Source organism: Streptomyces sp. WG7, assembly GCF_049975785.1.
In the GTDB taxonomy this organism is placed as follows: Bacteria; Actinomycetota; Actinomycetes; order Streptomycetales; family Streptomycetaceae; genus Streptomyces.
The window spans coordinates 1-57,105 of record NZ_JBNGGE010000035.1 but is presented as its reverse complement, the minus strand read 5'-3'; the positions used below and the strand labels follow the sequence as shown (position 1 = coordinate 57,105).

At 71.8% G+C, this 57,105-nt stretch carries 48 protein-coding genes, 1 tRNA gene and 1 pseudogene; 18 read left to right on the top strand and 32 right to left on the bottom strand.

What is annotated here, in order from left to right; all coding sequences use genetic code 11:
• The first annotated feature begins 118 nt into the window (after positions 1-118).
• On the top strand, positions 119-868 hold the full coding sequence (locus ACP4J0_RS28065; protein ID WP_426601508.1) for a response regulator transcription factor: 750 nt from the start codon (positions 119-121) through the stop codon (positions 866-868).
• The gene (locus tag ACP4J0_RS28060; protein WP_426601507.1) at positions 865-2,316 is read left to right on the top strand and encodes a sensor histidine kinase; all 1,452 of its coding nucleotides are present in this window, start codon (positions 865-867) and stop codon (positions 2,314-2,316) included. Before ACP4J0_RS28065 ends, ACP4J0_RS28060 begins: the two co-directional genes overlap by 4 nt.
• 171 nt (positions 2,317-2,487) lie before the next feature.
• Here ACP4J0_RS28060 and ACP4J0_RS28055 read toward each other — a convergent pair whose 3' ends face one another.
• The 4 genes from ACP4J0_RS28055 to ACP4J0_RS28040 form a co-directional block, all read right to left on the bottom strand.
• Positions 2,488-3,927, bottom strand: a complete 1,440-nt coding sequence (locus ACP4J0_RS28055) for a GH1 family beta-glucosidase (RefSeq protein WP_426601506.1) — start codon at positions 3,925-3,927, stop codon at positions 2,488-2,490.
• Positions 3,928-4,039: 112 nt separating this feature from the next.
• Complete coding sequence (locus ACP4J0_RS28050) at positions 4,040-4,948, bottom strand: carbohydrate ABC transporter permease (protein WP_426601505.1); 909 nt, start codon at positions 4,946-4,948, stop codon at positions 4,040-4,042.
• Positions 4,949-4,960: 12 nt separating this feature from the next.
• Positions 4,961-5,971, bottom strand: coding sequence for a carbohydrate ABC transporter permease (locus ACP4J0_RS28045; RefSeq protein ID WP_426601504.1), 1,011 nt, complete (start codon positions 5,969-5,971; stop codon positions 4,961-4,963).
• Positions 5,972-5,976: 5 nt separating this feature from the next.
• Positions 5,977-7,302 (bottom strand): ABC transporter substrate-binding protein, encoded by a 1,326-nt coding sequence (locus ACP4J0_RS28040; protein WP_426601503.1) that lies wholly within the window; start codon positions 7,300-7,302, stop codon positions 5,977-5,979.
• A gap of 363 nt (positions 7,303-7,665) precedes the next feature.
• Here ACP4J0_RS28040 and ACP4J0_RS28035 point away from each other — a divergent pair, with 363 nt between their 5' ends.
• Positions 7,666-8,721, top strand: coding sequence for a LacI family DNA-binding transcriptional regulator (locus ACP4J0_RS28035; RefSeq protein WP_426601502.1), 1,056 nt, complete (start codon positions 7,666-7,668; stop codon positions 8,719-8,721).
• 246 nt (positions 8,722-8,967) lie between these two features.
• Here the strand turns inward: ACP4J0_RS28035 and ACP4J0_RS28030 are convergent.
• The 4 genes from ACP4J0_RS28030 to ACP4J0_RS28015 all read right to left on the bottom strand — a co-directional run bounded on the left by ACP4J0_RS28030 (position 8,968) and on the right by ACP4J0_RS28015 (position 11,870).
• Positions 8,968-9,040 (bottom strand) — tRNA-His (locus ACP4J0_RS28030).
• A gap of 121 nt (positions 9,041-9,161) precedes the next feature.
• Positions 9,162-9,764: an oligoribonuclease gene (orn, locus tag ACP4J0_RS28025; protein ID WP_426601501.1), complete on the bottom strand. Its 603-nt coding sequence runs from the start codon at positions 9,762-9,764 to the stop codon at positions 9,162-9,164.
• 156 nt (positions 9,765-9,920) lie between these two features.
• Positions 9,921-11,111, bottom strand: coding sequence for a helix-turn-helix domain-containing protein (locus ACP4J0_RS28020; RefSeq protein ID WP_426601500.1), 1,191 nt, complete (start codon positions 11,109-11,111; stop codon positions 9,921-9,923).
• A gap of 387 nt (positions 11,112-11,498) precedes the next feature.
• Positions 11,499-11,870: a hypothetical protein gene (locus ACP4J0_RS28015; protein ID WP_426601499.1), complete on the bottom strand. Its 372-nt coding sequence runs from the start codon at positions 11,868-11,870 to the stop codon at positions 11,499-11,501.
• A 294-nt stretch (positions 11,871-12,164) separates the two neighbouring features.
• Between ACP4J0_RS28015 and ACP4J0_RS28010 the strand changes: the two genes are divergently transcribed.
• A complete protein-coding gene (locus ACP4J0_RS28010) occupies positions 12,165-12,692 on the top strand; it encodes a universal stress protein (protein WP_426601498.1) in 528 nt (175 codons plus the stop codon).
• 142 nt (positions 12,693-12,834) lie between these two features.
• On the opposite strand, the gene glmS is transcribed toward ACP4J0_RS28010, so the two are convergent.
• From glmS to ACP4J0_RS27945, 13 genes are all read right to left on the bottom strand, one after another.
• On the bottom strand, positions 12,835-14,652 hold the full coding sequence (gene glmS, locus ACP4J0_RS28005) for a glutamine--fructose-6-phosphate transaminase (isomerizing) (protein ID WP_426516929.1): 1,818 nt from the start codon (positions 14,650-14,652) through the stop codon (positions 12,835-12,837).
• 54 nt (positions 14,653-14,706) lie between these two features.
• Complete coding sequence (locus tag ACP4J0_RS28000; protein WP_399897016.1) at positions 14,707-14,964, bottom strand: hypothetical protein; 258 nt, start codon at positions 14,962-14,964, stop codon at positions 14,707-14,709.
• 76 nt (positions 14,965-15,040) lie between these two features.
• Positions 15,041-15,931 carry a DUF4429 domain-containing protein gene (locus tag ACP4J0_RS27995; protein ID WP_426601497.1) on the bottom strand — a complete coding sequence of 297 codons (891 nt, stop codon included), beginning with the start codon at positions 15,929-15,931 and terminating at the stop codon, positions 15,041-15,043.
• Positions 15,932-16,012: 81 nt separating this feature from the next.
• The gene (locus ACP4J0_RS27990) at positions 16,013-17,785 is read right to left on the bottom strand and encodes an IucA/IucC family protein (protein WP_426601496.1); all 1,773 of its coding nucleotides are present in this window, start codon (positions 17,783-17,785) and stop codon (positions 16,013-16,015) included.
• Positions 17,782-18,339, bottom strand: coding sequence for a GNAT family N-acetyltransferase (locus tag ACP4J0_RS27985; RefSeq protein ID WP_426601495.1), 558 nt, complete (start codon positions 18,337-18,339; stop codon positions 17,782-17,784). Before ACP4J0_RS27985 ends, ACP4J0_RS27990 begins: the two co-directional genes overlap by 4 nt.
• A complete protein-coding gene (locus ACP4J0_RS27980; RefSeq protein WP_426601494.1) occupies positions 18,336-19,616 on the bottom strand; it encodes a lysine N(6)-hydroxylase/L-ornithine N(5)-oxygenase family protein in 1,281 nt (426 codons plus the stop codon). The genes ACP4J0_RS27985 and ACP4J0_RS27980 overlap by 4 nt, the downstream gene beginning before the upstream one ends.
• Positions 19,600-21,042 (bottom strand): lysine decarboxylase DesA, encoded by a 1,443-nt coding sequence (gene desA / locus ACP4J0_RS27975; RefSeq protein ID WP_426601493.1) that lies wholly within the window; start codon positions 21,040-21,042, stop codon positions 19,600-19,602. Before desA ends, ACP4J0_RS27980 begins: the two co-directional genes overlap by 17 nt.
• Positions 21,043-21,252: 210 nt before the next feature.
• On the bottom strand, positions 21,253-22,143 hold the full coding sequence (locus ACP4J0_RS27970) for a siderophore-interacting protein (RefSeq protein WP_426601492.1): 891 nt from the start codon (positions 22,141-22,143) through the stop codon (positions 21,253-21,255).
• A gap of 29 nt (positions 22,144-22,172) precedes the next feature.
• Positions 22,173-23,219, bottom strand: a complete 1,047-nt coding sequence (locus tag ACP4J0_RS27965; protein WP_426601491.1) for an ABC transporter substrate-binding protein — start codon at positions 23,217-23,219, stop codon at positions 22,173-22,175.
• A gap of 120 nt (positions 23,220-23,339) precedes the next feature.
• Positions 23,340-24,500: an acyl-CoA dehydrogenase family protein gene (locus tag ACP4J0_RS27960; RefSeq protein WP_426601490.1), complete on the bottom strand. Its 1,161-nt coding sequence runs from the start codon at positions 24,498-24,500 to the stop codon at positions 23,340-23,342.
• A 5-nt stretch (positions 24,501-24,505) separates the two neighbouring features.
• On the bottom strand, positions 24,506-25,471 hold the full coding sequence (locus tag ACP4J0_RS27955) for a hydroxymethylglutaryl-CoA lyase (RefSeq protein WP_426601489.1): 966 nt from the start codon (positions 25,469-25,471) through the stop codon (positions 24,506-24,508).
• Complete coding sequence (locus tag ACP4J0_RS27950) at positions 25,468-27,408, bottom strand: acetyl/propionyl/methylcrotonyl-CoA carboxylase subunit alpha (protein WP_426601541.1); 1,941 nt, start codon at positions 27,406-27,408, stop codon at positions 25,468-25,470. The genes ACP4J0_RS27955 and ACP4J0_RS27950 overlap by 4 nt, the downstream gene beginning before the upstream one ends.
• A 49-nt stretch (positions 27,409-27,457) precedes the next feature.
• Positions 27,458-29,074 (bottom strand): carboxyl transferase domain-containing protein, encoded by a 1,617-nt coding sequence (locus tag ACP4J0_RS27945; RefSeq protein WP_426601488.1) that lies wholly within the window; start codon positions 29,072-29,074, stop codon positions 27,458-27,460.
• A gap of 105 nt (positions 29,075-29,179) precedes the next feature.
• Here ACP4J0_RS27945 and ACP4J0_RS27940 point away from each other — a divergent pair, with 105 nt between their 5' ends.
• From ACP4J0_RS27940 to ACP4J0_RS27925, 4 genes are all read left to right on the top strand, one after another.
• Positions 29,180-29,875: a TetR/AcrR family transcriptional regulator gene (locus ACP4J0_RS27940; RefSeq protein WP_426601487.1), complete on the top strand. Its 696-nt coding sequence runs from the start codon at positions 29,180-29,182 to the stop codon at positions 29,873-29,875.
• 120 nt (positions 29,876-29,995) lie between these two features.
• Positions 29,996-31,153, top strand: coding sequence for an acyl-CoA dehydrogenase family protein (locus ACP4J0_RS27935; RefSeq protein WP_426601486.1), 1,158 nt, complete (start codon positions 29,996-29,998; stop codon positions 31,151-31,153).
• Positions 31,154-31,163: 10 nt separating this feature from the next.
• On the top strand, positions 31,164-32,036 hold the full coding sequence (locus ACP4J0_RS27930; RefSeq protein WP_426601485.1) for an acyl-CoA thioesterase: 873 nt from the start codon (positions 31,164-31,166) through the stop codon (positions 32,034-32,036).
• Positions 32,037-32,041: 5 nt separating this feature from the next.
• Positions 32,042-33,025, top strand: a complete 984-nt coding sequence (locus tag ACP4J0_RS27925; protein ID WP_426601484.1) for a cation diffusion facilitator family transporter — start codon at positions 32,042-32,044, stop codon at positions 33,023-33,025.
• Positions 33,026-33,085: 60 nt separating this feature from the next.
• Here the strand turns inward: ACP4J0_RS27925 and ACP4J0_RS27920 are convergent, their stop codons facing one another.
• Both ACP4J0_RS27920 and ACP4J0_RS27915 read right to left on the bottom strand, forming a co-directional pair.
• The gene (locus tag ACP4J0_RS27920; RefSeq protein WP_426601483.1) at positions 33,086-33,874 is read right to left on the bottom strand and encodes a phosphatase; all 789 of its coding nucleotides are present in this window, start codon (positions 33,872-33,874) and stop codon (positions 33,086-33,088) included.
• 61 nt (positions 33,875-33,935) lie between these two features.
• Positions 33,936-35,531: a PucR family transcriptional regulator ligand-binding domain-containing protein gene (locus tag ACP4J0_RS27915; RefSeq protein WP_426601482.1), complete on the bottom strand. Its 1,596-nt coding sequence runs from the start codon at positions 35,529-35,531 to the stop codon at positions 33,936-33,938.
• Between the two features lie 294 nt (positions 35,532-35,825).
• Here ACP4J0_RS27915 and speB point away from each other — a divergent pair, with 294 nt between their 5' ends.
• The 3 genes and pseudogenes from speB to ACP4J0_RS27900 form a co-directional block, all read left to right on the top strand.
• Positions 35,826-36,815: an agmatinase gene (gene speB / locus ACP4J0_RS27910; RefSeq protein ID WP_426601481.1), complete on the top strand. Its 990-nt coding sequence runs from the start codon at positions 35,826-35,828 to the stop codon at positions 36,813-36,815.
• On the top strand, positions 36,812-38,497 hold the full coding sequence (locus ACP4J0_RS27905; RefSeq protein ID WP_426601480.1) for a thiamine pyrophosphate-binding protein: 1,686 nt from the start codon (positions 36,812-36,814) through the stop codon (positions 38,495-38,497). The genes speB and ACP4J0_RS27905 overlap by 4 nt, the downstream gene beginning before the upstream one ends.
• 13 nt (positions 38,498-38,510) lie before the next feature.
• Positions 38,511-38,660: pseudogene (locus tag ACP4J0_RS27900) on the top strand (class F sortase); the annotation flags it as partial.
• Positions 38,661-38,664: 4 nt separating this feature from the next.
• Here ACP4J0_RS27900 and ACP4J0_RS27895 read toward each other — a convergent pair.
• The 5 genes from ACP4J0_RS27895 to ACP4J0_RS27875 all read right to left on the bottom strand — a co-directional run bounded on the left by ACP4J0_RS27895 (position 38,665) and on the right by ACP4J0_RS27875 (position 43,659).
• A complete protein-coding gene (locus tag ACP4J0_RS27895) occupies positions 38,665-39,489 on the bottom strand; it encodes an endonuclease I family protein (protein WP_426601479.1) in 825 nt (274 codons plus the stop codon).
• Between the two features lie 157 nt (positions 39,490-39,646).
• Positions 39,647-41,869 (bottom strand): ArnT family glycosyltransferase, encoded by a 2,223-nt coding sequence (locus ACP4J0_RS27890; protein WP_426601478.1) that lies wholly within the window; start codon positions 41,867-41,869, stop codon positions 39,647-39,649.
• Between the two features lie 75 nt (positions 41,870-41,944).
• The gene (locus tag ACP4J0_RS27885) at positions 41,945-42,553 is read right to left on the bottom strand and encodes a TetR/AcrR family transcriptional regulator (RefSeq protein WP_426601477.1); all 609 of its coding nucleotides are present in this window, start codon (positions 42,551-42,553) and stop codon (positions 41,945-41,947) included.
• A 91-nt stretch (positions 42,554-42,644) separates the two neighbouring features.
• On the bottom strand, positions 42,645-42,872 hold the full coding sequence (locus ACP4J0_RS27880) for a DUF397 domain-containing protein (RefSeq protein ID WP_426601476.1): 228 nt from the start codon (positions 42,870-42,872) through the stop codon (positions 42,645-42,647).
• A complete protein-coding gene (locus ACP4J0_RS27875; protein WP_426601475.1) occupies positions 42,865-43,659 on the bottom strand; it encodes a helix-turn-helix domain-containing protein in 795 nt (264 codons plus the stop codon). The genes ACP4J0_RS27880 and ACP4J0_RS27875 overlap by 8 nt, the downstream gene beginning before the upstream one ends.
• 162 nt (positions 43,660-43,821) lie before the next feature.
• Here ACP4J0_RS27875 and ACP4J0_RS27870 point away from each other — a divergent pair, with 162 nt between their 5' ends.
• Complete coding sequence (locus ACP4J0_RS27870; RefSeq protein WP_426601474.1) at positions 43,822-44,298, top strand: hypothetical protein; 477 nt, start codon at positions 43,822-43,824, stop codon at positions 44,296-44,298.
• A complete protein-coding gene (locus ACP4J0_RS27865; protein ID WP_426601473.1) occupies positions 44,295-44,570 on the top strand; it encodes a hypothetical protein in 276 nt (91 codons plus the stop codon). Before ACP4J0_RS27870 ends, ACP4J0_RS27865 begins: the two co-directional genes overlap by 4 nt.
• A gap of 16 nt (positions 44,571-44,586) precedes the next feature.
• Here ACP4J0_RS27865 and ACP4J0_RS27860 read toward each other — a convergent pair whose 3' ends face one another.
• Positions 44,587-44,958 carry a hypothetical protein gene (locus ACP4J0_RS27860; protein ID WP_426601472.1) on the bottom strand — a complete coding sequence of 124 codons (372 nt, stop codon included), beginning with the start codon at positions 44,956-44,958 and terminating at the stop codon, positions 44,587-44,589.
• Between the two features lie 92 nt (positions 44,959-45,050).
• Between ACP4J0_RS27860 and ACP4J0_RS27855 the strand changes: the two genes are divergently transcribed.
• The 4 genes from ACP4J0_RS27855 (at position 45,051) to ACP4J0_RS27840 (ending at position 51,875) form a co-directional block, all read left to right on the top strand.
• Complete coding sequence (locus ACP4J0_RS27855) at positions 45,051-46,040, top strand: esterase-like activity of phytase family protein (protein ID WP_426601471.1); 990 nt, start codon at positions 45,051-45,053, stop codon at positions 46,038-46,040.
• Positions 46,041-46,136: 96 nt separating this feature from the next.
• On the top strand, positions 46,137-49,877 hold the full coding sequence (locus ACP4J0_RS27850; protein ID WP_426601540.1) for an ABC transporter ATP-binding protein: 3,741 nt from the start codon (positions 46,137-46,139) through the stop codon (positions 49,875-49,877).
• A gap of 86 nt (positions 49,878-49,963) precedes the next feature.
• On the top strand, positions 49,964-50,356 hold the full coding sequence (locus tag ACP4J0_RS27845; RefSeq protein ID WP_426601539.1) for a hypothetical protein: 393 nt from the start codon (positions 49,964-49,966) through the stop codon (positions 50,354-50,356).
• Between the two features lie 94 nt (positions 50,357-50,450).
• A complete protein-coding gene (locus ACP4J0_RS27840; RefSeq protein WP_426601470.1) occupies positions 50,451-51,875 on the top strand; it encodes a S28 family serine protease in 1,425 nt (474 codons plus the stop codon).
• 57 nt (positions 51,876-51,932) lie between these two features.
• Here ACP4J0_RS27840 and ACP4J0_RS27835 read toward each other — a convergent pair whose 3' ends face one another.
• A complete protein-coding gene (locus ACP4J0_RS27835) occupies positions 51,933-52,610 on the bottom strand; it encodes a hypothetical protein (protein ID WP_426601469.1) in 678 nt (225 codons plus the stop codon).
• 124 nt (positions 52,611-52,734) lie between these two features.
• Positions 52,735-54,585 carry a glycoside hydrolase family 3 protein gene (locus ACP4J0_RS27830; RefSeq protein WP_426601468.1) on the bottom strand — a complete coding sequence of 617 codons (1,851 nt, stop codon included), beginning with the start codon at positions 54,583-54,585 and terminating at the stop codon, positions 52,735-52,737.
• 602 nt (positions 54,586-55,187) lie between these two features.
• Between ACP4J0_RS27830 and ACP4J0_RS27825 the strand changes: the two genes are divergently transcribed.
• Complete coding sequence (locus ACP4J0_RS27825; RefSeq protein WP_426601467.1) at positions 55,188-55,877, top strand: GNAT family N-acetyltransferase; 690 nt, start codon at positions 55,188-55,190, stop codon at positions 55,875-55,877.
• Here the strand turns inward: ACP4J0_RS27825 and ACP4J0_RS27820 are convergent.
• Positions 55,861-56,661: a sugar phosphate isomerase/epimerase family protein gene (locus ACP4J0_RS27820; RefSeq protein WP_426601466.1), complete on the bottom strand. Its 801-nt coding sequence runs from the start codon at positions 56,659-56,661 to the stop codon at positions 55,861-55,863. The two genes, ACP4J0_RS27825 and ACP4J0_RS27820, sit on opposite strands and share 17 nt — an antisense overlap.
• Positions 56,662-57,105 lie beyond the last annotated feature (444 nt).

Below are 57,105 nucleotides of genomic sequence, written 5' to 3'. Positions count from 1 at the left end.
CGGCCATACTGCCGCACGCGTCACACGCGTGTCGCCCGAACCCGGCCGGAACGGGAACGCACCGGAGTTGTCCACAGGGCCCGCACCGGGCGCGCCCGCATGGCGTACGGTGCCGCCCATGGCAAGTGTGCTCGTGGTCGAGGACGACCAGTTCGTACGCTCGGCGCTCATCCGGCAGCTGACCGACGCCTCGCACACCGTGCGCAGCGTCGGCACGGCGCTGGAGGCGCTGCGCGAGGTCGCCCACTTCCGTTTCGACGTGGTGGTCCTCGACCTCGGACTGCCCGACCTGGACGGCTCCGAGGCGCTGAAGATGCTGCGCGGCATCACCGACGTACCGGTGATCGTCGCCACCGCCCGGGACGACGAGGCGGAGGTCGTACGGCTGTTGAACGCGGGCGCGGACGACTACCTCACCAAGCCGTTCTCCGTCGAGCACCTGTCGGCCCGGATGGCGGCCGTACTGCGCCGCGCCCGGACCGGCGCCGCTCAGGCGGCACCGCCGGCCGTCATCCGGGTCGGCGGCCTCACCGTCGACCCGCTGCGCCGCCAGGCCGAACTGGACGGCACGCGACTCGACCTGACCCGCCGTGAGTTCGACCTGCTCGCCTTCCTGGCCGGCCGGCCAGGAGTCGTCGTCCCCCGCAAGGAACTGCTGGCCGAGGTCTGGCAGCAGTCCTACGGCGACGACCAGACCATCGACGTCCACCTGTCCTGGCTGCGGCGCAAACTCGGTGAGACCGCGGCCCGGCCGCGTTACCTGCACACCCTGCGCGGTGTCGGCGTGAAACTGGAGCCGCCCACGCAGCCGCCCGCACAGCCGCCCACGGGGCCGGCGACGCTCCCCGGAGCGGAGCCGCCACGATGAGGTGGGCCCTGGTCAAGGTGTCGCTGGCGGTCACCGCGATGGTCGTGGTCGCCTTCGCGGTGCCGCTGGGACTGGTCGTCCGGGAGATGGCCCGCGACCGCGCCCTCACCAACGCCGAGCGCGAGGCCGCCGCCGTCGCCCCGGCGCTGTCCATCACCACCGACCGCGACCAGTTGGAGCGCGTCGTCGCCTCCGCCGGCTCGGACGCCGGGATGGCCGTGCACGTACCGGCGTCCGGCGAGGCGAGCGGCGCCACCGACACCGGGCGGCGCACCACCGACACCGGGCGGCGCACCACCGGCATCGGCCGGCAGCGCGCCACCGACGAGGACATCGCCGCCGTGCGCCGGATGGGGCGCGCCTCCACCACGGAGGTCACCGGCGGTTCCACGCTGCTCCAGCCGGTCGCGCTCAGCTCCGGCGAGATCGCCGTCGTCGAGGTGTACGTCCCCGAGTCCGAGGTCACCAACGGCGTCGGCACGGCCTGGGCGGTGCTCGCCGCGGTCGGCGCCGCCCTGATCGTCGGCTCGGTCGCCGTCGCCGACCGGCTGGGCGTACGGATGGTGCAGCCCGCGCGGCGCCTGGTCGAGGGCGCGCACGAGCTGGGGGAGGGGAAACTGGGCGCCCGGGTGCCCGTGGAGGGGCCGAACGAACTGCGGCTCGCGGCGGTCGCGTTCAACTCCATGGCCGACCAGGTCGTCCAGCTCCTGGCCAACGAGCGGGAACTGGCCGCCGACCTGTCCCACCGACTCCGTACCCCGCTCACCGTGCTGCGGCTCAACGCCGCCTCGCTCGGCGACGGACCGGCCGCCGACCAGACCCGGGCCGCCGTCGAGCAGCTGGAACGCGAGGTCGACACGATCATCCGCACCGCCCGGGACGCCAAGCCGCAGACGGCCGCGGCCGGTCCCGGAGCCGGGTGCGACGCGGCCGAGGTGGTCCGGGAGCGGATGGGGTTCTGGTCCGCGCTCGCCGAGGACGAGGGCCGCAAGTGGCGGGTGGCCGGCACCGACCGGCCGGTGCGCATACCCGTGGCCCGCGCCGACCTGGCCGCCTCCCTCGACGCCCTGCTCGGCAACGTCTTCCGGCACACCCCCGAGGGCACCGCCTTCGCCGTCGACCTGCACAACGGCGAGGACGCGGTGATCGTGCTCGTCTCGGACGCGGGCCCCGGCATAGCCGACCCCGAGGCGGCGATGGCCCGCGGCCGGGGCTCGGGCAGCGACGGATCCACGGGCCTCGGCCTGGACATCGTGCGCCGGCTCGCCGAGTCGACGGGCGGTGACGTGAGGATCGGCTCCTCCGTGCTGGGCGGCACCGAGGTGCGGATCTGGATCCAGCTGAACGGGCGGGCGGCGACCGGACGGCGCGGACACCGCGGGACCGTACGCCGCCGCCGGCAACCCCGGCCGGCGCCGGCCACCGACCGGACCCGATCCCTTCGCTGAGCGCGCCCACGGGTCGCCCGGCCCCGGCCCGTCTCCGGCGGAGGCGGGAACGTCACGATCGGCGTCAGCGACGTCACCGGCGGGACGACCACCCGGCACACATGACATCCCGCAAGCGGGGGCGCGGCACCCCCCGTGGAATGCCGCGCCCCCGCCTCCCGGGACAGTGGACTACTCGGCCGGCTCCACCGGCGGCAGGGAGCCCGTCCGGGCCGCCCGCCCGTACCACAGGGCGCTCGACTTCGGAATGCGCTGCTGGGTGACGTAGTCGACGTACACCGCGCCGAACCGCTTCTCGTAGCCGTAGGCCCACTCGAAGTTGTCCAGCAGGGACCACAGGTAGTAGCCGCGGACGTCGGCGCCGTCGGCGATGGCCCGGCGGACCGCCCTGAGGTGGCCGTCCAGGTAGGCGACCCGCTCGGGGTCGTGCACCGTGCCGTCCGCGCCGGGCTTGTCGTCGTAGGCGGCGCCGTTCTCGCTGATGTACAGCGGCAGTCCGGGAGCCTCACGGTTGTAGCGCATGATCAGCTCGTGCAGGCCGGTCGGGTCGACGCTCCAGCCCATCTCCGTGCGCTCGCCGGGCGGCTGGTGGAACGTCACGTCCTCGGTGGCCGGCCACGGCGAGTGGTCGCTCTCGCCGTGTCCACCGGAGTTCGGGACGTGCGAACCCGCGTCCGCCGCCGACACCACGGTCGGCGTGTAGTAGTTGAGGCAGATCGCGTCCAGCGGCTGGCGGATCAGGCCCAGGTCGCCGTCCTCGACGTGCGACCAGTCGGTGACGGACGCCGTCGCCTCCAGCAGGGTCTGCGGGTAGGCGCCGTGCAGGATCGGGCCGTGGAAGATCCCGCCGGACAGGTCGTCGATCTTCTGCACGGCCGCCAGGTCCGCCGGGCTCTGCGACAGCGGCCGGACCACGGAGGTGTTGAGGCTGATCGCCACCGAGTTGCGGGTCGGCATCACCGAACGCAGCGCCACCGTGCCCAGGCCGTGCGCCAGGTTCAGGTGGTGCGCGGCGCGCAGCGAGGCCGCCGGGTCGGTACGGCCGGGGGCGTGCACCCCGGAGGCGTAGCCCAGGAAGGCGGCGCACCACGGCTCGTTGAGCGTGATCCACTGCTCCACCCGGTCACCGAGCGCCTCGCCGACGATCTGCGCGTACTCGGCGAACCGGTACGCCGTGTCCCGCGCCGGCCAGCCGCCCGCGTCCTCCAGCTCCTGCGGCAGGTCCCAGTGGTAGAGGGTGACGGCCGGCTTGATCCCGGCGGCCAGCAGCTCGTCCACCAGACGGCGGTAGAAGTCCAGGCCGCGCTGGACGGCGGGGCCGCGGCCGGTCGGCTGCACCCGGGGCCAGGAGACGGAGAAGCGGTAGGCGCTGAGACCCAGGTCCTTCATCAGCGCCACGTCGTCGCGGTAGCGGTGGTAGTGGTCGACAGCGATGTCACCGGTCTCGCCGCCGGCCGTCTTCCCCGGCGTATGGCTGAAGGTGTCCCAGATCGAGGGGGTACGGCCGTCCTCCTGGACCGCGCCCTCGATCTGGTACGCCGAGGTCGCGGCGCCCCACAGGAAGGCAGGGGGGAAGGTAACCGGGGTCACCGGCGTTGCGGACTCAAGCATGGAAGCGCTCCCATAGCGGGTCGTGGCTGGTCGTGGAAGACCGACGGGTACGAAGGACGAGGGGGGAAGGCGGGGCCGGGGCGGCGGTGACCCGACCCCCGCGGGCGCGGCGTCAGCCCTTGACGGCGCCCTGCATGATGCCGCCCACGATCTGCTTGCCGAAGATCGCGAAGACCAGCAGCAGGGGCAGCGTACCGAGCAGCGCGCCGGCCATGATCAGGGCCTGGTCGGGGGTGAAACCGCGGCCGAGGCCCGCCACCGCGACCTGCACGGTCGGGCTGCCGGTCTGTGTCAGCACCAGGAACGGCCACAGGAAGTCGTTCCACACCTGCACGAACATCAGCATGCCCAGCACGGCCATCGCGGGCCGCGCCGTCGGGAACACCACGTGCCAGATCACGCGCCAGCTGCTGGCGCCGTCCACGCGGGCCGCCTCGATGATCTCGTCCGGCAGCGCCTGGAGCAGGTACTGCCGCATGAAGAACACGCCGAACGCGCTGACCAGCGACGGGAAGATCACCGCCTGGAGCTGGTCGGTCCAGTCGAGCTCGGCGACCATCATGTACAGCGGGATGACGCTGAGCTGCGGCGGCACCGTCATCGTGCCGACCACGATCAGCATCAGGGCGTTGCGGCCCTTGAACCGCAGCTTGGCGAAGGCGAAGCCGGCGACCGTCGACAGCAGGACGACGGTGACCGACGAGATCCCCGCCACGATGGTGGTGTTGAGGATCGCCTCGCCCAGGTTGGCGTCCTTCCAGGCGATCTCCAGTTTGTCGAAGAGGTTCGCGCCGAACCAGAACGGCGGCGGCGTCTGGGCCAGGCGCTGGTTGTCGCGGGAGGCGGCGATCGCCGTCCACACCAGCGGGAACAGCGAGCCGATGGTGAACACGGCGAGGATGATGTACGCGATCGGTCCGGCGTGGTGCTGCCCGCCGGCCCGGGACGCCTTGGACCGCAGGCGCCGCCTGGGCGGCTCGGATGCCGGCTCGGCCGGGGGTTTCGTCAGGGTCGTCGTCACGGCCGGTTCTCCTTAACTACTGGCGCGCAGCCGGCGCGAGATGACGTAGTTGACGAGCCCGATCACGATGAGGATCAGGAACATCGTCCAGGCGATCGCGGAGGCGCGGCCCAGGTGCTGGTTGATCCAGCCCTGCTCGTACATGTACAGGCCGAGCGTCTGGAACTGGTGCTGGGAGCCGCCCGACGCGCCCCGGTTGGCGTCGAACAGCAGCGGCTCGCCGAACAGCTGCGAGGCGCCGATGGTCGACACGATGACCGTGAAGAGGATCGTCGGACGCAGCTGGGGCAGGGTGACGTGGATGAACTGCCGCCAACGGCTGGCACCGTCCAGCGCCGCCGACTCGTACAGCTCCTGCGGGATCGCCTGCATCGCCGCCAGGTAGATCAGCGCGTTGTAGCCGGTCCAGCGCCAGACGACGATCGTGGAGACGGCGACCTGGGAGGCCCACTTGTCGTTCTGCCAGTCGATCTTGCCCAGGCCGACCGAGTCGAGCGCCCAGTTGATCATGCCGTAGTCGCGGCCGAAGAGCAGGATGAAGACCAGCGAGGCGGCGGCGATCGAGGTGGCGTACGGCGCCAGCATCACGACGCGGTAGAAGGTGGAGCCGCGCAGCTTGTAGTTGAGGATGTGCGCCAGGCCCATCGCCATCAGGAGCTGCGGCACCGTGGAGATGATGCCGATGGTCAGCGTGTTCTTCGCGGCGTTCCAGAAGAAGTCGTCGTCGAAGAGCCTGGTGAAGTTCTTCAGGCCCACCCACTCCATGTCGGTGGGCGCCGTCAGCTGAACCGAGTGCAGCGAGGCCCAGCCGGTGTAGAGCAGCGGGAACAGGCCGAACGCGGCGAAGAGCAGGAAGAACGGGGAGACGAACGCGTACGGGCTCCAGCGCATGTCCCGCTGCCAGCGGCGGGAGAGCCGGGCCCGCTTCTTCGCCGCCTCGGGGGAGACCGCGTCACCGGGCGGTCGGCCCGGGGCCGCGCCCCCCTTCGAGGGGGGCGCGGCGGTGTCGTGCCGGGTGGTCATTCCGGTCACTTCTCCAGGTTGTTGTCGATGGTCTTGGTGGCGTTCTCCCAAGCCTCGTCGGGCGACTTGCCCTGGGTGACGAGGATGACGCCGTTGTCGGTCAGACCCTGCTGGATGATCTGGTCCTTCGGGCCGATCACCTGGGCCGGGATGGCGTCGGCGGCCTTGGCGAAGATGGCGCCGAGCGGCGTGTCACCGGTCATCTCGTTCTTGGCGTCCGTCACCTGGGGCAGCTTGTACGCGGCCGGGGCGCTCGGGAAGCTGCCCTGCACGGCGAACAGCTTGGCCTGCTGCTCCGGAGCGGTCAGCCATGCCACCAGCTTCTCCGACTCCTTCACGTTCTTGCCGCTCTTGGGCACGCCCAGGAAGGAGCCGCCCCAGTTGCCGGACTTCGGCGCCGCGGCCACGTCCCACTTGCCGGCCGCCTCGGGCTGGGACTTGGCCTTGATGGTGCCGAGCATCCACGGCGGGCAGGCGACGGTGGCGAACAGGTTGTTGGAGATGGTCTGTTCCCAGGCCGGCTGGAACTGGGTCTGCGCCTGGACCAGGCCCTTCTCGGCGGCCTCCGCGGTCAGGTCGAAGGCCTTCTTGACGGCGGGGTTGGTCTTGTAGATGACCTTGCCGGAGGCGTCGTAGAACTTCTCCTCCTCACTGCTGAGGATGGCGTTGATCAGACCGCCGGGCGAGTCCATGAAGTAGGTGTCCTTGCCGGCACCCTTCTTGTACTTCTCGCCGGTCTCGACGAACTTGTTCCAGTCGCCGGCCCACAGCGCGCTGACCTCGTCGCGGTCGGTCGGCAGGCCCGCCTTCTCGAAGAGGTCCTTGCGGTAGCAGATCGCCATCGGGCCGACGTCGGTGCCGAGACCGACCGCCTTGCCATCCTTGGTGATGCCCTGCTTCCACTTCCAGTCCAGCCAGCTGCTCGCCTGCACGCCCTGGACCTTGGACATGTCCACGAACTTGTCGGCCTGGGTCTCGACGATCTCGTTGATGTTGCCGACCTCGATGGCCTGGATGTCCTGCAGGCCGCTCTCGGTGGTGAGGTGGTTGACCAGAGCGGGGTAGTAGTTCTCGTTCCGCTCGGTGACGGTCTCCTCGATGTTGATGTCGGGGTTGAGCTTCTCGTACTCCTCGTAGAGCCCGGCCTCCTTGAAGCCCATGGTGCCGAACAGGCCGAGGGTGATGGTGGTCTTGCCGCTGCTGTCGCCCGACGACGTGCTGTCCTCGTCGTTGCCGTCGTCGGCGCAGCCGGCCAGCAGCCCGGCGCCCAGCGACGCGATGGCCGCGACGACCACCGCCTTGCGGGCGGATCGTGTACGTGCTGCTCGCATTGCGTCCTCCTGTTGCCCTGACGTGCCGACCCCCCGGCCAACTACATGGTTGGGCCCGCTGCTTCATGTCGTTCGTTCGTCGCTGCGGCTCGGGCGGGGAACGTGCGGGATGTGTATGTGCCAGGTAGTGTGGGAGCGCTCCCACAAGTGATGTGTTGAAGAGTCGTCGGTCCGGGCGAGGGTGTCAAGGGAGCGGACGCGGCGAAACGCGTTCAGTTATCGGCCTGTTAACTGGACGTGTCGAGCGGCGCGGAGACACCTCCGGGCGGCGGGCGACGGCCCGGAGCCGGTCATTACACCCGACCGGCCTGTTAAATTCCAGGCCAGCCGCAGAGTGCGGGGTGTCGACGGGAGGCGGAGCCGATGGCAGGCCACGGAGCGCGTGGGCGGAGCGGTGGCCGGCCCACCCTCGAAGAGGTGGCGGCACGGGCGGGCGTCGGCCGCGGCACGGTCTCCCGGGTGATCAACGGCTCGCCCCGGGTCAGCGACGCGACCCGGGCGGCGGTCGAGGCGGCGGTCGCGGAACTCGGTTACGTACCGAACACGGCGGCCCGCGCGCTGGCCGCCAACCGTACGGACGCGATCGCGCTGGTGGTGCCCGAACCGGAGACCCGGTTCTTCGCGGAACCGTACTTCTCGGGCATGCTGAAGGGTGTCGGCTCGGAACTGTCCGACACCGAGATGCAGTTGCTGCTGATCTTCGCGGGCAGCGACCGGGAGCGGCGGCGGCTCGCCCAGTACCTGGCCGCGCACCGCGTGGACGGCGTCCTGCTGGTCTCGGTGCACGCCGACGACCCGCTGCCCGACCTGCTGTCCCAGCTGGAGATCCCCGCGGTGATCAGCGGCCCGCGCTCGGCCGCGGAGTCGCTGGCGTCGGTGGACTCGGACAACTTCGGCGGTGCCCGCTCGGCCGTCGAGCACCTGGTGTCGCGCGGCCGGCGCCACATCGCGCACATCACCGGACGCCTCGACGTCTACGGTGCCCAGCGGCGCGTCGACGGCTACCGCGAGGCTCTGCGTGACGCGGGCCACCCCGCGGACGAGCAGCTGATCGAGGCGGGGGACTTCACCGAGGGGGGCGGGCGCCGCGCCATGCTGGAGCTGCTGCGCCGTCGCCCGGAGGTGGACGCGGTCTTCGCCGCCTCGGACGTCACCGCGGCCGGTGCCCGCCAGGCCCTGCGTGAGATGGGCCGGCGCATTCCGGACGACGTGGCGCTGGTCGGCTACGACGACTCGGCCATCGCCCGCCACATGGAGCCGCCGCTGACCAGTGTGCGGCAGCCCATCGAGGAGATGGGCCGCGCGATGATAGACCTGCTGCTGACCGAGATCGCGGATCGTCGTCCGGCGGTCTCGCGGGGACTGGAGCGGCATCAGGTGGTGCTGGCGACGGAGCTGGTGGAGCGCAGGTCGTCGTGAGGCCGCGGCGGCGGGGCCGCGCGTGATCCTCCGCGCGACGGCCGGACTGCCGTACTGCCCGACCGTTTGATCGTTCGCCTGGCCCGATGGCCCGATGGCCCGATGGCCCGATGGCCCGATGGCCCGATGGCCCGATGGCCCGATGGCCCGATGGCCCGATCTCCGCCGGTCCGACCGCTCCGGCGTGCTCCGCCAACGCGAATCAGCCGGTGGCCTTCTTCGGAAGGCCACCGGCTGATTACTCAGGGTGAGTGACGGGACTTGAACCCGCGGCATCCTGGACCACAACCAGGTGCTCTACCAGCTGAGCTACACCCACCAAGGCCGGTAGTCGAATCCCGCGTGGCGGGGTTCCCCGACCGGCTGAGAAAAAGTGTACAGGGTCCGAAGGGGTGCTCGCGCCAGGCTTTTCGGGACACCGCTCTCCGGCCGCCCGGCAGCTACTCGGCGGACCTGACGTGCTTCGCGGCGATCGCCTTCGCGGTGTCGCTGTCGGGGCCCGGCTGCGGGACGAAGACCGCTTCCCGGTAGTAGCGCAGTTCGGCGATGGATTCGCGGATGTCGGCGAGCGCGCGGTGGTTGCCGGTCTTCTCGGGGCTGTTGAAGTACGCCCGCGGGTACCAGCGGCGGGCCAGCTCCTTGATCGAGGAGACGTCGACGATCCGGTAGTGGAGGTAGCTCTCCAGTGCCGCCATGTCCCTCAGCAGGAAGCCGCGGTCGGTGCCGACCGAGTTGCCGCACAGCGGGGCCTTGCCCGGCTCCTTCACGTGCTCCCTCACATACGCCAGGACCTGAGCCTCGGCGTCCGCCAGCGTCGTCCCACCGTCGAGCTCCGCGAGCAGGCCGGACGCGGTGTGCATCTGACGCACCACCTCCGGCATCGTCTCCAGCGCCCGATCCGGCGGGCGGATGACGATGTCGATCCCCTCGCCGAGGATGTTCAGCTCGGAGTCGGTGACGAGGGCGGCAACCTCGATGAGCGCGTCGTCGGACAGCGAGAGGCCGGTCATCTCGCAGTCGATCCACACCATGCGATCGTTCATGCGGCCACTTTACGGTGGGCGCATGTTTCCCGGACCCCGGCGTCGGTGTGGGCCTCTCCGGGGGCTGCCGCCCCCGGGCCCCCGCTCCGGCCCGGACGGCCTCGTCCTCGAACGCCGGACGGGCTGAGTGGGTCTGCCCGTCCGGCGTTCACGGGGTCACGGCGCGCTGCGCTGGCCCGGCAGGCTCGCCGCCGTCGGCATCGGTGCCGCCGTGCGGCGGGTCTGGAACGGGACGGCGCTCTCGGGCGGCAGGGCGGCCGGTTCGGGCGGGGCCGGGGGCCGGGAGGCTCCCGCGGTGCCGGCCTCCGGGTCCACCGTTCTCTCGCCCTGCGGGCGGCGGGCCCGGTAGGCGGCCCGGTAGGCGGCCGGCGACGAACCGAGCTGGCGGCGGAAGTGGCCGCGCAGGGCCACCGGCGAGCGGAAGCCGCAGCGGCCCGCGACCTCGTCCACCGAGTAGTCGGACGTCTCCAGCAGGCGCTGCGCCTGGAGCACCCGCTGGGTGATCAGCCACTGCAGCGGCGCACTGCCGGTCAGGGAGCGGAAGCGGCGGTCGAAGGTGCGGCGGCTCATGTAGGCGCGGGCCGCCAGCGTCTCCACGTCGAACTGTTCGTGGAGGTGTTCCAGTGCCCAGGCGACGACCTCGGCGAGCGGGTCGGCGCCGATCTCCTCCGGTAAAGACCTGTCGAGGTAGCGCTCCTGCCCGCCCGAGCGGCGCGGCGGGACCACCAGCCGGCGGGCCAGCGCGCCGGCCGCCTCGTTGCCGTGGTCCGTGCGCACGATGTGCAGGCACAGGTCGATGCCGGCCGCCGTGCCCGCCGACGTCAGCACGTCCCCGTCGTCCACGAACAGCTCGCGCGGATCGACGTGCACCGACGGATAGCGCTTGGCCAGCGTCGGCGCGTACATCCAGTGGGTGGTGGCGGGCCGGCCGTCCAGCAGGCCGGCCGCGGCGAGCACGAAGGCGCCGGTGCACAGCCCGACTATGCGGGCACCCTCCTCGTGCGCTCTGCGCAGGGCGTCGAGCGCCTCCTCCGGCGGCGGAGAGGTGATCGACCGCCAGGCGGGCACCACGACGGTGCCGGCCCGCGAGATCGCCTCCAGACCCTGTGGCGCGGTGAGTTCCAGGCCCCCTGTGGTCCGCAGCGGGCCTTCCTCGCCGGCGCACACCAGCAGTCGGTAGCGCGGCACGCCGGCGTCCTGGCGGTCGATCCCGAACACCGACAGCGGTATGGAACTCTCGAAGATGGGGCCGCCGCTGAACAGCAGCACCGCGACGATCTCCTTGCGGCGTCGCCCGGTGAGCTTCCGGGCCGCGGATTCCGGCGCGGCAGTGGAGTCGTGGCCCATAACTGCTAAGCCCCCCTCGGTGGTCGCGGCGCCCTGGTCCTTTCGGGTCTGTCGCTCCAACACGTTTCCCCTCGGTCCTGCACGAGTCCCCCGCCGTAGACAGTCAAGATCGAATCTACTGTGTCCCGTCGAGCCGAGGTGGCCGGTTCGGCACTTGGGACATTGTCGACATGGCAACTTGGCGTGAAGCAGTCGATCACGAAGCGTTGCACTCCGGGGCGCCACAGGGAAGTACGCCTTGTGTCAGTGGCCAATCCCCGTAGGGTGCGCAGGGGCCCTGAGACCCTTTCCGTGCAGGTGGAACGGGGTATGGGGGGTGGTGGGGGACCGGGACGTACCACCGGTGGAAGTTGGCTGAAAAGAAGCGGACGTGTGCGCGGAAACCGGTCAGTCGACCGGTGTCTTCTGCCCGGCGTGCCGCCCGCCCCTGCGCGCCGGCCGTCCGGCCCGGTGCCGACGGCCGCCCCGGCCCGCGCAATCGTCGCCCGGCAGCCGGGCCGCGACGCGCTCGGACCGGCGCAGCAGCAGGCGGCAGACGCCGGTGACGGCGGCCAGGCCGAGGGCCGTACCGGCGGTGCCGGCGAAGGAGGTGCCGTACCAGAGGAGCACGACCGGGACGAGGAAGCAGCTGAAGGCCGCCCAGCGGACGAGGTCGGTGACGCCGTCCCGCAGCGGCGCGGCCGGTTCCGGGGCGTCGGGGGTGGCGGACGTGTCGGGGGTGCCGGACGGCGGATCGGCGGGGCGGTGCGGTCCGGACATGCGTGCTCCCTGGGGCTGGCGGCATGGGGATCAACGCCCGTGCGACGCGTCGGTCACGACGATCACGGACAGTTGAACCCCGTGCAAACCGCCTGTACAGCGCAGCAACCATTGCGTTACGGGCACCCCCTCGGGCATGCTCCGGGGAACCCGCGGCGGACACCGTGCGGGATCCGGGCGAAGGAGGCGTGGCGCCGTACCCTTGGGGGTATGGGCTTGGGAAGATGATTCCCGGACACACAGCTTCGCCGCACACTGTTGTCCCCCACAGAGGATAAAAACGCCGAGACAGCCATGGCCGGTCACGAATTCTTCGAACCCGCGGACCGCAAGCGGCCCGTCGCCGAACCTACGGCGGCCGAGCCCCTGGCGGCCGAAGAGCCACGCCAGTCGTGCGACCCAGCCTTCAAGCACGGTGTCGTCGTCGGCTTCGACGGCTCCACCTCCAGTGAGCGTGCCCTCGCGTACGCCATCGGCATGGCACGCCGGCTCGGCTCGGGCCTGGTCATCGTGCACGTCGCCAACCGGCTGCCCACCACCGTGTGGGCCGGCTGCGAGCCCCCCGTCTTCGTCGACGTACCGGACCACCGCACCGAGGTGCTGGGTCTGGAGCTGGCGTGTGCGGACTATCTCGTCGAAGTGCCCTGGATCCTGGTCGAGCGCGGCGGCGACATCTGCCACGAACTCGAGGAGGTGGGCCGGGAGTACGAGGCGGACGCCATCGTCGTCGGCTCCAGCCACGGCCTGGTGGGCCGCCTCTTCGGCTCCGTCGCCGGCCGGCTCGCCAAGCGGGCGAAGCGGCCCGTGGTGGTCATCCCCTGACACGCCGGACGGCCCCCCGCGTGCCGGTGGCACACGGGGGGCCGCTCTGGAAGCCGAAGCGCTGCCGGCCTCTTGAAGCCCTGCCGGGGTTCTGAAGCCCTGCCGGCGTTCTGAATCCCTGCCGGGGTTCTGCCGAGCAGTCCTACTCCACCGTCACCGACTTGGCGAGGTTCCGCGGCTTGTCGATGTCGCGGCCCAGGGCCAGGGCCGTGTGGTAGGCGAGGAGCTGGAGGGGGATGCCCATGAGGATGGGGTCCAGCTCGTCCTCGTTCTTCGGGACGACGATGGTGTGGTCGGCCTTCTCCTGCTCCTGGTGGGCGACGGCGAGGATCTGGCCGCTGCGGGCCTTGATCTCCTCCATGGCCGCACGGTTCTTCTCCAGCAGGTCGTCGTCCGGCACGATCGCGACCGTCGGCAGGGCCGGCTCGATCAGGGCGAGCGGCCCGTGCTTGAGCTCGGAGGCCGGGTAGGCCTCGGCGTGGATGTAGGAGACCTCCTTCAGCTTCAGGGAGGCCTCGCGGGCGACCGGGTAGCCCCGGACACGGCCGATGAAGAGCATCGAGCGGGCGTCGGCGTACTGCGCGGCCAGCTTCTTGACGTCCTCCTCCTGCTCCAGCATCTCGGCGATCTGCGCGGGCAGCTTGCGCAGCCCCTCGATGATCCGCTTGCCGTCGCGGACCGAGAGGTCGCGGGTGCGGCCCAGGTGCAGGGCGAGCAGCGCGAAGGCGACGCAGGTGTTGGTGAAGCACTTGGTGGAGACGACGCAGACCTCGGGGCCGGCGTGCACGTACATGCCGCCGTCGGCCTCGCGGGCGATCGCCGAGCCGACGACGTTGACGATGCCGAGGACGCGGCCGCCCTTGCGCTTCAGCTCCTGCACGGCGGCCAGCACGTCGTACGTCTCGCCGGACTGGGAGACGGCGATGTACAGGGTGTCGGGGTCGACGACCGCGTTGCGGTAGCGGAACTCGGAGGCGGGCTCGGCGTCCGCGGGGATGCGGGCCAGCTCCTCGATCATCTGGGCGCCGATCTGGCCCGCGTGGTACGAGGTGCCGCAGCCGAGGATCTTCACCCGGCGCACGGCACGCGCGTCGCGGGCGTCCAGGTTGAGGCCGCCGAGGTGCACGGTGGAGAAGCGGTCGTCGATCCGGCCGCGCAGGACGCGGTCCACGGCCTCGGCCTGCTCGTGGATCTCCTTGTGCATGTACGTGTCGTGGCCGCCCATGTCGTAGGAGGCGGCCTCCCACTCCACGGTGGTGGGCTCGGACGTGGTCCGGGTGCCCTCGGTGGTGTAGGTGCGGAAGTCGTCGGCCTTGAGGGTGGCCATCTCGCCGTCGTCGAGGGTGACTATCTGGCGGGTGTGGGTGACCAGCGCGGCGATGTCCGAGGCGACGAACATCTCCTTCTCGCCGATGCCGAGGACGACCGGCGAGCCGTTGCGGGCCACGACGATGCGCTCGGGGAAGTCGGCGTGCATCACGGCGATGCCGTACGTGCCCTCGATGACCCGGAGGGTCTCGCGGACCCTGTCCTCGAGCTTGGCGGCCTCGGAGCGGGCGATGAGGTGGACGAGGACCTCGGTGTCGGTCTCGGAGAGGAACTCGACGCCGTCCGCCTCCAGTTTGCGGCGCAGGTCGGCGGCGTTGTCGATGATGCCGTTGTGCACGACGGCGACCTTGTCGTCGGCCGACATGTGCGGGTGGGCGTTCGCGTCGGACGGGGCGCCGTGGGTGGCCCAGCGGGTGTGGGCGATGCCGGTGGTGCCCTTGAAGCGTGCCGGGACCTTGGCCTCCAGGTCGCGGACCCGGCCCTTGGCCTTGACCATCTTCAGGCCGGCCGCCTTCGGGGACGTGACGACGATGCCCGCCGAGTCGTAGCCGCGGTACTCCAGGCGCTGGAGGCCCTCGAGGAGCAGGGGCGCGACGTCACGCTTGCCGATGTATCCGACGATTCCGCACATGTATACGTAAACCTCGTGTCCCTCTTCGGCTTCTCAGCCGTAGACGATGGCTTCTCAGCCGTAGACGATGCGGCGCAGCTGGCGGAGCGAGAGCTCCGGTGGTGCCACCGCCCGGTATTTCAGTTCCGCCTCGATCCGTTCGAAGATCGTCGCGTTCACCAGGCCCTGGGCCTGGAGCTCGCGGTGGCGGCGACGGACGTATTCCTCGGTCGTCTCGTCGAAGTAGGCGAGCACGTCCTGGATCACACGCAGTGCCTCGCCCCGGCTCAGGGGAGTGGACCGCGTCAGGTGATCAACCAGTTCGTCGTGCACCCGGTAGATCCTGGGGTACGGGGGCAGGTTTCGCAAGAAACCTGCCCGATTTCGGGCAGGGTCTGCGTGGCTGTGCCTACATGCGCTTCAGTACCGCCTGCTTGGCGAGGCTGAACTCCTCGTCCGTCAGCACCCCGGAGCGGTGCAGTTCGCCCAGCTCCCGCAGCCGCCGCAGCAGCGCGTCGTGGTCGTCCTCGGCGGCGGGGGCCGGGGCGGGCGCCGCCGCGGCCGGCGGGGCGTCCTCCGGCGTCGCACGGGCGGCCGGTGTGGACGGGTGCGGGAGGCGGGCCTGCACGGCGGCGGCGACCAGGGCCATCAGCGGGTCCTTCTTGAAGCCCCACAGCTCCACGGCGTTGGGGTCGTACTTGGGCGGCGCCTTGGTCGGCGCGCCGCGCACGGTGAAGCGGAGGTGGCCGTTCTCCAGGCCGACCGTCGGCTGCCACTCCACCGCGACGATGTCGGCGAGGGGAAGGGTGCGCGGGCCGGAGGCCGACTTGGCTTCCTCCGCCTGCCATTTCCACTCCAGCCGCACCCGTTCGCCGTCGAAGCTCGCGACGCCGTCCCCGGCGGAGACCGACAGCGGGACGGAGGGCCCCGGCAGCAGATACGCGTCCACCGGGCCGGAGGGGACCTGGTCGAGGAGCAGGGCGTTGCGCACCTCGTCCACGAAGTACTCGGCGACGCCGTACCGGTCGGACTCCACGGTCAGCTGGTACGGGTCGTGCGGCTCGGTCAGCCGGCCGCCGGTCGCGTGCAGCAGCGGATCGGCGCCGTCCCGCAGGCGCAGCCGCAGCCGCCCGGACTTCTTGCCCTGCTCGAACGATATGCCCGCCAACGCCGCGAGGGGGACGAGCAGTTCACCCAGTTCCCTGCGGATCAGGCTGACGTTCTTGTCCCGTCCGGGAGTCAGCCGCAGGGTGTCGCCGTCGAAGACCCACGTTCCGTCCTTCTGGATGATTTCCGCCATGCGGGGATTGTTCCACCGACGCCCGACGGGCACCCCAAAGGACCGTCTCCGAGGTGCCCGCCCGCTTGCGAGGGCCGTCGCCTACCGGCCCGCGATGGGGTTCTTGAGGTTCCCGATGAGCTGGAGCGCGCCGGACGGGTCCGCGAGGTCCACCATCTGCTTGTTGTTGCGCAGCTGGAGCCGGTTGAGGCAGGACAGCGCGAACTCCGGCGCGAACATGTCGTACCGGTCGAACTTGTCGGCCAGCTCCGGCACCGACTCCTGGTACTCGCGGGTGATCTCCGCGACCGTCCGCCAGAAGTCGTCCTCCTCGACGACGCCCTCCTGCGCGAGGTTCGCGGCGAGGAAGCGGAAGAAGCAGTCGAAGACGTCCGTGAAGATCGACAGGAGCTTCTTGTCCTCGGGCACGTCCACCGCGATGCGGGAGACTTCCGGCGGCAGCACCGCGTCCGGGTCCATCACCGCGATCTCCTCGGCGATGTCCTTGTAGACCGCGCGCTGCACGACCCCGTCCTTCAGGACCAGGATCACGTTCTCGCCGTGCGGCATGTACACCAGGTCGTAGGCGTAGAAGCTGTGCAGCAGCGGGACGAAGTACGCGCGCAGGTAGTGCCGCAGCCACTCGGTGGGCGCCAGCCCCGACCGCTCGATCAGCGCGCCCGCGAAGGAGGCGCCCTCGTGGTCGACGTGGACGAGGGAGGCCATGGTGGCCAGGGTCTCGCCGTCCTGGAGGGAGGACACCGGGCTTTCCCGCCACAGCGCCGCCAGCATCTTGCGGTAGGGCGAGTAGCGGTCGGTGGCCTGTTCGTACTCCAGGTGCCGGTAGCCGACGGCCGCCCGCTCCCGGATGATCGTCAGGCCCGTCGACTTCAGCACCGGGTCGGACTCGATGAGCTGGGCGAGCCAGTCGTTGATGGCCGGGGTCGCTTCCATGTACGCCGCCGACAGGCCGCGCATGAAGCCCATGTTGAGGACGGACAGGGCCGTCTTCACGTAGTGCTTCCCGGGGTGCGAGGTGTTGAAGAAGGTGCGGATGGACTGCTGGGCCAGGTACTCGTCGTCGCCCTCGCCGAGGCAGACCAGGTGCCCGCGGGCGACCTCGGCGGCGAAGGTGACGGTGAGCTTGTTCCACCACTGCCAGGGGTGGACCGGGATGAAGAGGTAGTCGGCCGGGTCCAGGCCACGGTCGCGCAGGACGCCGTGGAAGCGGTCGACGGTCGCCTCGCCCAGCTCGTCGCGCACGAAGGACTCGTACTCGATCCCGACGCCGGCCGTGAACGCCGCCCGCGAGCGGTGCGCGGCCAGCCACACCAGCCGGACGGGGCTCGCGGTCTCCGGGGCGTACGACAGGTACTCGTGGATGCCGAAGCCGAGGCGGCCGTTGTTGGCGACGAAGCAGGGGTGGCCCTCGGTCATGCCGGTCTCGACGGCCTGGAAGCCGCTCCTCGCCAGCTCGGCGGAGGTGAGCTTCGGCTTGGTGAGCTTGTAGCAGGTGCCGGAGAGGGTGGAGGAGATCTCCTCCAGGTAGACGGGGAGGATCTCGTCGCTCAGGCCCAGGGACTCCTTCAGCTCGATGAAGAAGTCCAGCGCGGCGAGCGGCAGCCCGGTGCCGTCCCGGTGGCGGGTGATCGAGGCGGCGTCGACCTGCCAGTGGTCCAGGGCGCGGACGGTGGCGGTGAAGCGGTACTCGGTCTTGCCGTCGTCGGAGCGGACGACGTACGCGTCACCGGTGGCCTGTTCCGGCGTGATCAGCCGCTCGTGGGTGAACTCGGCCAGCGCCTTGCGGATCAGGAGGCGGTTGGCCTGCTCCCAGTGCTCGGGGGTCAGGTGGGCGACGGCGTCGGCGAGGCTCATGCGGACACCGCCTTCTCGAACTGCTCGCGGGTGCAGAAGCTCAGCAACGCCTTCTTCTCCGGCTTCTGGATCTCGCGCTCGGGCACGAATCCGACGGCTGCGTTCAGGGCGTGGACGGCCTTGTTGCCGACGTCCGGCTCGACGACGACGCGGGCGGTCGCCGGGTCGGCGAACAGCTCGGCCATCACGGCGGTGATCACGGCGCGGGTGAAGCCGTGCAGGGGCCGGTCGGTGGGGGCGACCAGGAAGTGCATGCCGACGTCACCCGGCTCCGGCTCGTACAGGCCGGTCAGCTCGCGGTGGGCGGGGTCGTACTTCTCCATCAGGAAGGCGGGGACGCCGTCGTGCAGGCCGATGTACGCGTGGTGGTGCTCGTCGGCGGCTATCTCCATGTAGGCGCGCTCGACGTCGACCAGCTTCGCGTCCTGCATCATCCAGAACGCGGACTTCGGGTGCGTGACCCAGCCGTGCAGCAGGCCGGCGTCCTTCAGCGGGTCGAGGGGGCGGAGGGTGAGGGCGCCGATGCCGGCGACCGTGGGGGTGGTGGTGCTCATGCGCTGAACTCCTGGAACGCGATCGACTTCTCGACCGGGTAGTACTCGGTGCCGAGCAGCTCTCGGATGATGTAGCTGTTGCGATAGGCACCCATGCCCAGATCGGGGCTGGTGATGCTGTGCGTGTGGACACCCGCGTTCTGCAGGAACACGCCGTTGCCGGTGACGTCGACGGCGTAGTTGCGGGCCACGTCGAAGTTGCCCCGGGAGTCGTAGCGCAGCCGGTCCCGGACGGGCTTGAGGAACTCCGGCTCCGCGTACTGGTAGCCGGTGGCCAGGACCAGGCCCTCGGTCTCGATCTCGAAGTCCGTGCCCTGCTCCTCCTGCCGGAAGCCGAGGGTGTACGTGCCGTCGGCGTACCGGGCGCCGGTCAGCGCCGAGTGGGTGAGCAGGCGGGTGGGGACCGGGCCGCCGAGCTTCTTCTGGTAGAGCAGGTCGAAGATCTCGTTGATCAGGTCGCCGTCGATGCCCTTGAACAGGCCCTTCTGCTCGGACATGAGGCGGTAGCGGGTCGGCTCCGGCAGCGCGTGGTAGTAGTCCACGTACTCCGGGGACGTCATCTCCAGCGTGAGCTTCGTGTACTCGAGGGGGAAGAAGCGGGGGGAGCGGGTCACCCAGTTCAGCCGGTAGCCGTGGACGTCGATCTCGCCGAGCAGGTCGTAGTAGATCTCGGCGGCGGACTGGCCGCTGCCGACCAGCGTGATCGACTTCTTCTTCACCAGCTCCGCCCGGTGCTGCACGTAGCGGGAGTTGTGGATGAAGTCGCCGGCCAGGCCGCGGCAGGCGTCCGGGATGTGCGGCGGGGTGCCGGTGCCGAGGACCAGGCGGCGGGCGCGGTAGGTGTCGCCGGAGGTGGTGGCGACGACGTACAGCTCGTCCGTCTCGTCGTACGTCACCTCGGTGACCGTCGTGGAGAAGCGGACGCTGCTCAGTCTGTTCGCGGCCCAGCGGCAGTAGTCGTCGTACTCGACGCGCAGCGGGTAGAAGTTCTCCCGGATGTAGAACGAGTACAGCCGGCCCTTCTCCTTCAGGTAGTTGAGGAAGGAGTACGGGGAGGTCGGGTCGGCGAGGGTGACCAGGTCCGACATGAACGGGGTCTGGAGGTGGGCGCCGTCCAGGAACATCCCGGCGTGCCACTCGAAGTCCGGCTTGGACTCCAGGAAGACGCCGTTCAGCTCGGCGATGGGCTCGGTCAGGCAGGCCAGTCCGAGGTTGAAGGGGCCGAGGCCGATCCCCACGAAGTCGTACGGGGCACTGGCTTCAGGAAGCGCGGTCAAGGGACTCTCCCAGGTACTGCTCGGCGTGGCCGGCGATCAGGTCGAGGACGGCGGCGATGTCGGCCGTGGTCGTCTCGGGGTTGAGCAGGGTGAACTTCAGGTAGTGGCGGCCGGCCACCTTGGTGCCCGCGACCACGGCGTCGCCGGAGGCGAACAGGGCCTTGCGGGCGTACAGGTTGGCGCGGTCGGTCTCGGCGGGGTCGGTGACGGCCGCCGGTACGTAGCGGAAGACCAGCGTGGACAACGACGGTTCGACGACGACGTCGAAGCGGGGGTCGGCGGCGAGCAGTTTCCAGCCCTCGGCGGCCAGGTCGCACACCTCGTCGAAGAGCTGTCCGATGCCGTCGGCGCCCATCACGCGCAGCGTCATCCACAGCTTGAGCGCGTCGAAGCGGCGGGTGGTCTGGAGGGACTTGTCCACCTGGTTGGGGATACGTTCCTGCACCATGCGGCGCGGGTTGAGGTACTCCGCGTGGTAGGTGGCGTGGCGCAGGGTGGCCACGTCCCGGACCAGCACGGCGGACGAGCTCACCGGCTGGAAGAAGGACTTGTGGTAGTCCACGGTGACCGAGTCGGCCCGCTCGATGCCGGTCAGGCGGTCCCGGTACTTCAGGGAGGCGAGCAGTCCGCAGCCGTAGGCCGCGTCCACGTGCATCCACACGCCGTACTGCTCGCACAGGCCGGCGATCTCCGGGAGCGGGTCGATGGAGCCGAAGTCGGTGGTGCCTCCGGTGGCGACGACGGCCATGGGGACCAGGCCGTCCCGCGCACAGCGCTCCAGTTCGCGGGCGAGGGCGACGGTCTGCATGCGCTTGTCGTGGTCGACGGGGATCGACACGACGGCGTCGGGGCCGAGGCCGAGCAGTTTCGCCGACTTCTTCACGCTGAAGTGGCTGACCTCGGAGGCGAAGACGCGCAGGTCGGCGAGGTTGTCGGTCTTCGCCTCCTCGCGGGCCAGCAGGAGCGCCTGGAGGTTGGACTGGGTGCCGCCGGAGGTGAACACGCCGTCGGCCGCCGGGCCGAGGCCGATGCGGGCGCAGGTCCAGTCGATCAGTTTCCGCTCGATGAGCGTGCCGCCGGCCGACTGGTCCCAGGTGTCCAGGGAGGAGTTGACGGCGGAGAGCACCGCCTCGCCGAGCACGGCCGGTATGACGACCGGGCAGTTGAGGTGGGCGAGGTAGCGGGGGTGGTGGAAGTAGACGGCGTCGCGGAGGTAGACGTCCTCCAGCTCGTCGAGGACCGCGGCCGTGTCGTGCAGCGGCTTGTCGAGGTCGATCTCGTCGATGCGGGGGGAGAGGGCGTCGACCGTGACACCGGTGAACGGACGGTCGGTGGTGGCGAGTTTGGCGGCCACCCGCTCGACTCCTTCGGTCACGGAGCGGCGGTACTGCTCCGCGGTGGTGTCGTTGAGCAGGTGCGAGCGCATGTGGGGGTCCTCCGGTGGGGACGGTCCGAGAGGGACGGGAGAGGGCGGGGCCCTGGCTTCGACTTAGGTTAGCCTAACCTAATTGACCTTGTTCAAACGCGTGCCTGTACGTGACTGCCGTCACTCACGCCTCATCCGTGCGTCACGGAGGGTGAGTTGGCGCGCTGCGAGGCACGCGGGGCGTGCGGGGCATGGGGGGTGTGCGGGGCGTCAGCCCTGTTCGCGGAGCTGTTCCTCGGTCAGGCCCTGGCGCCAGTAGCCGACGAAGGTGACGCGGCGGCGGTCGATTCCGCGTTCGCCGACGAAGTGCCGGCGGAGCTGCTTGACGCGGCCGGACTCGCCGGCGATCCAGACGTACGGGTGTCCGGCGGGCGGCAGCTGGGCCGCGCGGAGGGCGGCGAGGGTCGTCCCGGGGCCGCTGCCGGCGTCCTTGACCAGCCAGGTGACCTCGGCGTCCGCCGCGGTCCGGAGGTCCTGCACGTCGTCGGCGTGCGGCACCTCCAGCCAGACCCGGGCGCGGGTGCCGGGCGGCAGCGCCTCGACGATGGCGCAGGCGGCCGGTACGGCGGTCTCGTCGCCCCAGATCACCACCAGGTCGGTGTCCTCGGGCGGCCGGAAGCGGATCGCCCGGTTGTCCGCGACCGCCGGGCCGAGCAGGACGACCCGGTCGCCGGGGGCGGCGCCGGCGGCCCAGCGGGCGGCGGGGCCCGCCTGGACCGGCGACTCCGGCTCGACGCCGTGCAGCTCGACCCCGTGCAGCTCGACGCCGTGCAGTACGAAGTCGATGTCGATCTCGGTGGTGTGCCCGTCGGCGTCCCGGCGCAGTGCACGGAGTGTGTACGAGCGCATCACCGCCCGGATGTCGTCCGGCAGTTCACGCCACCCCTGCCACCATCCGTCCCCCAGTTCGATGGGAACGGCGGGCTCCGACTGCCCCGGGTGCGGCAGGAACAGCGACAGGGACTGGTCCTGTCCGTCGGAGTGGAAGGCACGCAGGTCGGGGCCCGCGAAGGTGACCCGGGCCAGGGACGGGCCGAGCCGCCTCGTCCGTACGACCTGGAGGGAGAAGAAACGGAACGGGGCGGCCACGGCCGTCGTCATGGAGGGCTCCGGGAGGGAGGGCGGAAAGGTCAGCCGACCTTCTTGGCGTTCTCGATCGCCTCGGCCAGGTTGTCGAGGAGCGGCGTGCACTTGTCGTAGGACAGGATCGGCTCGGGGGAGCGGGAGATGACCTGGCCGGCCTTGACCGCGGGGAGCTGCTTCCAGGTGCCCTCGGTGATGTCGGCGGGCTGGATGGTGGAGGCGCGGTCGTCCATGATGATGACGTCGGCCGGGTACTTGTCGACGTTCTCCCAGCTCAGGGACTCGAACCAGCCGCCGGTCGCCTTCTTGGCCGCCTCGGAGGGCTCGACGAAGTTCACGCCGAGGGCCTTGAAGTACTCCAGGTCGACGGAGAGGTTGGTGCCGGAGACGTAGAAGAGCTCGGGGCTCGCGGAGCCGGCCAGCACCCTGATCTCGGGCCTGGCCTTGGCGGCGGCGCGCAGCCGGGCCGCGGCCTTCTCGAAGGCGGCCTTGGCGTCGGTGACCTTCTTGGCCTTCATGTCCGCGCCGAGCGACTCGGCCAGCTCCCACATGCGCTGGAGCGGCTGGGTGAGCTGGCGGTCGAACACGGAGATCGCGACGCTCGGGGCGAGCTTGGCGATCTTGTCCTTGGAGTCCTCCGGGACGGACCAGAGGGTGCCCGCGGTGTCGAACGTCGTGGTGACGAGCACCTCGGGGGCGAGGGTGGCGTACTTCTCGATGTTGAGCTTGCCCCACTCGTTGCCGAGCACGGTCACCTTGTCGACGTCGATGTCGCCGGCCTGGACGTCGGGCTTGCCGTCCTTGGTGGTGGTGGGCCCGAACACGCCCTTGACCTGGACGCCGTAGTCCCAGAGGGCGGCGGCGACGCCGGTGAAGGCGACGATGTTCGTCGGGACCTTGTCCAGCTTCACGGTCGTGCCGCGGTCGTCCTTGAAGGACCAGGGGCCGGACTTGGCGGCGGCCGTCCCGTCGTCGGAGCCACCGCTCTCGCCGTTGTCGTCGCCGCAGGCCGTGAGCGCGGCACCGAGTCCGAGGGCACCGCCGGCGGCGAGAATTCCGCGGCGGGTCAGGTGGGTAGCGCTGGCGTTGGGCATGGTGTGGCTGCTTTCGAACGGTGCGGAGCCTCCGCGGGACAAGTCGAAGGTAGGTTAGCCTAACCTCAGATCTTGTCCATAGGGCGGGGCTGAGACCTGCCCCGCCCGGACCGGCACCCCCTAGCTGACCAGGCCCAACTCCCGTGCGATCAGCATCCGCTGGACCTCGCTCGTGCCCTCGCCGATCTCCAGGATCTTCGCGTCCCGCCACATGCGGGCCACGGGGTACTCGTTCATGAAGCCGTAACCGCCGTGGATCTGCGTGGCGTCCCGGGCGTTGTCCACGGCCACCGTCGACGAGTACAGCTTCGCCAGTGCCGCCTCCTTCTTGAACGGCTCGCCGGTCACCAGCCGGGAGGCCGCGTCGCGCCAGGCGAGCCGGGCCGTGTGGGCCTTCATCTCCATGTCGGCGATCTTGAACTGGATGGCCTGGTTGGCGCCGATGGGCCTGCCGAAGGCGTGCCGCTCCTTCGCGTACTTCACCGACTCGTCCACGCAGCCCTGCGCCAGCCCCGTGCCCAGCGCGGCGATGGCGATCCGGCCCTCGTCGAGGATGCGCAGGAACTGCGCGTAGCCGCGGCCCTCCTCGCCCAGGAGGTTCGCCGCCGGGACCCGGACGTCGGCGAAGGACAGCTCACGGGTGTCCGACGCGTTCCAGCCGACCTTCGAGTACGGGGCGGCCACCGTGAAGCCCGGGGTGCCGGACGGCACGATGATCGACGAGATCAGCGGACGGCCGTCCGGCTTGCGGCCGGTGACCGCCGTGACCGTCACCAGGCCGGTGATGTCGGTGCCCGAGTTGGTGATGAAGCACTTGGTGCCGTTGATCACCCATTCGTCCGTCGCCTCGTCGAGGCGGGCCGTGGTCCGCGTCGCGCCCGCGTCCGAGCCGCCGTCCGGCTCGGTCAGGCCGAAGGCGCCGAGGATCTCGCCGGAGCACAGCCGGGGCAGCCACGCGCGCTTCTGCTCCTCGGTGCCGAACAGGTGGACCGGCATCGCGCCCAGCGAGACGCCCGCCTCCAGCGTGATCGCCACCGACGAGTCGACGCGGGCCAGCTCCTCCAGGGCGATGCCGAGCGCCAGGTAGTCGCCGCCCATGCCGCCGTACTCCTCCGGGAAGGGCAGGCCGAACAGGCCCATGCGGCCCATCTCCCGGACGATCTCGTACGGGAACTCGTGCCGCTCGTAGAAGTCGCCGATCTTGGGTGCCACGACGTCGTGGGCGAACTCCTCCACCGTGCGGCGGAGTTCCTCGAGTTCGGGGGAGAGCTTGTGGTCCATGGCTGTCACTTCTCCTGGTCGGAGTCGTCGCCCGGGCCCGCGAGGGCCCGGACGGTGCGGGACGGGCTGGGTCGGCCCAGGTGGGCGGCCATCCAGACGCTGGTGGCGACGAGAGAGCCGAGGTCGACCCCGGTGTCGATGCCGAGGCCGCGCAGCATCCACACGAGGTCTTCGGTGGCGAGGTTTCCGGTGGCGGACTTCGCGTAGGGGCAGCCGCCCAGTCCGCCGGCGGAGGCGTCGACGGTCGTCACGCCGTGCCGGAGGGCGGCGTAGGTGTTGGACAGGGCCTGTCCGTACGTGTCGTGGAAGTGGACGCCGAGCGTGTCCACGGGAACGCCGGCGTCGACGAGGGAGGTGAGCAGGGCGCTGACGTGGCCCGGGGTCGCCACCCCGATCGTGTCGCCGAGGCTCAGTTCGTCGCAGCCCATGTCCAGCAGGGCCCGGCAGACCTTCACCACCTGCTCGACGGGGACGGCGCCCTCCCACGGGTCGCCGAAGCACATCGAGAGATAGCCCCGGACGTGGACGTCCGCGCCCTTGGCCCGCGCCACCACCGGCTCGAACATGGCCAGCGCCTCGTCCACCGTCCGGTTCAGATTGGCCTTGGCGAAGGACTCCGTGGCACTGGCGAAGACCGCGACGCGGCGGGCGCCCAGCGCGAGGGCGCGGTCGAGGCCGCGTTCGTTCGGCACCAGGACGGGCAGCTCGACGGGCAGGCCGGCGACCGCCGGGAAGAGCTGCTCCGCGTCCGCCAGTTGGGGCACCCACTTGGGGTGCACGAAGCTCGTCGCCTCGATGGTGGTCAGGCCCGTGCCGGCCAGGCGGCGGATGAACTCCGCCTTCACCTCCGCCGGGACGGTCGCCTTCTCGTTCTGCAGGCCGTCGCGGGCGCCGACCTCGTGGATGCGGACACGGGCGGGCAGTCCTTCGGCCGGTACGGCCATGGGCAGGCCCAGTTCGGTGGCGTTCACGCCGTCTCCTCCTCGCCGTTCTCGGTCGGGGTGATGACCGCGAGTACCTGGTCCATGGCGACGGTCGTGCCCGGCGCCACGTCCAGCTCGGCGACCGTGCCGGCGTGCGGGGCGGAGATGACGTGCTCCATCTTCATCGCCTCCACGACCAGCAGACTCTGCCCGGCGCTCACCTCGTCGCCGACGGCGGCCTTCACCACCGTCACCGTGCCCGGCATCGGCGCGGTCAGCGAGTCGGCGCCCGCGTGGGCGGCACCGGTGAGGGAGGCGGCGACCGGGTCGTGGTCGCGCACGTGCCAGGCGTCGCCGTCGCGGCCCAGCCAGTCGGCGGCGCGGTGGAAGGTGTGCCGGACGCCGTCCAGGGTGACGGCGACGTGGTCGTCGGTGACGGTGTGGACGCCGCGCGGGGTGTGTTCCACCGGGTCGGTGACCCGCAGGTGGAAGGAGACCGGCTTCGGCTCGCCGCCCATGCGCCAGCCGCTCGGCACCGAGAACGGGTCCGTCCAGCCGTCCCCGCGCGGACGCAGCGCGTCCAGCCGTACGGCCGCCGCCGCCTCGTACACCTCCTCCGGTACGCCGGTGGAGACCAGGGAATCGACCTCCCGCTCCACCAGCCCGGTGTCCAGCTCGCCCGCCACCACCGCCGGGTGGGCGAGCAGCCGGCGCAGGAACCCGGCGTTGGTCTGCACGCCCAATGTCACCGTCCGCGCGAGGGCCGCCCGCAGCTTGCGCAGGGCGGTGGCGCGGTCGGGACCGTACGCGATCACCTTGGACAGCATCGGGTCGTAGAGGCTGCCGACCTCGCTGCCCTCGCTGAGCCCGGAGTCGGTGCGGACGCCGTCGCCCTCGGGCTCGTGCAGCCGCAGCACCGTGCCGCCGGAGGGGAGGAAGCCGCGCGCGGGGTCCTCCGCGCACAGCCGGGCCTCGATGGCGTGCCCGGTCAGCCGTACGTCCTGCTGCGCGAAGCCCAGCTCCTCGCCCGCCGCCACCCGCAGCTGCCACTCGACCAGGTCCAGGCCCGTGACCAGCTCGGTCACCGGGTGCTCGACCTGGAGGCGGGTGTTCATCTCCATGAAGTAGTACTGCGAGGGGTCCTCGCCCGGCACGATGAACTCCACCGTGCCCGCGCCCCGGTAGCCGCAGGAGCGGGCCGCCTGCACGGCCGCCTCGCCCATCGCGGCGCGGGTCGCCTCGTCGAGGAGCACGCTGGGCGCCTCCTCGATGATCTTCTGGTGCCGGCGTTGCAGGGAGCACTCGCGCTCGCCCAGGTGCACCACGTTCCCGTGGCCGTCGGCCAGGACCTGGATCTCGATGTGCCGGGGCCGGTCGATCCACCGCTCCACCAGCAGCGTGTCGTCGCCGAAGGAGGCGCGGGCCTCGCGGCGGGCGGCGGCGATCTCGTCGGCCAGCACGGCCGCGTCCCGCACCAGCCGCATGCCCTTGCCGCCACCGCCGGCCGACGGCTTCAGCAGCACCGGCGTCCCGATCTCCCGGGCGGCCTCCGCGAGCTGCGCGTCCGTCAGGCCGCTGCCGCTGGAGCCGGGGACGACCGGCACCCCGGCCGCCTTCACCGTCTCCTTGGCGCGGATCTTGTCGCCCATCAGGGCGATCGCGTCGGCGGGCGGACCGATGAAGACCAGCCCCGCCTCCTCGCAGGCCCGTGCGAAACCGGCGTTCTCGGCGAGGAAGCCGTACCCCGGGTGGACGGCCTGCGCGCCGGTGCGGGCGGCGGCCTCCAGCAGCCGCTCGACCGACAGATAGCTCTCCGCCGCCGGCGCCGGGCCGATCCGTACCGCCTCGTCGGCCTCCCGTACGTGCCGGGCGTCCGCGTCGGCGTCGGAGAAGACCGCCACCGAGCGCACGCCCATCGAGCGCAGGGTCCGGACGACCCGCACCGCGATCTCACCGCGGTTGGCCACCAGCACCGTGTCGAACATCAAGCTCCCCATCGCGCTTCCCATCGCGCTTCCCATCGAAGTCCCCTCCTCACATCCGGAAGACGCCGAACCGGGGCTCGCTCAGTGGCGCGTTGGCACACGCGGTCAGGGCCAGGCCCAGCACCTGCCGGGTGTCGGCGGGCTCGATCACCCCGTCGTCCCACAGGCGGGCGGTCGCGTAGTAGGCGTTCCCCTGGTGCTCGTACTGCGCGCGGATCGGCGCCTTGAAGGACTCCTCCTCCTCGGCCGCCCACTCCTCGCCCCGGGCCTCCAGCTGGTCCCGCTTGACCGTGGCCAGCACGGACGCGGCCTGCTCCCCGCCCATCACCGAGATCTTGGCGCCCGGCCACATCCACAGGAAGCGCGGCGAGTACGCCCGCCCGCACATCGAGTAGTTCCCCGCGCCGTACGACCCGCCGACCACCACCGTCAGCTTCGGCACCCGCGTGCACGCCACCGCCGTCACCATCTTGGCGCCGTGCTTGGCGATGCCCCCGGCCTCGTAGTCCTTGCCGACCATGAACCCGGAGATGTTCTGGAGGAAGACGAGCGGGACGCCGCGCTGGTCGCACAGCTCGATGAAGTGGGCGCCCTTCTGGGCGGACTCGGAGAACAGGATGCCGTTGTTGGCGACGATGCCGACCGGGTGGCCGTGGATGCGGGCGAAGCCGGTGACCAGGGTCTGCCCGTACTCGGACTTGAACTCGGCGAACCGGGAGCCGTCCACCACCCGGGCGATGATCTCGCGCACGTCGTAGGGGGTGCGGGAGTCGACCGGGACCACGCCGGACATCTGCTGCGGGTCGACCTTCGGCTCCACGGCGGGCTCCACGCCCCACGGGAGCGGGCCGCGCCCGGGCAGGGTGGAGACGATCTGCCGCACGATCCGCAGCGCGTGCGCGTCGTCCTCCGCCAGGTGGTCGGTCACGCCGGACACCCGCGAGTGGACCTCGCCGCCGCCCAGCTCCTCCGCCGTGACCACCTCGCCGGTGGCCGCCTTCACCAGCGGCGGGCCGCCCAGGAAGATCGTCCCCTGATCGCGGACGATCACCGCCTCGTCGCTCATCGCCGGGACGTACGCGCCGCCCGCCGTGCAGGAGCCGAGGACGGCCGCGATCTGCGGGATGCCGGCGCCGGACATCCGGGCCTGGTTGTAGAAGATCCGCCCGAAGTGCTCGCGGTCGGGGAAGACCTCGTCCTGCATCGGCAGGAAGGCGCCCCCGGAGTCCACGAGATACAGGCACGGCAGCCGGTTCTCCAGGGCCACCTCCTGCGCCCGCAGGTGCTTCTTCACGGTCATCGGGTAGTACGTGCCGCCCTTGACGGTGGCGTCGTTGGCGACGATCACGCACTCCCGGCCGCCGACCCGGCCGATCCCGGCGATCACGCCGGCGGCCGGGGCCTGCCCGTCGTAGAGCCCGTCGGCCGCGAGCGGCGCCAGCTCCAGGAACGGCGAGCCCGGATCGAGCAGCGTGTCCACGCGGTCGCGCGGCAGCAGCTTGCCGCGGGCGGTGTGCCGGGCCCGCGCCCGCTCCCCGCCGCCGAGCCGGGCCGCCGCGAGCTTCGCGCGCAGCTCCTCCACGAGGACGCGGTGCGCCTCCTCGTTGGCCCGAAAGGCCTCTGAGGCGGGATCCGCCGCCGTCGTCAGCTCCGGTGCCTCGTGCATCCTGCGGTCCCCTCACCCGATGGTCGATCGGTCGATCGGTTAATGAGCGTTAACGCATTTCCCTCAGGTTAACGACCGCTAACCGCCCTGTCTAGAATTGATCCCATGGCCACCAGAACCGACGCCCCCACCCGCCGCGAGCAGATCCTCAGGGAGGCCGCCCGGCTCTTCGCCGAGCGCGGCTTCCACGGGGTCGGCGTCGACGAGATAGGGGCCGCGGTCGGTATCAGCGGCCCCGGCCTCTACCGGCACTTCGCCGGCAAGGACGCGATGCTCGCCGAGCTGCTGGTCGGGATCAGCGACTCGCTGCTGACCGGGGCCAAGCGGCGGCTGGCGGAGGCCGAGGGGGTGAGCGGCTCCGGTGCGGGGCCCGGGGCCGGTTCCGGCGCGGGTGCCAGGGCCGGTTCCGGCGCGGGGGTCGGGGGCGGGGTCGGTTCCGGTGCCGGGGCGGGTCCCGAGGCGGTCCTCGACTCGCTCATCGAGGGTCACATCGACTTCGCGCTCGACGACCGCCCGCTCATCACCCTGCACGACCGCGAGCTGGACCGCCTCCGGGACACCGACCGCAAGCTGGTGCGGCAGTTGCAGCGGCAGTACGTCGAGCTGTGGGTCGGCGTGCTCCGCGAGGTCTACCCGGCGGTCGCCGAGCCCGCCGCCCGCTCCGCCGTCCACTCGGTCTTCGGCCTCCTGAACTCCACCCCGCACCTGGGCCGCTCGGGTTCCCTGCCGGGCCGTGCGGTGACGGCGGCGCTGCTGCACCGGATGGCGCGGGGGGCGTTCGCGGCGGTGGGGGAGGGCTGACGCCCGACGGGGCCGGGGAGTGACGAGGGTTACCCGCGCCCCACTCTGGACGCCTCTCCCTACCCGCCGGTACGGTGAAGTCTGAGCAAGCGCTTAGATACGTACCCTGGAGGTGGCGCGGTGCGCCGTACGGTGTTCAACGAGGACCACGAGGCGTTCCGGGAGACCCTCCGCGCCTTCATCGAGGCCGAGGTCGTCCCCGTCTACGACGAGTGGTTCGCCGCGGGCCAGGCGCCGCGCGAGTTCTACTACAAGCTCGGTGAGCTGGGCATCTTCGGCATCAACGTGCCCGAGGAGTTCGGCGGCGCCGGCATGGACAGCCACAAGTTCGAGGCCGTCCTCTACGAGGAGACCGCCCGCGCGGGCGTCCAGTTCGGCGGCTCCGGCGTGCACGTGCTGCTCGCCCTGCCGTACATCAACATGCTGGCGACCGACGAGCAGAAGAAGCGCTACCTGCCGAAGTTCGTCACCGGCGAGGAGATGTGGGCCATCGCGATGACGGAGCCGGGCACCGGTTCCGACCTCGCGGGCATGAAGTCCACCGCCAAGCTCTCCGAGGACGGCACCCACTACGTCCTCAACGGCGCCAAGACCTTCATCACCGGCGGCGTGCACGCCGACAAGGTGATCGTCTGCGCCCGCACCGACGCCCCCACGGCCGAGGACCGCCGCCACGGCATCTCCCTGTTCGCCGTGGACACCAAGTCCGAGGGCTACTCGGTGGGCCGCAAGCTGGACAAGCTGGGCCTGCGCACCTCCGACACCGCCGAGCTGGCGTTCGTCGACGTCAAGGTGCCCGTCGAGGACCTGCTCGGCGAGGAGAACAAGGGCTTCTCCTACCTCGGCCACAACCTGGCCTCCGAGCGCTGGGGCATCGCCTACGGCGCCTACGCGCAGGCCAAGGCCGCCGTCCGCTTCGCCACGCAGTACGTGCAGGAGCGCACCGTCTTCGGCAAGCCGGTCGCCCACTTCCAGAACACCAAGTTCGAGCTGGCCGCCTGCCAGGCCGAGGTGGACGCCGCCGAGGCCGTCGCCGACCGCGCGACCGAGGCCCTGGACGCCGGCGAGCTCACCCCCGCCGAGGCCGCCAGCGCCAAGCTGTTCTGCACCGAGGTCGCGCACCGCGTCATCGACCGCTGCCTCCAGCTGCACGGCGGCTACGGCTACATGAACGAGTACCCGATCGCCCGCCTGTACGCGGACAACCGTGTCAACCGCATCTACGGCGGCACCAGCGAGGTCATGAAGATGATCATCGCGAAGAACATGGGCCTGTGACCCTCGGGGCATGAGCGAAGCACTCCAGTCCCTCCTCGATCTGCTCGACCTCGAGCGGATCGAGGAGGACATCTACCGCGGCCACTCCCGCTCCGCCGTCGTCCCCCGGGTCTTCGGCGGGCAGGTGGCCGCCCAGGCGCTGGTCGCCGCCGGGCGCACGGTCCCCGCCGACCGGCACGCGCACTCCCTGCACGCGTACTTCCTGCGCCCCGGGGACCCCGGCGCTCCCATCGTCTACAACGTCGACCGCCTGCGCGACGGCCGTTCCTTCACCACCCGCCGGGTGGTCGCCGTCCAGCACGGCAAGCCGGTCTTCGGCCTGTCGGCGTCCTTCCAGACGTACGAGGAGGGCCTCGACCACCAGGCCCCGATGCCGCCCGCCCCGGACCCGGCGACCCTCCCCACCGGCGAGCAGCGGCTGCGGAGCTACCCGCACCTGCCCGCCGAGACGGTGGAACGCTTCCTGGAGGCCCGCGCCGCCGTCGACCTCCGCTACGTCGACGACCCGCCCTTCGGCGACTTCGGCACCCCGCGCGAGCCGCACTCCCAGGTGTGGTTCCGCACCAACGGCAAACTCGCCGACGACCCCCTCCTGCACGTCGTCCTCGCCACCTACGTCTCCGACATGACCCTCCTCGACTCGGTCCTGCTCGCGCACGGCCGCGGCGGCTGGGCCGTCGGTGACGTCGTGGGGGCCTCGCTGGACCACGCGATGTGGTTCCACCGGCCCTTCCGCGCCGACGAGTGGCTGCTGTACGACCAGGAATCACCGTCCGCGTCCGGCGGCCGCGGCCTCGGCCAGGCCCGCATCTACACCCAGGACGGGCGGCTGGCCCTCTCGGTCATCCAGGAAGGCGTGGTCCGCGTTCCTCGGGAACACTGAGGGGCATGGCGGAACCCGGGCGCGAGCGGCACGAGACGAACGGCGGCGGCGACAGCACCTTCACGGTGCTCGTCGCCGCCCTCGCCAATCTGGGCATCGCCCTCGCCAAGGCGGTGGCCGGCGTGATGAGCGGGTCCAGCGCGATGCTGTCGGAGGCCGCGCACTCGGTCGCCGACACCGTCACCGAGGTCCTGCTGCTGACCTCCCTCAAACGCAGCGCCCGCCCCGCCGACGAGGACCACCCCCTCGGGCACGGCCCCGAGCGCTACATCTGGGCGCTGCTCGCCGCCGTCGCCACCTTCGTCGGCGGCGCGGTCTTCGCCCTCTACGACGGCTTCCACTCCCTCACCCACGGTGAGGAACCCGGCGATCCGCTGGTGGCGTACGTCGTCCTGGCCGTCGCCTTCCTCCTGGAGGGCTACTCCCTGCGCACCGGTCTGAAACAGGCGCACGGCGAGGCCCGCCACTACAAGGTGCCCTTCGGCCGGTATCTGCGCCGCACCCCCGACACCGCGGTGAAGGCGGTCGTCATGGAGGACTCCGCCGCCCTCGTCGGGCTGCTGCTGGCCGCGGGCGGCCTGCTCGGCGGTCAGCTCACCGGCTCCCACGTCTGGGACGGCGTCGCCTCGCTCTGCATCGGCGCCCTGCTGCTGTACGTCGCCTGGGTGCTCGGCCGTTCCAACGCCGAGTTCCTCATCGGCCGCCCGCTGCCCCGCACCGTGCGGGACCGGATCAGGGCGGAGCTGGTGGCCGTCGAGCACATCGACGCCGTACTGGAACTGACCACGCTCGTGCAGGGCCCGCGGGAGGCGCTGGTCGCCGCCAAGGTCGACTTCCGGGACGTGGCGACGGCGGCGCAGATCGAGTGGGCGTGCGAACGGGCCGAGCAGCGGCTGCGGGAGGAGTTCCCCGTGGTGCGCCGGGTCTACCTGGACCCGACGCCCGGGTTCGCGCAGCGCCGCTCGGAGGGGCTCAACCCCTGGCCGTGAACGGGCCGTCGGGGCGGGAGGGAAGGCGGAGAGGCGGCGGGGCCGGCGGGGCGGCGGGGGCTACTTCAGCCCGGCCTCCGTCAGCAGGTACGCCGTCATCGGGTCGTAGTAGCGCGGGCTGACCACGTGGTCGTCCAGCGGCACCGCGACCTGGAGGGTGCCCTCGGACTCGGCGAGGAAGAGCGCCGGGTCGTTGCAGTCCGCGTAGCCGACGGAGTCGACGCCGTGCTGACCGGCGTAACCGGCCCAGCCGTGGTCGGCGACGACCAGGTCGGGCAGCGGACGGCCCGCACGTTCCAGGCCGGTGAGGATGGCCTTCATCGGTTCACCGGAATGGGTGTGCCACAGCGTGGCGCCGTGTTCCAGCACCGCCACGTCGGCGAACTGCTGGACGTACCCCTCCTCCGTCGTCAGCCCCTCGGGGATCACGACGATCTCGCATCCGGCGGTGCGCAGCGCGTCGGCCGTGGCGCGGTGCACGTCGAGCAGGCCGCCCGGGTGGCCGGTGGCGAACAGCACCCGCTGCCCGCCGTCCGCCGCCTTGCGCAGCCGGCCGGCCATGCGTTCCAGCGCGGCCACGGTCAGTTCGGGGTCGATGGTGTCCTGGCCGTACCGGTATTCGGGGTCGTCGTTGACGCCGACCCGCTCGGCCATCACCGCGAGCACGTCCTGCTCGTCAGTCCAGCGGTCGCCCAGCTCCAGGCCGAGCCAGAAGCCCCGGTCGCCGTTCGCCAGCTTGCGGTAGTGGGAGAGGTTGTTCTCGCGGGGCGTGGCGACGTCGCCCGCGATACGGGTTCTGACGAGGTGTTCGGCGAGTTCGGCGCGGCTGGGTGTCCCGGGTATCGGCATGGCTCCATTGTGGGGCAGCCGCCGCTCGGCGTCTTCGGCACGGCGCACGCTGGGACGCGGGTCACCTTCGCAGCGCGAACCACAACTCCATCCGTACGTCCGGGTCGTCGAGGTCGGTGTCCAGCAGTGCCGCGCAGCGGGCGATGCGTTGCCGGACGGTGTTGCGGTGCACGGACAGGGCGACGGCGGTGCGGTCCCAGCTGCCGTGCAGGGAGAGCCAGGTGCGCAGTGTCTCGGTGAGCGCGGGGACGGCCGCGACCGGCGCGAGCAGCGCCCGCGCGTGGGCCTCGGCCTCGCCGTCCGGCACGAGGTCGGCGAACGCGGGCCGTGCGCCGTGCCGGACCAGCGGCACCCGGGTGGCCCTGGCCCGGGCCAGCGCGCGGGCCGCCTGGGCGTCGGCGGCCGGCCACTCGGCGGGGGCGACGGGGGCGCTGACGCCGAGCGTCCAGCCGGGCTGAGCGGCGGGGCCGGGGCGGGCGGGAGCCTTGGGTCCGGTGGGGCGGGCCGGGTCGGTGGGGCGGGCCGGGTCGGTGGGGTTCGCCGGGCGGCCGTCCTCCGGCCCGGCCGGGACCAGTACCCGCACGACGTCCCCGGCCGCGTCGACCAGGGGCGAGCCGAGGGCCGCGCCCAGCGCCGAGGCGGCGACCGGGCCGGGAGTGCCGGTGTGGGGGTGGGCGTGGACGACGTGCCAGCGGGCGGCACCCTCGCCGTCCCCGCCGCCGAGCAGCGGCGCGACCTCCTCGGGGCGGGCGCCCAGCAGCAGTCGTACGAGCGCGGAGGAGCGGGCCGCGCCCGTGCCGCCGCTCCGGTGTTCGCCGGTGAGGAGGGAGAGCAGGACGGCGGCGACCGACGCGATGGTGTGGTCCCCGGGTTCCCGGTGCGGGGCGGCGACCGCGAGGACGAAGCCCCGCCCGGTGCCGAGGGCGTACGCGGCGAGGCGGGTGCCGGCGACGGTGTCCGTGGCGGTGGTGGGGGCGTGGCCGGTGACGAACCGGGCGAGCTCCGCCAGCGCCCGCCGCACCTCGGCCCCGGGTTCCCGTCCCGCCGCCGCGATCTCCGCGCCCTCCGGCCCGTACAGCACCGCCCGCCCGTCGAGCCGGCCGGCCAGCCGGCGCAGTACCGACGGCACCGGGTCCGGACGGGAGGCCGCGGCGGCCAGGCCCTGCTGGGCTTCGGCGACCCGGCGCAGCTCGGCCAGCCGGGCCTGCGCCATCAGCTGCCACACCGCGCGGACCACGCCCGAGAACGTCGTCCGCGGCGGCACCTCCACCAGCGGCAGCCCGTACGCCTCGCAGGCCGCGACCAGCGCCCCCGGCACGGTGTCGTGCACGGGCGCCACCCCGAAGCCGAGCGCGGCACCGCCCGCCGCCACGATCCGGGACACGTAGCCGTCGAAGTACGGCCCCGAGCCGGCCCCCTCCGGGATGTGCACGCCCGCCGTCAGCAGCAGCTCGCCGCCCAGCAGGTACGGAAAGGGGTCGGACATCTCCGAGGTGTGCGCCCAGCGGATCGTGACGTCCGCGGCCGGGGGCCCGGCGAGCTGCCGCAGGGCCAGGTCGTCGCGGGCCAGCAGGGCCGCGAGGGACACCGGGGGCGTGGGAGGTCCGGGAGGCCCGGGAGGGCCGGGAGGCGCGGGTGGAACGGCCGGTTCCTGCATGGTGGACGTTTCCTCCCTCAAAGCGAGCCCGAGTGGATGAAACGTACACTTCGCAGCCGCTTTTCAACCACCTAGTGTCATTCCGGACCCAACGCGGCCCCAACGCGGCCCCAACGCGGCCCCAACGCAGACCGAATGCGAACCAAATGCGGACCGAATGCGGACCGAATGCGGAGGAGAAGGCGGTCCGCGCGGACGCCCCCGAAATCCTGTCCGAACCGGCATTCCCGGCTCACCAGTAGAGTCGGACAGCAGCAGTACATACGCGACGAAGCGTAAGAAGGAAGGCAGTACATGAGCAGCAACGAGACGCCCCGCGGACCCGTCGACTCCTCCCGCGTGCCGCGGTACGCGGGTCCCGCGACCTTCGCCCGGCTGCCGCGCCTGGACGAGGTCGGTACCGCCGACGTCGCCGTCGTCGGCGTGCCGTTCGACTCGGGTGTCTCGTACCGGCCGGGCGCCCGCTTCGGCGGCAACGCGATCCGTGAAGCCTCCCGCCTGCTGCGCCCCTACAACCCGGCCCAGGACGCCTCTCCCTTCGCCCTCGCCCAGGTCGCCGACGGTGGCGACATCGCCGTCAACCCGTTCAACATCAACGAGGCCGTCGAGACCGTCGAGGCCGCCGCCGACGACCTCCTCGGCACCGGCGCCCGCCTGATGACCCTGGGCGGCGACCACACCATCGCCCTTCCGCTGCTCCGCTCGGTCGCCAGGAAGCACGGCCCGGTCGCCCTGCTCCACTTCGACGCCCACCTGGACACCTGGGACACCTACTTCGGCGCCGAGTACACGCACGGCACGCCGCTCCGGCGCGCGGTGGAGGAGGGCGTCCTCGACACGTCGGCCCTCTCCCACGTGGGCACCCGCGGCCCCCTGTACGGCAAGCAGGACCTCACCGACGACGAGAAGATGGGCTTCGGCATCGTCACCTCCGCCGACGTCTACCGCCGCGGCGCGGACGAGGTCGCCGACCAGCTCCGCCAGCGCATCGGCGACCGCCCCCTCTACATCTCCATCGACATCGACTGCCTGGACCCCGCGCACGCCCCCGGTACCGGCACCCCCGAGGCCGGCGGCATGACCTCCCGCGAGCTGCTGGAGATCCTGCGCGGCCTGGCATCCTGCAACCTGGTGTCGGCCGACGTCGTCGAGGTGGCCCCCGCGTACGACCACGCGGAGATCACGTCGGTGGCCGCCTCCCACACCGCCTACGAACTGACCACCATCATGAGCCGCCAGATCGCCCGGGCGCGCGCGACGGACCAGGAGACCGAGAACAAGTGACCCACGACCACGACCTGGTGCTCCGCCCGACCGCCGCGCAGACGGAGGCCGCACTGAACCCTCCCGGCGGCCGCACCGGCGGAGACCTGGTCGTGGAGACCCTGGCCGGGCTCGGCGCGACCACCGTCTTCGGCCTGCCCGGCCAGCACGCCCTCGGCGTGTTCGACGCGCTGCGCCGCTCCGACCTGCGCTACATCGGCCTGCGGGTGGAGAACAACGCCGGTTTCGCGGCGGACGCGTACGGCCGGATCACCGGTGAGGCGGCCCCGCTGCTGCTGTCGACCGGCCCGGGCGCGCTCACCTCGCTGGCCGCGCTCCAGGAGGCGCGGGCGGCCTCCGCGCCCGTGCTGGCGATCGGCAGCCAGGTCCCGACGGCGGGCCTGGGCGGCGGACGCCGAGGCTACCTGCACGAACTCCCGGACCAGGCGGCGTCCTTCCGCGGCGTGGTGAAGTCCGTCCACACGGCCCGCACCCAGTCCCAGATCCCGTCCGCGATCGCGGAGGCGTGGACGTCGGCGCTGACCGTGCCGCACGGGCCGGTGTGGGTGGAGATCCCGCAGGACGTCCTCCTGGCGCGGACGTCGATCCCGGTGGTGACGGGCGGCGACACCTTCCCCGAGGAGCTGCCGCCGCGCCCCGAACTGACGGCGGTCGCCGCCGACCTGCTGTCGCGCGCGGAACGTCCGGCCGTCATCGCGGGCGGGGGAGTCGTACGGGCGGACGCGTCGAAGAAGCTGCGGCAGCTGGCGGAGCGGCTCCAGGCCCCCGTCGTCACGACCTTCGGCGGCAAGGGCGCGTTCCCGTGGACGCACCCGCTCTCCCTCCAGTCCTGGCTGGAGGACCGCCACACGACGGACTTCCTGGAGGACGCCGACGTACTGCTGGTGGTCGGCTCGGGCCTCGGCGAACTGTCCTCGAACTACCACACGTTCGAGCCGCGCGGCCGGGTGATCCAGATCGAGGCCGACCTCGGCAAACTGGAATCCAACCACCCGGCCCTCGGCATCCACGCCGACGCCCGCCTCGCCCTCCAGGCGCTCCTGGAGACGGTGGAGGAGCGTCCCGATCCCACGGCCCCGGAGCGTGTACGGGAGGTACTGGGCAAGGTCCGCGAGCGCATCGCGTCCCAGGAGCTCACCCTGGAGCAGGACGTGCTGGCGGCAGTCCGCGGGGCCCTTCCGGCCGGCGCCCCGTCCTTCTGGGACATGACCATCCTCGCCTACTGGGCGTGGTCGGCCTTCGACGCCAAGGCCCCCAACACGATGCACTCGGCCCAGGGCGCGGGCGGCCTCGGCTACGGCTTCCCGGCGGCGCTGGGAGCCGCGGTCGCCGATCCCACCCACCCGGTGCTGGCGGTGTCCGGCGACGGCGGCGCCCTGTACTCCGTCGCCGAACTCGCCACGGCCCGCCAGTACGACCTGAACGTCACCTGGCTGATCGTCGACGACGGCGGCTACGGCATCCTGCGCGAGTACATGACGGACGCCTTCGGGCAGCCGACGGCGACCGAGCTGACCGGCCCCGACTACGTGGCGCTGGCGGAGTCCTTCGGTGTGCCGGGCGTACGCACCTCTCCGCGGACCCTGGAGGCGGACCTGGCGAAGGCGCTCGCCTCGCCGGGTCCGTCGGTGGTCGTCCTCCCCGCCGTCCTGCGGATGTTCGCGCCGACGCACCTGGACTGACGGCATCACCCTGCTGGAACAGGTCCACAAGGACGCGTTCCCCACCGAGAAGGTCTACGGCAGGACCGACGGCCCCGAGTTGCGCCTGATCACCTGCGGCGGCGAGAACACCGACGGCCACCGACCGGACAACATCATCGTGTGCGCCGACCTCGTGGGCTGACCGCCTACCAGATCGCCTCGACCCACTCCGGGTGGTCGACGAACGGGTTGCGGTTGTGCTGGTAGGAGTCGTAGATGACCTGGTTGCGGCGCTCCTCGAAGGCGTCCGGCGGGTCCTCGTCGTTCCACGCCTTCAGTACCGAGAGCTTGCCGATGTACGGGCTGCTGCCGTTGCCGACGCTGCCGTTGACCTCCAGGTCGGCCCAGCCGTCGCCGCCCTCGTACCGGACCGCCATGTAGAAGATCATGCGGGCCACGTCGCCCTTGACGGCGTCGCGGGGTTCGAAGGAGTCGGAGTCGGTGAGGCTGCCGCCGCTGTCGGTGAAGCCGCTGCCGCCGTTGTCGAAGTCCTTGTTGCCCCGGATGCTGTTGACCCGGACGTCCTCGGGACGCAGGTGGTGCAGGTCCGTGCCGGGCCCGGTCGAGGTGCCGAAGTCGCCGTGGGACTTGGCCCACACGTGCTCGCGGTTCCAGTCGCCGGTGTCGCCGCCGTTCAGCGACTTGCTGCGGGAGATGCCGGAGTAGAGCAGGATCACCTTGCCGCTGTCGGCCGGGTCCTGGTCGGTGGACTTCAACGCGTTCCAGACCGCCGAGTACGAGAGCTTCGTCTGGTCGCTGATGATCGTGTGGAGCGAGGACTTGAGGCTCTCGCCCGTCTTGCCGACCGCGTTCCTGTAGTACGTCGAGTCGTAGTCCGAGGCCGTCGTCGCCGGCGCGGCTGTCGTGGCCGTGGCCGGGGTGGCGGTCAGCGAGGGGGCGGCGAGGGCGGTGAGGACGGCGGCCGTGGCGAGGGCCACCGCTTTCCGGTGGCGTATGCGTATAGCGAGCATGGGGTGTCCGATCTACGCGGGTTGACTGGAGCGGTACGACGAGCGTGGCATGGACATGTAGGAGGTGGGGTGTACGGAGAGTGTCGATTGCGTGACGGCGGCCCCCGACCGTGATGGTCGGGGGCCGCCGTGTCGGATGTGCCGGGTGTGCCGGGTGTCAGGTGACGTCCGAGGGGTCCAACCGGTACACGGCCGACGTGTCTTCCGCCTGCGAGGCGGACTCCTCGGTGGAGGTGGCGGCGTAGTCGCTCTCCTCTACGGCCGTGCCGTGCTCCTGGACCCACTGGGTCACCTGGGTGCTGACCCCGGAGCCGCCGCCCGTACCGCCACCCATGCCGCCGCCGACCTGGACGTAGTGCAACTCGCCTTTCTTCACGAGCTCCTTGAGCCGGGCGAGGGTCATCGCGTTGTCGCTGCCGGACCAGCCCCACATGGAGATGACCGGCTCGCCGCTGCTGAGGATGAGTTGCGCGGCACTCTGCGAACTCGACACAGCCAGCAGCCACTTGGCGCCGTCCTGGTGCTTCTTCAGGTAGGCGATCAGCTCACTGCTCGCGCCGCCCATGCCGCCGCCGTTCGGCCGGTTGCCGGTGCCTGTGCCGCCGTCCGCGTCGGTACCACCGCTGCCGGCTGTGCCCGTGCCGTTGTCCGGGGGAGTGCCGGTCGGGGGTGTGCCGCCCGCTTCGCCGGCGTCGCCGGGAGCCTGGCCGTTCCCGCTGCCGTCGGGCAGCTCGCCGCCGCCCGGGGCGGTGCCGCCGGCCGGGGTGTCCTGGCCGCTCCGCGGCTGACCGCCCGGCTGACCGCCGGGCCCCTCGCCGGACCCGCCCCCGGGGAATCCGCCCCGGCCGCCGCCTCCGCCCGGGCCGCTGCCCATTCCGCCGCCCGTCGAGGGGCCCGCGGTCGGGTTGGTGCCGCCCATGCCGCCGCCCGAACCGGACGGCACCGACCACGCGTACGCCGCCGGGCCCGCGACCCCGGCGACGACCGCCGCGGCCACGGACACCGCAAGCAGCCGCACCCGGCGTCCGGAACGGAAGACGAGCAGCCCCGCGATGGCCAGCGCCATCACCACCGCGATCGTCGGCCACAGCCAGGTGTTCCAGCCGGCCGCGCGGCGCAGCAGCACGATCGCCCAGACCCCGGTGGCACCGAGGGCGAGCGGCAGCACCCACACCCACCGCCGGCCGGCCCGGAAGGCGTGCAGCAGCATGACGCCGCCGCCCCCGCACAGCGCTGCGATGCCGGGGGCGAGCGCGGTCGTGTAGTACGGGTGCATGGTGCCCTCGGCCATGGCGAAGGTCAGGTAGTGCAGGACCGTCCAGCCGCCCCAGAGCACCAGCGCGGCGCGGGTGAGGTCGGTGCGGGGCGCCCTGCCGCACAGCACCAGGCCGCCGACGAGTGCGATGCCCGCGAAGGGGAGCAGCCAGGAGATCTGGCCGCCGAGGACGTCGTTGAACATCCTGCCGATGCCCGCCGCCCCCGCGAAGCCTCCGCCTCCGCCGCCTCCGCCGCCGCCCATGTTGCCGTCGCCGCCGAGGATCCGGCCGAACCCGTTGTAGCCCGTGATCAGGTCCCAGGCCGTGCCGTCCGTCGAACCGCCGATGTAGGGCCGCTCGAAGGCGGGCACCAGGGACACCGCCGCCGCCCACCAGAAGCTGGAGACGGCCAGGGTGACAGCGGCGAGCACCAGGTTCCTGATGCGCTTCGTCCAGCCGAGGTCCGTCGCGTACACGTACACGGCGAAGACCGCCGGCAGTGCGATGTAGCCCTGGAGCATCTTCGTGTTGAACGCGAGCCCGAAGCAGGCCGCCGCGCCCACCAGGGGCAGCAGCCGGCCGCCCCGGACCGCGCGCAGGCCGAGGGCCGCCCCGGCCACCATCAGGAACACCAGCAGCGTGTCGGGGTTGTTGTCCCGGTTGATGGCGACCGTGATCGGGGTCAGCGCCAGCACCAGCGCGGCGACCGCCGCCGCGCCGTGGCCCCAGACCCGCTTCACGGAGGAGTGCAGGATCCAGATCGTGGCCAGCGCGGCCACGATCAGCGGCAGCATCATCTGCCAGGTGCCGTAGCCGAGGAGGCGGCAGGACAGGCCCATGACCATCAGGGCGAGGGGCGGCTTGTCCACGGTGAGGAAGTTCCCCGCGTCCAGTGAGCCGAAGAACCATGCCTTCCAGCTCTCGGTGCCGCTGAGTACGGCGGCACTGTAGAAGCTGTTCAGGCCGGCCCCGGACAGGTTCCAGGAGTACAGAACCGCCGCCAGGACGAGGATCGCCGACAGGACCGGCAGCGACCATCGTGGCGCGCCGGGGGACGGGGACGGGGACGGGGACGGTACGGGCGGCTCGGTGGCCGCGTGCGGTGGAGCGGTGGCAGATGTCACCACACCACCGTGTCCGCGGCCGATGGGCACGGACTGTGCCCCGCCTGGGGCTCAGCTGTGAATCCCGTGGCGGGATCACTCAGGCGCGGCCCACGGGGCGAGCAGGTCGCGCAGCAGCTCGGCGAAGGCCCCGTCCAGAGTGGCTTCCCAGTCCTGGTCGCCGACGGCCTCGGGGCAGAGGGCGGCCGGCCGGGCGATCCACATGATTTTCCAGGGTGTGGAATGCAGGGCGGGGTCGCTCCACACTCCGCCGTGCGGGGCCAGGGGGTGGAGCAGGTCGCTGACGCACCTCGTCACCACCTGCACCAAAGGGCCGTCGGTCGCCGTGTGTGCCTGTGAGAGCGCCCTGGAGGAGGTTCGGGCGACGGCGGCTGTCGTCGGATGGCGTCGGACGACGCGCACGACCTGCGCGAGGTGCTCGACGATTCCCCGGACGGTGCCGTCACTGGGGTGCGTGCGGTCCGCGCTGTCGAAGGCGTGCCCAAGTTCGGTTTTCAGCGCGCGCAGGTGAAGCGCGGAGGCGGTCTTCCAGTTGGAGTAGAGGTAGTTGCGCGAGACGCCGCACGCGCGGGCGACGGAGGGGAGGGACACGTTCAGTCCGTCGGTGCGCATGAGTGTGCGCGTCGTGCTGATCACGTGTCCGGTGCTGAGGGGGTCACGGTCGTGCCAGGGGGCCGGGCTCATGGACCCATGGTCCGGAAAAGCGTGAACTTTTGAGGGTGTTTGTCCTTGGGGCACTCAGATGAGCGACGTAAGGACGATTGGGCTGGAAAGTTCACGCTTTTGAGGGGGAGGGGTGCGTCTTGAGTGCCGTGATGAACGACGACCAGCCGACCGTCGAGAACACCAGCGCGGGGCCGTGGGGGACCTTCGAATCCCGGACGGGTATTCCGGCAGGCCAGTCGTCCACCACCTCCACGCAGCTGCCGCCCTCGCTGTTGCTGTGAGTCGAACGTCGCCACCCGTCCAGTACGTCGGCGTCAGGAAAGCTGTGGTCAGTCATGATGTCCGTAGTCCTTCGCAACGTCTCTGAGCAGGGCCAGTGAGTCTCTGAACGACATCGAGTCGCTCAGTGCGAGAGCGTAGCGAGTCTCGAACTCGCGAACTACGGACGGGGAATCGTGAAGCTTCCCGATTCCGAGGCCTTCGGTGTACGCCACAGGAGGCTGGTCCTCGAACCGCATGAGCGTGAGCATGCCGTCCATCAAGGGGTGGAAGCCGATGTCCTGGGGGAGGACGTGCACGCGGATTCGCCCGCGTTCCACCAGACGAGCCAGGTGGGCCACCTGCTCCGCCATCACTTGAGGGCCACCGACGACTCGGCGCAGCACCGCCTCGTCCAGCAGCGCCCATAGTGCCGGACTCTCCGAAGCGTCGAGGATCTCTGCCCGCTTCAGCCGTGTGACGACGAGCCTGTCCCATTCCTCTTCACTCAGGGGAATGAAGGACGGGCCCATAATCGCGCGCATGTACTCCTCTGTCTGGAGGACGCCCGGCATGTACGACAGGGCGAACTCCTGGATGGAGACGGCCTGGCGTTCGAGGTGCAGCGCCGCCTCGAAGTAGTCGGCGACAGCCGCCGTCTCCTCCGGAAGGAAGCTGCTCAGCACATTCCCCGTGTTCAGGGCCCGGTCCAGCCGCCGCGCGTCCTCCTTCGACGGCACGCGTCTCCCCGCCTCGATGTGGGCGATGTGCGACCGCGTCATGATGGCCATCTCGGCCAGCTGCTGCTGCGTCAGTTCGGCCGCCTCGCGCTGCTGCTTGAGCCAGTCGCCGTAGATGTTGCTCACCCGTTCGACCTCCGTGTGACAAAGGCGCTGTCACATCCGCACCTCTGGCGAGCCTAGCTCCGGCGGTCTCACTCTGTAGGCGTATCGCTACGGAAAGCGAGACCCCCGCGACCGTCGCACCGGTCCGGGGGCATGGTCACCGACCACAACGGAGTCGACGACATGCGTCACCGTATCGCCCGCGCCGCCGGGCCGCCCCTGCTTCCGCTCCTCCAACTCCTTCTGCCGGGCCCGGGCCGGCGACGCCGCCGACGCCCTCCGGCGACGGCACCCACCACACCCCCGCGCATCACCGACGCCACCGCCCGCCACGCCGGCACGACCACCCCGCGCGGTGAGGACAACGCCCTCGTCCGCCCCTGCCTCCTCGCCCACGAACGGCATGAGGAGGCCCGGCGGCAGCGGACCCGTCGACGCGCGCTGCGGTGCGCGGCGCACGGCGTCGGCCTCGGGTCGGGTGTGCTTCACGGCGTGGGCTTCGGGTCGGGTGTGCTTCACGGCGTGGGCTTCGGGTCGGGTGTGCTTCACGGCGTCGGCCTCGCGCCGCGTGTGCTCCACGGCATCGACGTCGCGCCGCACGTGATCCACGGCATCGGCCTCGCGCCGCGTGTGCTCCATGGCGTGGAGGCGGCCCGATGAACGACGGCGCGCGCCCGGCCCGGCTGCTGCCCTGGACGGACTCCGAGGGCAAGCCCTGCTACCTGCTGACCGACGGCGACGGACCGCTGTCCCGGATCGCCGATGTCATCGAGACCACCCAGCTCGACATGGCCGAAGACCTGCTGGAACACGCCGCCGACCTGCTCGCCGAAGCGCGGCCGACACCCGAGCAGCTCCGCTTCCTCCTGGCCCGGATGTGCGAGGCGCTGACGGACGTGCACCGCATCCCGGAGAACCGGGGCACGCGGTGACGCCAGCCGCGGCCCGTCACTCGACCAGTTCGGGGAACTCCTCTTTGAGCGCGGCGAGCTGAGCGCGATGTCCGGCGTTGAAATCGGCCAGTTCCGGCAGGCCCAGGTTCTTGTCGAGGGCGACGGCCTGCGCAGGCACCAGGGCCGCTATCGCGCCGAACACCTCGCCCACCGCCTTCGCGTTCCGTTCCCGCTGGACAGCGGTCACCAGGTCCTCGAAGAGATCCAGCTCCAGGTCCTCGATCCGCCGGCGCGGACTGTCCTTCCCCTCGAACTCGTCCCGGACCGCCGGCTTGGGCGCGCCGGAGTCGACGAGGAATTTCAGTACCCGCAGCGTCGCGTACAGCCGCCCGGCCAGCCTCTGACCGCTCTCCCTCTGCTCTGCCATGTCTCATTACTTGCCGTCGGAACGCCCTCCCGCACCCCACCCTTCGAAAAGCGGCCAACTTCCGGCCACCCCTCCGCCCTACGGTGACGGCCATGCGCCCGAGAACCCTTCGTACCGCCCTCGCCACCCTCACCGCAGGTCTCGCGGCGGCCGGCTGCCTCACCGCCGCCGGACCCGCCGCCGCGCACGAGAGGCCGCCGAGGAACGACTGCTCGCCCGCCGTCTCCCTCACCGGCTTCTCCGACGCCCTCGACAAGACCACCCACGACGGGACCTACGTCGGCAACCTCTCCGCCCTCGCCCGCGACCGCCACGGCTCCCTGGCCGCCCTCTCCGACCGCTCCGCCCTCTTCCGGCTGGACGCGCGCACCCTGAAGCCGCGGGGCGTGATCCCGCTCGCCGACGAGAACGGCGCCGCCCTCGACGCCGAAGGGCTGGTCGTCGACCGCGACGGCACCTACCTCGTCTCCTCCGAGACCGAGCCGTCCATCCGCCGCTACTCCCGCACCGGCCGGATCCTCGACCGCCTCCCCGTGCCGGACGCCCTCCGCACCGCCCCCGAGGGCCGCGCCCGGACCAACGGCAGCTTCGAGGGGCTCACGGCCCTCCCCGGCGGCCGGACCCTGATCGCCTCCATGGAGTACCCGCTCGCCGGTGACCCGGCCGACCTGGTCCGCTTCCAGACCTGGCAGCGGACGCGGCACGGACACTTCCGGCTCGGCGCCCAGTACACCTACCGGACCGACACCGGCCTCGGCGTCTCCGAGACCACCGCCACCCCCGACGGGCGCCTCCTCGTCCTGGAGCGCGGCTTCACCTCCGGCGTCGGCAACACCGTCCGCCTCTACCTGGCCGACCGGCGCGGCGCCACCCTCGGCAAGACCCTCCTCGCCGACCTCGCCGACTGCCCCTCCCTCGGCGCCACCGCCAAGCAGCCCCAGCCCAGTCCGCTCCTCGACAACTTCGAGGGGATGACCGTCACCGGCCGGAGCAAGGGCCGCCTGGAGGTCCTGATCGTCAGCGACGACAACCAGAACGCCGCACAGACGACCCGCTTCCTCAGGCTCCGGGTCCGCGCCTGAATCGTTGCCGCGGGATGAAATCCCCGCTCGCCCGCGTTGGTGCCTTCCGGTAGATCAGGTGAGCAGGACGACCGACGAATGACCGGAGGGCACGGCGTGGACGCGCAACGGGGATGGGCACGACGACTGGCGGGCTACGCCTGGCGCTACCCCAAGGACGTCGTCCTCGCCCTCGGCGCCTCTCTGGGCGGCATGGCCGTCATGGCCCTGGTCCCGCTGATCACCAAGGTGATCATCGACGACGTGATCGGCGACAAGACCAGGGACATGGCGCTCTGGGCCGGTCTCCTGATCGGCGCCGCGGTCGTCGTCTACGTCCTCACCTACATCCGCCGCTACTACGGCGGCCGGCTCGCCCTCGACGTCCAGCACGACCTGCGCACCGACATGTACGGGACGATCACCCGGCTCGACGGGCAGCGTCAGGACGAGCTGTCCACGGGGCAGGTCGTCGGACGGGCGACCAGTGACCTCCAGCTGATCCAGAGCCTGCTGTTCATGCTCCCGATGACCATCGGGAACGTCCTGCTCTTCCTGATCTCCCTCGTCATCATGGCGTGGCTGTCCCCGCCGCTCACGCTCGTCGCCCTCGCCGTCGCCCCCGCGCTGTGGTTCATCGCCCGCCGCAGCCGCACCCGCCTGCACCCCGCCACCTGGTACGCCCAGGCCCAGGCCGCCGCCGTCGCCGGCGTGGTCGACGGCTCGGTGAGCGGCGTACGCGTGGTGAAGGGCTTCGGACAGGAGGAGCAGGAGACCGGGAAGCTCAGGGAGGTCGGGCGCAGGCTCTTCGCCGGGCGGCTGCGGACGATCAGACTGAACGCCACCTACACCCCCGCCCTCCAGGCCGTCCCCGCCCTCGGCCAGGTCGCCATGCTCGCCCTCGGCGGCTGGCTCGCCGTACGCGGGAACATCACCCTCGGCACCTTCGTCGCCTTCTCCACCTACCTCGCGCAGCTCGTCGGCCCGGTCCGCATGCTCGCCATGGTCCTCACCGTCGGCCAGCAGGCCCGCGCCGGCACCGAACGCGTCCTGGAGCTGATCGACACCGAGCCCGTGATCGAGGACGGCACCAGGACCCTGCCCGCCGACGCGCCCGCGACCGTCGAGTTCGACGACGTCGCCTTCGGTTACGCCACGGACTCCGGAGAGAGCAGGCCCGTCCTCGACGGTCTCTCCTTCGAGATCCGCGCGGGCGAGACCCTCGCCGTGGTCGGCTCCTCCGGTTCCGGCAAGTCCACCCTCTCGCTGCTCCTGCCGCGCTTCTACGACGTGACGCGCGGCGCCGTCCTCATCGGCGGCCACGACGTGCGCGAACTGACCCTGGACTCGCTGCGGGCCGCCATCGGACTCGTGCCCGAGGACTCCTTCCTCTTCTCGGACACCGTGCGCGCCAACATCGCGTACGGCCGTCCGGACGCCACCGACGAGGAGATCGAGGCCGCCGCCCGGGCCGCGCAGGCCCACCGGTTCATCACCGAACTGCCCGACGGCTACGCCACCACCGTCGGCGAGCACGGCCTGACCCTCTCCGGCGGCCAGCGCCAGCGCGTCGCCCTCGCCCGCGCGATCCTCACCGACCCCCGGCTGCTGGTCCTCGACGACGCCACGTCCGCCGTGGACGCCCGCGTCGAGCACGAGATCCACGACGCGCTGAAGCAGGTCATGCGGGGCCGCACCACGCTCCTCATCGCCCACCGCCGCTCCACCCTCGGCCTCGCCGACCGCATCGCCGTCCTCGACCACGGCCGCCTCGCCGACCTCGGCACCCACGAAGAGCTCCAGGAGCGCTCCGCCCTCTACCGGCGCCTGCTCACCGACCCCGACGAGCTGGGCGGGGTGTCACCGGGGCACGCCCGGCCCGCCGCGCCCGCCGAGGACACCTCCGTCCGCGACGAGCTGGACGCCGAGTTCGACGCCGAGCGCGGGGTCACCCCACGGCTGTGGACCGGCGACCGCGTACCGAAGGACACCGCCCTCGCCGGCACCCCCGCCACCCCGGAACTGCTCGCCCAGGTCGACGCGCTGCCCCCCGCCGACGCGACCCCGGACATCGACGAGGCACGGGCCGTCGAACCGGAGGAGTCCTACGGCCTGCGCCGCCTGCTGCGCGGCTTCCGCACACCGCTGCTGATCAGCCTCGCCCTGGTCACCGTGGACGCCGGCATGGGCCTGCTGCTGCCCGTACTGATCCGGCACGGCATCGACGAGGGCGTCACCCAGGCCGCCCTCGGCGCGGTCTGGGCGGCCTCGCTGCTGGGGCTGCTCGCCGTGCTCGCCCAGTGGACGGCGCAGACCGGCGAGATCCGCATGACCGGCCGGACGGGGGAGCGGATCCTCTACTCGCTCCGGCTGAAGATCTTCGCCCAGCTCCAGCGGCTCGGCCTCGACTACTACGAGCGCGAACTGACCGGGCGGATCATGACCCGGATGACGACGGACGTGGACGCGCTGTCGACGTTCCTGCAGACCGGACTCGTCACCGCCTTCGTCTCGGTCGTCACCTTCTTCGGCATCATGGTCGCCCTGCTGGTCATCGACGTGGAACTCGCGCTGGTCGTCTTCGCGACCCTGCCGCCGCTGATCATCGCCACGTACTTCTTCCGCAGGGCCAGCGTGAAGGCGTACGAACTGGCCCGGGAACGGGTCTCCTCGGTCAACGCCGACCTCCAGGAATCGGTGGCCGGGCTCAGGATCGTGCAGGCCTTCCGGCGCGAGCACGACGGCGGCCGGCGGTTCGCCGAACACAGCGACAGCTACCGGCAGGCACGCATCCGGGGCCAGTGGCTGATCTCGGTCTACTTCCCGTTCGTGCAGCTGCTGTCCTCGGCCGCGGTCGCCGCCGTACTGATCGTCGGCGGCGCGCGGATCGACGACGCGACGCTGACGACCGGCGCGCTGGTGGCGTACCTGCTCTACATCGACCTGTTCTTCGCGCCCGTCCAGCAGCTCTCCCAGGTCTTCGACGGCTACCAGCAGGCGTCCGTCTCCCTCGGCCGCATCCAGGAACTGCTGCGGGAACCGACGTCGACGAAGGCCCCCGACAAGCCGCTCGACGTCCAATCCCTGCGCGGCGACATCGCCTTCGAGGACGTGCACTTCCAGTACGGGAGCGCCGACGAGGAGGACGCCGCCCTCACCGGCATCGACCTGCGCATCCCCGCCGGACAGACCGTCGCCTTCGTCGGCGAGACCGGCGCGGGCAAGTCGACCCTGGTCAAGCTGGTCGCCCGGTTCTACGACCCGACGGGCGGACGGGTCACCGTCGACGGGCAGGACCTGCGCGCCCTCGACCTCACCTCCTACCGGCACCGGCTGGGAGTCGTCCCGCAGGAGGCGTACCTCTTCCCCGGCACTGTCCGGGACGCCATCGCCTACGGCCGCCCGGACGCCACCGACGCCGAGGTGGAGGCGGCGGCGCGGGCGGTCGGCGCCCACGAGATGATCGCGACACTGGAGGGCGGCTACCTCCACGAGGTCGCCGAGCGGGGCCGCAACCTCTCCGCCGGACAGCGGCAGCTGATCGCGCTGGCCCGCGCCGAACTGGTCGACCCCGACGTACTGCTCCTCGACGAGGCCACCGCAGCCCTGGACCTGGCCACGGAGGCGCAGGTCAACCAGGCCACCGACCGTGTCGCGGGTCGCCGTACGACACTGGTCGTCGCACACCGGCTCACCACCGCCGCCCGCGCGGACCGCGTCGTCGTCATGGACGGCGGACGGGTCGCCGAGGACGGTACGCACGACGAACTGCTGGCGCTCGACGGGCGGTACGCGCGGCTGTGGCGGACCTTCGTCGGCGCGGCCGAACCGGAGGAGCCGGTCGGCGCCCTGCACTGACACTCGCGCAACCATTCGACAGGTGGCGTGCGTCCGTACACCCGTACGTCGGTGATCGCCGTACGGATGAGGCGGAGGGGACCGTGGTGGGCCAGGGCGGGGCGGGAATACGACGGCGGCTGGCGCACGGCACGGCCCTGCTGGCCGCGGCCGGGCTGCTCGCCGTCGCGGTACCGCAGGAGGCACAGGCCGCCGCGGCGTGCCCGGGCCGCAAGGTACGCACACTGCAGTTCTCCACCGGGTCCGTCCTCGTCCACAAGCGGGGCAGCTACGTCTGCGCCGTCACCGTCCCCAAGAACCCCGGCACCAAGCGGCAGATGTCCGTCAGCGTGCAGGCGCGCGGCGGCCGGCCGGTCGTGGACGCGGGGCGGTTCGCCTACCGGGCGGGGCCGGTGACCGTGCACGTCGGGAAGCGCTGCGTGTGGGTGATGGGGAAGGTGTCCCGGGGCTCGGTCAGCTCCGGCTGGATCCTCTGCTGAAGGGGTCTTCGGCTGCCAATTCCTCATCTCCCCTGGTGTGCGGACGACTTGCTCCGATAGCTTCCGGCGCACATCTGCTTCACAGGGAGGGTGCATGCGCAAGGCGCTCAGATGGCTGCTGGCGCTCGCGGTGCTCATAGGCACCGTCAGCACGGCGGGCGCGGCCACCGCCGCCGAGCCGAAGGCCGTCGACATCAAGGACCGGCTGCTGTCCATACCGGGCATGAGCCTGATCGAGGAGAAGCCGTACACCGGCTACCGCTTCTTCGTCCTCAACTACACCCAGCCGGTCGACCACCGGCGCCCGTCCAAGGGCACGTTCCAGCAGCGGATCACCGTGCTGCACAAGGACACGGCCCGCCCGACGGTCTTCTACACCGGCGGCTACAGCGTCTCCACGAACCCCAGCCGCCGCGAGCCGACCCAGATCGTCGACGGCAACCAGGTCTCCATGGAGTACCGCTACTTCACCCCGTCCCGTCCCGAGCCCGCCGACTGGTCCAAGCTGGACATCTGGCAGGCCGCCAGCGACCAGCACCGCATCTTCAAGGCACTGAAGCCGGTCTACTCCGAGAACTGGATCTCCACCGGCGGCTCCAAGGGCGGCATGACCGCCACCTACTACGAGCGCTTCTACCCGCGCGACATGGACGGCGTCGTCGCCTACGTCGCCCCCAACGACGTGGTGAACCGCGAGGACTCCGCCTACGACCGCTTCTTCGCCCGCGTCGGCACCGAGGAGTGCCGCGACCGGCTGAACGGCGTGCAGCGCGAGGCACTGGTACGCCGGGCGCCGCTCAAGGAGAAGTACCGGGCGTACGCGGCCGAGAACGGCTACACCTTCGACACCATCGGCGGCCTGGACCGCGCCTACGAGGCCGTCGTCCTCGACTACGTCTGGGGCTTCTGGCAGTACAGCACCGTGAAGGACTGCGCCGGCATCCCGGCCGACGCCGAGAACGCCACCGACGAGGCGATCTGGGAGTCGGTGAACACCATCTCCGGCTTCTCCTTCTACACGGACCAGGGCCTCGCCCCCTACACCCCGTACTACTACCAGGCGGGCACCCAGCTCGGCGCGCCGACGATCCACTTCCCGCACATCGAGAAGAAGTACGTCCGCTACGGCTACCAGCCGCCGCGCAACTTCGTGCCCCGGTCGATCCCGATGCGGTTCGAACCGTGGGCGATGCGGGACGTCGACCGCTGGGTGCGGCACAACGCCGACCAGATGCTGTTCGTGTACGGCGAGAACGACCCGTGGGGTGCCGAGCCCTTCCGCCTCGGGCACGGCGCGCGTGACTCCTACGTCCTCACCGCGCCCGGCATGAACCACGGTGCCAACGTCGCCGGTCTGGTGCCCGAGGAGAAGGCCCTCGCCACGGCCCGCATCCTCGACTGGGCGGGCGTCGCCTCCGCCAAGGTCCAGGAGAACCCGTCGGCGGCCAGGCCGCTGGCGACGTTCGACGCCAAGCTGGACAAGCGGGACGTGCAGCGCGAACCGATGCTGCGCCCGTAGGACGGTGGCTGCGTCCGGCGCCGCTGAGACCCCGAGCCCGTGAGGCTCCGCGGTGGGTCACAGCGGCCGGGCGCAGCCCACCGGCCGTTCGCCGCCGAGACGGACGTAGAGGCCGGTGGAGGCAGGGCAGTCCCCCCGGGACGCGACCGCCTCGACCACCTCGAACTGCGGTTTCCTCTCGCCCTTGCCGTCGCACGCGGTCTCGCGGACCTTGCCGCTCCCGGCGTCGTAGACGCAGTCGCCGACGATGGTGCGCGGGCCGCCCCCGCCGCCCGGATCACCGGGGTGCGGCGGCTGGAGCTTGCGCATGCAGGCGTAGCCCCGCGGCACGGCCCCGTCGCCGTCCTCGTCGGCGGAAGGGCGCTGCTCGCTGATGTGCAGGACGAAGTCGGTGGTGGCGGGGCACGGCGGCCCGTCGTCCGCACGGCCGTCCTCCCGCGCCACGACCCGCGCCGCCGCCCGCTCACTGCCGCACGGCACCTCGGTGAAGCTGACCGTCCCGAACGAGCTGCACTCGTCGATCGCCAGGAACACCGCGCCGTACCCGGACGGCCGGACGGCGGCCGGGGCCGAGCCCGACGCGGCCTCGCCGCCGATCCGGGCGTCCCCGTTCGTGTCCCCGCTCGCGCCGTCGACCTCGCCCGCCGGGCCCGCCGGGCTCTGGCAGCCCGTCAGCAGCACGGCGCACAGCATCGACAGCGCGCACAGCACCCCCGCGGACCATCTCTCACGCATCGCCAACCCCCCGGACCCCTGGTCCAGCGTGCCCCGCCGCGGGCGGGGCACGCCAGACGCGCGGGGTGCATTGCGCACGGGTGACGGGGGCGCCCCCGGCGCGTGGCGTAGGCCGCGCTACGCCCTACGACCGGTACGACAGCCCGTGCCCGAGGGGGAACAGCACCGCCGCCGGGTCGTCCGCCCGCACCACCGGAACCGGCAGCTTCCCGCGCGGCCGTACCCGCCCGGCGATCACCCGGGCCGCCGCCCGCACCTCGACGTCGGTCCAGGAGTAGGCGGCGAGGTGGGCGGGGACGTCCGGGAGGTGGGCCACGTCGTACGGATTGCGGACCGCGACCGCGACGACCGGCTTCCCGGTCTCCAGCAGCCGCGCGACCAGCGTGCGCTGACTGCTGCGCGCCGTGACGTTGTACGTGGCGACCACCACCGCGTCGGCGTCCCCGGCCGCCGCGACCGCCCGGTCGACGACGGCGGCGGACGGGGCGGTGCCCGTGGACAGGGCGGTGGCCGTGAAACCCGACCGCGTCAGCTCGTCCGCGAGGACACCCGTGGGCGGCCCGGTCGTACCCGAGGGGGAGGCGGGGTCGGCACCCACGACGAGCACCCTCGGGTGCTCCCGCCGGGACAGCGGGAGCAACTGACCCTCGTTGACCAGCAGCGTGGTGGTCCGCTCGGCGATCCGGTCGGCCGCGGCCAGGTGACCGCGGGTGCCGACCGTGCGGTCGACGTCCCGCCGGCCGGTGTAGGCATCCTGGAACAGCCCGAGTTTCGCCTTCAGCCGCAGCACGCGCAGGATCGATTCGTCGAGCCGGGCCTCGGTGAGTTCGCCGTCCCGTACGGCCGTCAGGACCGCGTTCCAGGCGAGGTCCAGGTCCGGCGGGTTGAGCAGCTGGTCGACGCCCGCCTTCAGCGCCAGCACCGGCACCCGGTCGTCGCCGTACTTGGTCCGTACGCCCTGCATGCCGAGGGAGTCGGTGACCACGACCCCGTCGAAGCCCAGTTCCTCGCGCAGTATGCCGGTGAGGATGGGGCGGGAGAGGGTGGCCGGGTCTCCCGAGTCGTCGAGCGCCGGGACCATGAGATGGCCGGTCATGATCGCGTCGATGCCGGCCTCGACCGCCGCGCGGAAGGGCGGCGCGTCCAGCTCCTCCCACTGCGCGCGGCTGTGCGTGATGACCGGGATGCCGGTGTGGCTGTCGGTGGCGGTGTCACCGTGCCCGGGGAAGTGCTTGGCGCACGCGGCGACCCCGGACCGCTGGTACCCCGTCACCTCGGCGGTCACCATCCCCGCCACCGCCTCCGGGTCGGCGCCGAAGGACCGCACGCCGATCACGGGGTTGGCCGGGTTGACGTTCACGTCGGCGACGGGGGAGTAGTCCTGCCGGATGCCCATCGCGCGCAGCTCGGCTCCCGCGATCCGGCCGAGGGCGCGGGCGTCGGAACGCGACCCGCCCGCACCGACGGCCATCGCGCCCGGGAAGAGGGTCGCGGGCTCGCCCACCCGGGCCACGATGCCGTACTCCTGGTCGGTGGAGATGAGCACCGGCAGGCCGCGCGGCAGCCCCAGCGACGCCTTCTGGATGCCGTTGGACAGGCCGGCGATCTGGTGCGGGTCGCGGGTGTTGTGCGCCCAGGCGAAGTAGATGATCCCGCCGACCCGGTACTTGGCGACCAGCTCGGCCGCGGTGCGGACGCCGATCTCCTCGAGGTTGGCGTCGATGTCGGCCTGGTCCGGGTCGGTGGCGGAGTGGCCGTAGACCCGCATGACGAAGAGCTGGCCGACCTTCTCCTCCAGCGTCATGCGCGAGATGAGGGCGCGGAGCTTGTCGTCGCCGGGCCCGCGGGCGGCGTCGGCGTACGCGGTGCCGCCGCCGGCCGCCAGGGCCGCGGTGACGACCGCGGTGGCGGTGAGGACGGTACGTCTGGAGGGGTGTGCGGTGCTTCCCGGGCCGGCCGTGCTGCTGTGGTGCACGTGCGCTCCTTCCGGAGTGATCCGCTGGGGAATCGCTGGAGAGCTGCTGAAGGAAACTTCCAAGGAGTCACCAATATCCGGGAAGTTTCTGCCAGTCAAGGGAGCGCACAGGAGTCGTCCGAAGCGGTGAAGACCGAGCAGGTGGGGCCGCCGTCGGCGCGAGGGAGGGGGGCGCGCCGACGGCGGCGGGCTGCCGGCCGCGGTACGGATGGAGAGGGTGGTCAGCGATCGCAGCCAGCAGCGAGGCCGACACCGCACCGCGAAGACTCGTCCGGCAGCGTGCGGATTGGACGACCGGGGCCGGGGAGGGGTTCCCGGTCGGGAGAGGATTCTCCAAGTCGGTGCGTACGGGGGCCGTGGGGCTACGGAGACGGCGGGAGCGGCGGGGGCGGCGGGGGCGGCGGGGACGGCGGGGGCGGCGGGGACGGCGGGAGCGGCGGGGACGACGGGGACGGCGGGAGCGGCGGGGGCGGCGGGGGCGGCGGGGGCGGCCGAGGACGCCGCGAACGTCGAGGGACGTCCAGGGGGCGCTTGCCGGACGGCGTGCCGGCCCGCCAGGAATTAGTTGGACGGCGTCCCGCACCGGCGGAAGAATCCGCCCGGTGACGTTCGCACTGGAGGGCCCCGCCCTCGAAGGAGCCCTGGTCCGACTGGAACCGCTGGGCCCGCAGCACGCGGCCGACCTGGCGGTGGCGGCGGAGGAGGACCGCGGCAGCTACGCGTACACGTGGGTGCCGAGGGCCGACGAGGTCGGCGCCTACATCGACGCCCAGCTGGCCCGGGCGGCCACGGGACGGCTGGCGCCCTACGCGCAGGTGTCCCTCGCCACCGGGCGGGCGGTCGGCGCCACCGCCTACTGGGAACCCCGCTCCTGGCTGACGGACGACGCCCTCGACGCGATCGAGGTCGGCTTCACTTGGCTGGCCCGCTCGGCGCAGGGCACGGGCGTGAACGCCGAGGCCAAGTACCTGCTGTTCCGCCACGCCTTCGAGGTCTGGCAGGTGTCCCGGGTCGATCTGAAGACCGACGCCCGCAACAGCCGTTCCCGCGCCGCGATCGAGTCGACGGGCGCCCGCTTCGAGGGCGTCCTGCGCAACTGGTCCCGCTCCTGGGCGCCGGGCGAGGAGGACCGGCTGCGCGACTCCGCGATCTACTCGGTCACGGCGGCGGAGTGGCCGCGGTGCCGGGAGCGGCTGGAGCGCCGGGTGCGGTCGGCGGTACCCGCTTCCGCTTCCGCTTCCGCCTCCGCCTCCGCCTCCGCCTCCGCCGTCACGCTCACGCCGCGTCGCTGAGCAGCCGGGCGAGGTGTTCGCGGCCCGCGTCCAGCAACTCCGGCAGCGGGGCGGCCGACTCGTACCACCGCTTCTCGTACTCCCAGCACAGCCAGCCGTCCCAGCCGTGCCGGGAGAGCACGTCCACCACCTCGGTGAGCGGCAGCACACCGGCGCCCAGCGGCAGCGGCGTGGTGTCGTCGGGGGAGGCGATGTCCTTGACCTGGACGTAGCCGAGGTGCGGGGCGAGGGCCAGGTAGCTCTCCGCGGGCTGCTCGCCGCCCAGCCAGGTGTGCATCACGTCCCACAGGGCGCCGACCCGGCGGTGCCCGACCAGGCCGAGGACGCGCATCGCGTCGGCCCCGGTGCGGTGCGAGTCGTGGGTCTCCAGGAGGATGCGCACGCCGAGCTCGGCCGCGTACTCGGCGGCCGTGCCCAGCCGCCGGGCGGCCGTCGCGTCGGCCTCCTCCGGGCTCTGCTCCGTACCGCCGCCGGGGAAGACCCGGACGTACGGGGCGCCCAGGTCGCGGGCCAGGTCGAGCAGGGTGCGGATCTCGGCGATCACGGCGTCGTCGTCGCCCGGCGCGGCGACCCGCGCGTACCCCGCGAGGCCCAGCAGCTCCACGCCCGCCGCCTTGAACGCCTCGGCCACCGCGGACCGTTCACCGCGGGTCAGGCCCGGGTGGACCGGTTCCTCCGGGTGGGCGCGCAACTCGACACCGTGGTAGCCGTGCGCGGTCGCGAGCCCCAGGACGTCGGTCAGGGGCAGGCCGGGGACACCGAGGGTGGAGAACGCCAGCTTCATGCCCACGGAGCGTACCCGCCCCCGACCCGGCCACTCCTCCCACCGGCCGGGTGTCGCAGCCCCAGCACCGACGGACGGGCGCCGCCGCCCAGGCCGCCCTGCCTTGGCCGCCCTACGCTTGCGGAGGGGGTGGGGTGCAGGGTCGCCCCATCTCCTTCGTCCTGTGCTTGCGGAGGGGCGTGGCCGAGGCCGCGGCCCAGCCCGTTCGTCCCAGTACCTGCGAAGGCGCGCGGCGCAGGCCGACCAGCCCGTCCGGCGTTTGAGGACGAGGCCGTTCAGGCCGAAGCGGGGGCCTGGGGGCGGCAGCCCCCAGCGAGGCCCACACCGACGCGGGGCGGCCCCACCCCCCCCGGCCCCCCCCCCCCCCCCCCCAACACCCCCCCCCCCCCCCCGCGCCCCCCCCCCCCCCCCACCCCCCCCCCCCGGGGGGGGGCCCCCGCCGGG

Coding starts and splice junctions, on each gene's coding strand:
- ACP4J0_RS28065 (WP_426601508.1), top strand. CDS start 119: ATGGCAAGTGTGCTCGTGGTCGAGGACGACCAGTTCGTACGCTCGGCG.
- ACP4J0_RS28060 (WP_426601507.1), top strand. CDS start 865: ATGAGGTGGGCCCTGGTCAAGGTGTCGCTGGCGGTCACCGCGATGGTC.
- ACP4J0_RS28055 (WP_426601506.1), bottom strand. CDS start 3,927: ATGCTTGAGTCCGCAACGCCGGTGACCCCGGTTACCTTCCCCCCTGCC.
- ACP4J0_RS28045 (WP_426601504.1), bottom strand. CDS start 5,971: ATGACCACCCGGCACGACACCGCCGCGCCCCCCTCGAAGGGGGGCGCG.
- ACP4J0_RS28040 (WP_426601503.1), bottom strand. CDS start 7,302: ATGCGAGCAGCACGTACACGATCCGCCCGCAAGGCGGTGGTCGTCGCG.
- ACP4J0_RS28035 (WP_426601502.1), top strand. CDS start 7,666: ATGGCAGGCCACGGAGCGCGTGGGCGGAGCGGTGGCCGGCCCACCCTC.
- orn (WP_426601501.1), bottom strand. CDS start 9,764: ATGAACGATCGCATGGTGTGGATCGACTGCGAGATGACCGGCCTCTCG.
- ACP4J0_RS28020 (WP_426601500.1), bottom strand. CDS start 11,111: ATGGGCCACGACTCCACTGCCGCGCCGGAATCCGCGGCCCGGAAGCTC.
- ACP4J0_RS28015 (WP_426601499.1), bottom strand. CDS start 11,870: ATGTCCGGACCGCACCGCCCCGCCGATCCGCCGTCCGGCACCCCCGAC.
- ACP4J0_RS28010 (WP_426601498.1), top strand. CDS start 12,165: ATGGCCGGTCACGAATTCTTCGAACCCGCGGACCGCAAGCGGCCCGTC.
- glmS (WP_426516929.1), bottom strand. CDS start 14,652: ATGTGCGGAATCGTCGGATACATCGGCAAGCGTGACGTCGCGCCCCTG.
- ACP4J0_RS27995 (WP_426601497.1), bottom strand. CDS start 15,931: ATGGCGGAAATCATCCAGAAGGACGGAACGTGGGTCTTCGACGGCGAC.
- ACP4J0_RS27990 (WP_426601496.1), bottom strand. CDS start 17,785: ATGAGCCTCGCCGACGCCGTCGCCCACCTGACCCCCGAGCACTGGGAG.
- ACP4J0_RS27985 (WP_426601495.1), bottom strand. CDS start 18,339: ATGAGCACCACCACCCCCACGGTCGCCGGCATCGGCGCCCTCACCCTC.
- desA (WP_426601493.1), bottom strand. CDS start 21,042: ATGCGCTCGCACCTGCTCAACGACACCACCGCGGAGCAGTACCGCCGC.
- ACP4J0_RS27970 (WP_426601492.1), bottom strand. CDS start 22,143: ATGACGACGGCCGTGGCCGCCCCGTTCCGTTTCTTCTCCCTCCAGGTC.
- ACP4J0_RS27965 (WP_426601491.1), bottom strand. CDS start 23,219: ATGCCCAACGCCAGCGCTACCCACCTGACCCGCCGCGGAATTCTCGCC.
- ACP4J0_RS27960 (WP_426601490.1), bottom strand. CDS start 24,500: ATGGACCACAAGCTCTCCCCCGAACTCGAGGAACTCCGCCGCACGGTG.
- ACP4J0_RS27950 (WP_426601541.1), bottom strand. CDS start 27,408: ATGTTCGACACGGTGCTGGTGGCCAACCGCGGTGAGATCGCGGTGCGG.
- ACP4J0_RS27945 (WP_426601488.1), bottom strand. CDS start 29,074: ATGCACGAGGCACCGGAGCTGACGACGGCGGCGGATCCCGCCTCAGAG.
- ACP4J0_RS27940 (WP_426601487.1), top strand. CDS start 29,180: ATGGCCACCAGAACCGACGCCCCCACCCGCCGCGAGCAGATCCTCAGG.
- ACP4J0_RS27930 (WP_426601485.1), top strand. CDS start 31,164: ATGAGCGAAGCACTCCAGTCCCTCCTCGATCTGCTCGACCTCGAGCGG.
- ACP4J0_RS27925 (WP_426601484.1), top strand. CDS start 32,042: ATGGCGGAACCCGGGCGCGAGCGGCACGAGACGAACGGCGGCGGCGAC.
- ACP4J0_RS27920 (WP_426601483.1), bottom strand. CDS start 33,874: ATGCCGATACCCGGGACACCCAGCCGCGCCGAACTCGCCGAACACCTC.
- ACP4J0_RS27915 (WP_426601482.1), bottom strand. CDS start 35,531: ATGCAGGAACCGGCCGTTCCACCCGCGCCTCCCGGCCCTCCCGGGCCT.
- speB (WP_426601481.1), top strand. CDS start 35,826: ATGAGCAGCAACGAGACGCCCCGCGGACCCGTCGACTCCTCCCGCGTG.
- ACP4J0_RS27895 (WP_426601479.1), bottom strand. CDS start 39,489: ATGCTCGCTATACGCATACGCCACCGGAAAGCGGTGGCCCTCGCCACG.
- ACP4J0_RS27885 (WP_426601477.1), bottom strand. CDS start 42,553: ATGAGCCCGGCCCCCTGGCACGACCGTGACCCCCTCAGCACCGGACAC.
- ACP4J0_RS27880 (WP_426601476.1), bottom strand. CDS start 42,872: ATGACTGACCACAGCTTTCCTGACGCCGACGTACTGGACGGGTGGCGA.
- ACP4J0_RS27870 (WP_426601474.1), top strand. CDS start 43,822: ATGCGTCACCGTATCGCCCGCGCCGCCGGGCCGCCCCTGCTTCCGCTC.
- ACP4J0_RS27865 (WP_426601473.1), top strand. CDS start 44,295: ATGAACGACGGCGCGCGCCCGGCCCGGCTGCTGCCCTGGACGGACTCC.
- ACP4J0_RS27860 (WP_426601472.1), bottom strand. CDS start 44,958: ATGGCAGAGCAGAGGGAGAGCGGTCAGAGGCTGGCCGGGCGGCTGTAC.
- ACP4J0_RS27855 (WP_426601471.1), top strand. CDS start 45,051: ATGCGCCCGAGAACCCTTCGTACCGCCCTCGCCACCCTCACCGCAGGT.
- ACP4J0_RS27840 (WP_426601470.1), top strand. CDS start 50,451: ATGCGCAAGGCGCTCAGATGGCTGCTGGCGCTCGCGGTGCTCATAGGC.
- ACP4J0_RS27835 (WP_426601469.1), bottom strand. CDS start 52,610: ATGCGTGAGAGATGGTCCGCGGGGGTGCTGTGCGCGCTGTCGATGCTG.
- ACP4J0_RS27820 (WP_426601466.1), bottom strand. CDS start 56,661: ATGAAGCTGGCGTTCTCCACCCTCGGTGTCCCCGGCCTGCCCCTGACC.